Source organism: Chryseobacterium sp. FW101-FHT12H09, assembly GCF_058790395.1.
This window is the reverse complement of sequence record NZ_JBYTCP010000001.1, coordinates 192901-250571: the sequence shown is the minus strand read 5'-3', so window position 1 is coordinate 250571 and position 57671 is coordinate 192901. Positions and strand designations below refer to the sequence as shown.

Here is a 57671-nt window from a genome sequence, read left to right as displayed (position 1 = left end):
GTTTATGTACAGCGATGCTTTTCGTTCCGCAAAATAATGTAATTAACGGGGTTGGAAATGAACATCCCCAAAAAGAATATAACAAGGAAATGATTCAGGAAAGTTTTTTGTCCTCAGAACAAATCACGGCTGATGAATTAGATCTTGTAAATAACAATACGAAAAAGAAGACAGATGAAAAAGAAAGTAATCTTAGCGTTTAGTGGTGGTTTAGATACCTCTTACTGTGCTAAATATCTTAGTGAAACACTTGGATATGAGGTGTATGCAGTAACTGTAAATACAGGGGGCTTTTCTAAAGAAGAAGAAAAGGAACTGGAAAAGAAAGCCCTGAATCTTGGGGTGAAAAACTACAGGTGTATTGACGCTCAGGAAGATTACTACAATTCTTGTGTAAAGTATCTGATCTTCGGGAATGTATTGAAAAATAATACCTATCCGCTTTCCGTAAGTGCTGAACGCACCATTCAGGCTCAGGAGATTGCAAAATGTGCTTTGGAAATTGGGGCTGATGCTATTGCTCATGGAAGTACAGGAGCAGGCAATGATCAGGTGCGTTTTGATTTGATCTTTCAGGTGATGGCTCCAAATGTGGAAATCATTACGCCGATTCGTGATATGGCATTGTCAAGAGAAGAAGAAATTGAATTCCTGAAAAGTCATGGTTATAATATGGAATTTCATAAAGCTCAATATTCGGTTAATAAGGGACTTTGGGGAACTTCTGTAGGTGGAAAAGAAACATTGACTTCAAGAAATTATCTGCCTGAAGAAGCCTTTCCTTCACAAATTAAAGAGAGCCAACCTTCTGAACTGGAAATAGAATTTAAGAATGGAGAAGTTGTAGCAGTGAATGGCGAATACTTTAGCCATTCTGTCTATGCGATTCAGAAGATTGAAGAACTGGCTTCCGCTTACGGTATTGGTCGTGATATTCATGTAGGAGATACGATCGTTGGAATTAAAGGACGAGTAGGATTTGAAGCTGCTGCTGCATCAGTCATTATCAAAGCGCATCATTTATTAGAGAAGCATACTTTATCTAAATATCAGCAAATGATGAAATCGCAGTTGTCCGATTGGTATGGCAACTGGCTTCATGAAGCATTGTTTCTAGATCCGGTAATGAGAAATATAGAATCTTTCTTATCTGACTCTCAGGGAATGGTAACAGGGAAAGTTTTTGTAACACTTTATCTATACCGATTTGTTCTGAACGGAATCGAATCTGAACATGATCTGATGTCTGATAAATTTGGAAGCTATGGAGAAGCTAATCGAGCATGGAGTGGTGAAGATGTGAAAGGTTATACTAAAATCGTGAGCAATTCCCTAAATATTTATCATCAGATTAACGGAGTGAAAGCATGATAAAGACGGTAGGAATTGTTGGGGCTAACGGATATACTGGTAGTGAATTGATTCGTTTATTAGCTTTTCATCCTAATATTAAATTGAGTTTTTTATATAGTCGTTCTAATTCGGGTACTAAGATTTCAGATCTGTATCCGGATTTAACGACGGTTTGTGATATGGTTTTAGCAAATAAGCCTTCACAAGTTGATATTCTTTTTCTTTGCTTACCACATAAGGAAAGTCAGAATTGGTTAAGTCAAAATGTTGTTAGTGATGATACACTGGTTGTTGATCTGGGAAATGATTTCCGTTTAGATGGGAAATTTGCAGATAGAAATTTTATCTATGGATTACCGGAAATCAATAAAAAAAATCTTTTAGGAGTTAAAAGTATTGCGAATCCTGGTTGTTTTGCGACAGCAATTCAGTTGGCTTTATTGCCATTAGCTGAAAAAGGATTGCTCAATGAAATATTTACTACCGGAATTACAGGTTCTACAGGTGCTGGGCAGTCTTTACAGTCAACAACGCATTTTACCTGGCGCAACGATAATATTTCTGCTTATAAAACATTGACACATCAGCATGTGGATGAAGTTTTACAGCAATTGAATTCTTTTAATGATAAAGAGGTTAGCTTAAATTTTGTTCCATGGCGTGGAGATTTTACGAGAGGGATTTTTACCAGCTCAACGGTTAAATCAGATTTGAAGCTTTCAGATTTGGAGCAATTATATAGGGAATTTTATGAAGAAGCAGTTTTTGTAAAGGTTAATGAGAGGGCAATTGATTTAAAACAGGTTGTCAATACGAATCGCTGTGTGATTCATATAGAAAAGAATGAAAATGTGGTCGTTATTCATTCAGCGATCGACAATTTATTAAAAGGAGCTTCCGGACAGGCGGTTCAAAATATGAATCTTGCAATGGGCTGGGAAGAGAGGACAGGATTGAACTTAAAGCCAATAGGTTTTTAAAAATAATGAAGAGGTAGCAGATAGCAGATAATAAACAAGATCGTTAATCAAATCAATCTCAATCTCGGATGCTGGAATTCGTAAACCAAACTTTAAACTTTCAATTATCAACTTTCAATTTAAAAAAACATGAACTTATTCAACGTATATCCATTATTTAATATAAATCCTGTAAAGGCTCAGGGATCATTTCTTTGGGACGATAAGGGAGAAAAATATCTTGATTTTTATGGTGGTCATGCTGTGATCTCTATTGGTCATAATCATCCGCATTATCAAACGAAACTTAAAGATCAATTAGATAAAATTTCTTTTTATTCTAATTCTGTTCAAAATGAGCTGCAAATGGAACTTGCTGAGAAATTAGGGAAGTTATCAGGTTATGAAGATTATAATCTTTTCCTGTGTAACTCAGGAGCAGAAGCCAATGAGAATGCTTTAAAACTGGCTTCTTTCCATAATGGAAACAGCAAAGTTCTTTATTTTTCAGGGTCTTTCCATGGAAGAACTTCTGCAGCAGTTTCTGTGACAGATAATCCAAAAATTGTGGCTCCCGTTAATTATTCTGAACGATTCATCAAATCGGAATGGAATAATGTAGAGCAGCTGGAAAAGGTTTTTGAAACTCATGGGGATGATATTTCTTCTGTAATTATTGAAGGAATCCAGGGAGTAGGTGGGATTATGATTCCAACAGCAGAGTTTTTATCTAAAATTAAAGAACTGTGCGAGCAGTATAATACTGTTTTGATTTTGGATGAAGTACAATCCGGATATGGAAGATCGGGTTATTTCTTTGCACATCAGGAGTTTGGTGCTCAGCCGGATATAATTACAACAGCTAAAGGAATGGGAAATGGTTTTCCGATTGGTGGTGTTTTGATCCATCCGAAATTTGAAGCCAGCAATGGATTACTGGGAACTACTTTTGGTGGAAATCATTTAGCTTGTGCTGCAGCGATTGCCGTTCTGGATGTGATGAAAGATGAAAATCTTATGGATAATGCTGAAAGCATGGGAAATTATATTGAAAATGAAATTAAAGATTTTCCACATGTTCAATCTATTCGAAGGAAAGGATTGATGATCGGGATAGAGCTTGACAGGGATTGCGCTGAGGTGAGGAAAAGCCTGCTTTATGATCATCATATTTTTACAGGAAATTCTAATGATAAAGCTGTGCTGAGAATTCTTCCGGCTCTTACCATTAAAAAAGAAGAGACTGATCTTTTCATTAATGCTTTGAAAGAGGTCCTTCATCAAATAGATTAAATATTCAAACTTCAAAAGTTTGGTTCAGACTTTCAAATTTTAATAAAATGAAAAATTTTACCGCTGTAAGTGATATTGAAAACTTACAGGAAATCATAAAAAAAGCTTTATCTATAAAAGAAAACCCCCATTCAGAAACTGAAAAAGGAAAGGGGAAAACTATAGGATTGGTATTCTTAAATTCAAGTTTAAGAACCCGTTTAAGCAGTCAGATTGCAGCCCAAAACTTGGGATTAAATGTCTTAACACTAAATGCAGCCCAGGAAGCATGGAATCTTGAATTTGCTGATGGAGCGGTGATGAATGGCGATACTGTAGAGCATATCAAAGATGCTATCGAGGTGTTGAATCAATACTGTGATATTATTGCGGTTCGTTGTTTTGCGGGAATGAAAAACAAGGAAGATGATGTAAATGAAAGTATTTTAAGTCAGTTCCTGAAACATGCAAAAGTTCCGGTAATTTCTTTGGAATCGGCAACCCGTCATCCTTTGCAAAGTTTAGCAGACTGTATCACCATCACTGAAAACTGGAAAGAAGAGCGTAAGCCAAAGGTTGTATTGACCTGGGCTCCACACATTAAGCCAATTGCTCAGGCTGTAGGAAATTCTTTTGCTGAGTGGATGCAGGAAATGGATGTGGATTTTGTCATTGCGAATCCTAAAGGGTATGATCTGGATCAAAATTTTACAAAAGATACCAAGGTTATTCATAATCAGGAAGAAGCTTTGAAAGATGCTGATTTTATCTATGTTAAAAACTGGTCGTCTTTTGATGAATATGCTGCCATACCTGAAGTAAAAGAAAATTGGATGCTGACTGCTGAAAAGCTGGCAGAAACGAATAATGGAAAGGTCATGCACTGTCTTCCGGTTCGTCGGAATGTAGAACTAAGTGATGAAGTAATGGATGGTGAAAATTCGATTATTTATCAGCAGGCTAAAAACCGTATTTTCTCTGCACAGGCTGTGTTTAGTGAGATTTTAGATGAAATCAAATCCAGTAAATAATCTATTATGAAAGAGAAACTTTTTGTTGTAAAAATAGGAGGTGCCTTGATTGATGATGAGGTAATGCTGAATCAGTTTCTGGAAGAATTTTCCAATATTAAGGAAAAGAAAATTCTGATTCATGGTGGTGGAAAACTGGCAACGATACTGGCGGCTAAATTGGGAGTAACTCAGCAGTTGGTCAATGGAAGAAGAATTACGGATAAATCGACATTAGATATTGTGACAATGGTGTATGCGGGAAATATTAATAAAAATATCGTTTCGAAACTACAGTACAGAAATTGTAATGCTTTAGGGCTTTCAGGTGCTGATGCTAATGTAATTCAGGCAAAAAAGAGAAATCACTCTGAAATTAATTTTGGATTTGTTGGTGATATTGATGAGGAAAGCGTCAACAAAAAAATGCTTTCTTATTTTCTTTATCTTGATCTCGTTCCTGTTTTTTCTGCCATCACGCATGATAAGAAAGGAAATCTCTTAAATACCAATGCAGATACCATTGCTTCGGTAATTGCTCAGTCTTTATCAGAAATATATGATGTTGAATTGTTGTACTGTTTTGATAAAGAAGGGGTATTGGAAGATGTTGATGACCCTGATTCTGTTATTAAAAGTGTATCTCAGGAAGATTTTTCAACTTTAAAAGAAGCAGGAAAATTGCATAAAGGGATCTTGCCGAAACTTGAAAATGCACTTGGAGCCATTAAAAATAATGTAAATAAGGTTTTCTTAATTAAAGAAACCCAATTGAAGAACCATATAGAAAATCATCATGCAGGAACTGAAATCTGTTTATAATCAAGAAGAGTTATTCAATAATGCAATTGAATTGCTTAAAAAACTGATTGAAATGCCTTCATTCAGCAAGGATGAATATAATACTTCTGTAGAAATAGAAAGTTTTTTTCAAAAACACGGAATTCCTGCGAAGCGTTTTAAAAATAACATCTGGGCGGTCAATAAACATTTTGATGAGGCTAAACCTTCTGTATTGCTGAATACACACCATGATACGGTAAAACCTAATAAGGCCTATACTTTAGATCCGTTTGTAGCAATTGAAAAAGAGGGAAAATTATATGGATTGGGTAGTAATGATGCCGGGGCTTCTCTGGTTTCTTTAGCACAGACGTTTTTATATTTTTATGAAAGAGGAGATTTAAAATATAATTTAGTTATTGCTTTAACGGCAGAGGAGGAGATTTCAGGTTTTGATGGGATTGAAGCCTTATTTCCACAACTGCCCAATGTGGAATTGGCTATTGTAGGAGAACCTACGCAGATGAACCTTGCGATTGCTGAGAAAGGACTTTTGGTAATTGATGGTGAAATGAAGGGTACAGCTTCTCATGCTGCTCATCCTAATAATGATAATGCTATTATAAAATGTATGCGGGATTTGCAGCATATTACAAATTTTAAGTTTCCAAAGGTTTCAGATTATCTGGGAGAAGTTAAAATTACGCTATCTGCCATTCATGCCGGAGTTCAGCATAATGTAGTTCCTGAAGCATGTCAATTTACTTTGGATGTAAGAGTGACGGATGAATATAGCAATGAAGAAGTTTTTGAAATTATTCAATCACAAATGAAATCAAACCTTACGGCAAGATCCTTCAGGTTAAATTCTTCGAAAATAGAATTGGATCACCCTTTTGTGCAGGCTGGTTTGGCAATTGGAAGGACAACGTACGGATCTCCAACCTCTTCAGATCAGGCAATCATACCTTGTACCTCTGTTAAAATGGGTCCCGGAGACAGTAGGCGCTCTCATACGGCGGATGAATATATAGAACTCAGTGAAATAAAAGAAGGAATTGAAATTTATATCCGGATTTTAGAAAAGGTGTTATAAAAGACGTAAGATCTCAGACATAAGTTATCAGACATTTCAATGGATTAAATAAGTCTAGCATCTGATATCTAGTATCTGAAATCTGAAAAAAAAATATTGGTTTTAGTTAGTTTTTAAATGTTTTGACTCAGCATGATTATAATGAAGAAAGCAGTTTTTAATAAGATTTATGCAAGAAGACCATTAAAAATGAAAAACTTTATTGAATGTGGAAGATGTTAAAGTTTTTAGCAGTAAGAAATATCATGCTGAGCACAAAACAGCTCTAAAACCGAATTATAGTAATATTTTAAATAGACAATTATGAAAAAGATATGGCAGAAAGATAATCTTGCCACCAATATATTAGTCAACCAGTTTACAGTAGGAAAAGACCTTGATTTCGATGAGCGATTAGCAAAATATGATGTTAAGGGTTCTATGGCTCACTGTAAGATGCTTGCAGAAGTTGGAATTATTTCCAATGAAGAATCAGAACAGATGACCTCTGTTTTGGAAATTATATTAAAAGATATTGAAAACGGAAGTTTCGAACTCGACAAAGAGGCAGAAGATATCCATTCTCAGATTGAAGCGATCTTAATTGAAAAATTAGGAGATGTAGGGAAAAAGATTCATACGGCAAGATCCCGAAATGATCAGGTTTTATTGGATATCAAGCTTTATTTACTGGATGAGATTCGTGAAATAACAAGCCTTACTGACGAGTTTTTTCAGCTATTGATAGGATTGGCAGAAGAGCATAAAGAGGTTTTGCTTCCAGGATATACACATTTGCAGATTGCAATGCCTTCGTCTTTTGGATTATGGTTCGGAGCGTATGCAGAGGCTTTATTAGATGATGTTGAAATGCTGTTCTCGGTAAAGAATATTATTAATAAAAACCCATTAGGTTCTGCAGCTGGTTATGGTTCTTCCTTCCCGATCGATCGAGAAAGTACAACCTACAACCTTGGGTTTCAAACGATGAATTATAATGCTGTATATGCTCAGATGACCCGTGGGAAATCTGAAAAGTTACTGGCAATGGCCATGGCAACAATAGCAGGAACCCTTGGGAAATTTGCCTATGACGTATGTTTGTATTTAAGTCAGAACTTTAATTTTATAAGCTTTCCTAAAGAATTTACAACGGGAAGCAGTATTATGCCTCATAAAAAGAACCCGGATATTTTCGAGTTGGTGAGAGCGAGATGTAATAGAATTCAATCTTTACCGAATGAGCTTATACTGTTGACGAATAATCTTCCTTCAGGATATCACAGAGATGTACAGCTGACAAAAGAAATTCTTTTTCCAGCTATTGATTCCTTAAAAGAATGTCTGGAGATCTTAAATTATACTTTGCCCAACATAAAAGTGAGAGAGGGTATTCTGGAGGATGAAAAATACAAATATCTTTTCAGTGTAGAGAAAATTAATGAAGAGGTTAAAAATGGCAGTTCCTTCCGGGATGCTTATGTAAAAGTAGGCCAGGAAATAGAGAATAATGAATTTGATTTTAAAATTGCGAATCTTAGCCATACCCATCAGGGAAGTATAGGAAATCTATGTTTGGATAAAATAAGTTATCAGTTTAATAAACTGAAAAATAAAATACTGGGTTAGGCGAGATCAATTTTAAATTTAGTGGATTTTTTCACTTCATGTAAAACGATGGAACTGTGGTATTGTCCGATATTAGGAATATTTGAGATCACACTTACAGCAAAATCATTATAAGAGTTGATATCCTTGGCAATGATCTTCAGCATATAATCATATTCGCCAGAGAGGCTGATGATTTCCTGAACTTCGTCATATTTTCCAATGTTCTTCTCAAAAGTCTCCAATACCTTTTTGGACTGCTCTTTAAGACGGACATTACAATAAACAACAATATTAAGTCCCAGTTTTTCACGGTTCAGAAGGCCAACATATTTCTCAATAACCCCTTGTTTCTCTAATTGTTTGATACGCTCATAAGTTGGAGTGAAGGTAAGACCAATCTTCTCGGAGATTTCTTTTACAGATAGAGTAGAGTCTTCCTGAATAATACTGAGAATCATTTTGTCTTTAGCGTCCATAGTGTAGATTTGAGATTTAACAAAAATATTAAGAAAAAATGAGAATAATAGGTGATTGAAGTTTTTTAATTTATTTGGGATTTTGATTTTGTAGTATCGCTGAAATGTTATATCTTTGCACCTAATGAATAAAAGAGTATTTATATCATTAGATTTACCGGGCGACAGCGCCCTTTACGATATTTATTGTTATTAAGCGAAGATTTTGTCTTCGCTTTTTTTATGTAAAAAATTAAGATATTATGTTTACGATTACAGAACTAAGTACCGAGAAAATCAACAGTATACTGGCAGAAGCACTGGCTTTTGCTAATGGAAAAACTGCTAAAATAGAGGGCGAAGTTTTTTGCTCAAATCTATTCTTTGAGGATAGTACAAGAACAAAAACAAGCTTCGATTTAGCTGAAAGAAAATTAGGATTGCAGGTCGTTCCATTTGATGCTTCACACAGCTCAGTAAATAAGGGCGAAAGTTTATATGATACAGTGAAGACGATTGAGAGTATAGGGGTAGACTTAGTTGTAATAAGAGATAAAAAAGACGGATTCTTTGAAGAATTAAAAAATATTAATATTCCGGTGATCAATGGTGGCGATGGAAAGGGAAACCACCCATCGCAGTGTATGCTGGATCTTATGACGATCCATCAGGAATTTGGAAAATTTGAAGGTCTGAAAGTTGGAATTGTAGGGGATGTAAAGCACAGCAGAGTCGCTAACTCCAATGCAGAAGCATTAAGAAGACTAGGTGCTAAAGTATATTTCTCAGGACCAGAGGATTGGTTTGATGAAGGTGCTTTGATTAACGGAACTTACCAGTCGGTAGACCAACTGATCAATGAAGTGGATGTTTTAATGTTATTAAGAATTCAGCATGAAAGACACGACGCTAAAATGAGTTTTTCGGCTTCAGATTATCATAGAAAATATGGTTTGACGAAAGAAAGGGAAAAAGCGATGAAAAAAGAAGCAATCATCATGCATCCAGCTCCTATCAACAGAGGAGTGGAAATCGATACCGATTTAGTAGAATGTGAGCGTTCAAGGATTTTTAAGCAAATGCAGAATGGAGTTTTTGCAAGAATGGCGATACTTAAAAATACGCTCGAAGAAAAAGGATTTAAGTTTAAATAATTGTAAAAAGTATTAATGTAAAAGGTATTCATGAAAATCGTCTATAGGTTTATATATGAATACATGGTACAACAAAAATAAAAATGAAAAAGAAATTAATATTAGAATCCGGAGAGGTTTTTAACGGAGAAGGTTTCGGAGCAGAATTGGAAACAGCAGGAGAAGTGGTTTTCAATACCGGAATGACGGGATATCAAGAATTGATTTCCGACCCATCTTATTGTGGTCAGATTGTATGTATGACTTATCCGTTGATCGGAAATTATGGGATCAACCGCGATGATTATGAAAGTATTGAACCAGCTATTAAAGGTCTTATTGTAAAGGAAATTTGTGATCTACCATCCAATTTCCGTACTCAGATCACCTTGGATGAATTGTTCAAAAAGAAAAACCTTTCAGGAATTTCAGGAATAGATACAAGAAGACTGACAAGAATTCTTCGTAACTCAGGTGTGGTAAAAGGAAAAATTGTAAATGCAGATGCTGATGAAAACGCAATTGTAGAAGAGTTAAAATTAACAACTTTCCCTACCAACCAGGTAGAAACTGTTTCTACGAAAACACCTTACGCAAATCCGGGAAGAGGTTTCAAAGTAGTATTGGTAGATTTCGGTTCTAAATTAGGAATCATCAGAGAGCTTTCTCAAAGAAACTGCGACATTATCGTTGTATCACATGATACAACAGCTGAAGAGATCTTACTAATGGATCCGGATGGGATTATGCTTTCAAATGGTCCTGGTGATCCTGAAGATAACCAACAGGCCTTAGAAATGATCCGCGGTCTTTTAGGAAAAGTTCCGATCTTTGGAATTTGCTTAGGACACCAGTTAATAGGGTTAGCTTGTGGAGCGAAAACATTCAAACTGAAATTCGGACACAGAGGAGGAAATCACCCGGTTTTAGATTTAGTGAAGAATAAAGTTTCGATCACTTCCCAAAACCACGGTTATGCAGTAGATCAGGAAAGTCTTAAAGGAACAGACCTTATCGAAACCCATATCGCTCTAAATGACAGAACAAATGAAGGATTGAAACACAAAATCCACCCTTGTTTCTCAGTTCAGTATCACCCGGAAGCAAGTCCAGGCCCGGAAGATGCGAATTATTTGTTTGATGAGTTTATTGATTTAATGGAAGACTTTAAGAAGCTATAATACAGACATCAGATAGCAGACACTAGACATCAGACTTTTGAAAATTAAAGTAATTATGCACAATTTTGAGAAATTAATTTTAACAAAAGAGTTAGAACTACTTAATGTGGAAAAAGTTGATAGTCTAATATCAAATCTGAATGAAATTCAAAGAATGATTTATACATTCAAATCTAATTTAAAAAAGTAAAAACAGAATGTTGGAAGTCTGAAATCTGGCATCTGACATCTTGTATCTAAAAAAAGAAAATGGCAAAACGTACAGATATAAAAACAATTTTAGTAATCGGTTCTGGTCCTATCATCATTGGGCAGGCGGCAGAATTCGATTATGCAGGAACGCAGGCTTGTTTATCCTTAAGAGAAGAAGGTTACAAGGTAATTTTGATCAACTCAAATCCTGCAACGATTATGACGGATGTGGAGATCGCTGATAAAGTATATATCGAGCCGATATCCCTTCAGTTTGTAAGTCATATCATCAGAAAGGAACGTCCGGATGCGTTGCTTCCTACTTTAGGGGGGCAGACTGGATTGAATATGGCAGTAGAATTGGAGAAATCAGGGATCCTTGAAGAATGTAAAGTTGAGGTATTGGGAACTACACTTTCAGCGATCAACAGAGCGGAGGACAGAGATCTGTTCCGTGAATTAATGAGAGAGCTGAACGAGCCGGTTCCGGAATCTGATATTGTAACTACAGTAGAAGGAGCTCTTCATTTCGCTGAAGAAATCGGATATCCTGTTATTGTTCGTCCTGCCTTTACCATGGGAGGGACTGGAGGAGGAATCGCTTCCAATGAAGCTGAATTAAAAGAGATCGCAGAACTGGGATTGAAATACAGTCCGGTAACGCAGTGTCTTATTGAAAAATCAATCGCAGGTTTCAAAGAAATCGAATACGAAGTAATGCGTGATGCGAACGACAATGCAATTGTGGTTTGTAACATGGAAAATATAGACCCGGTGGGAGTTCATACGGGAGACTCAATTGTGGTAGCGCCTTCACAGACGCTTTCAGACAGAGAATACCAAATGTTGAGAAATGCTTCCCTAAAAATCATCAGAGCACTGGGTATTGAAGGGGGATGTAACGTACAGCTGGCTTTGGATCCACATTCATTTGAATACTATATCATTGAAGTAAACCCGAGGGTTTCAAGATCATCAGCTTTAGCAAGTAAAGCGACGGGATATCCGATCGCTAAAATTGCAGCTAAAATTGCAGTTGGGTTAACCCTTGATGAGATCATGAATCCGGTTACAGGAAAAACTTACGCATGTTTCGAACCAGCTTTGGACTATGTGGTAACTAAATTCCCAAGATTTCCTTTCGATAAATTTGAAACTGCGGACAGAAGACTTTCAACACAGATGAAAGCGACCGGAGAAGTAATGGCTATCGGAAGAAACTTTGAAGAATCTTTACAGAAAGCGGTACGTTCCCTGGAAACAGGTTTAAGACACTTAGGATTAAAAACAAAACAAGCTGCAGCTTTAACAGACGAAGACATCGAAAGAAGAATCAGAGTTTGTGATGACGAAAGATTATTCATCATTTGTGATGCTTTAAGAAGAGGTTACGATTGGGAACAGATTGTAGAATGGAGTAAGATTGACAAGTTCTTTATCTATAAATTAAAGAAACTGGTTGACTTCGAAAAAACAATTGCTGAACATAAATTTGATAAAGAGATTTTAATTAAAGCTAAAAAATTAGGTTTCTCAGATCAGAATATCGCTCACTTATGGGAATCTACTCAAAGAGAGGTTTACAATTTCAGAAAAGAAAATGGAGTGATACCGGTTTACAAAATGGTAGACACCTGCGCGGCAGAATTTGAAAGTGAAACACCCTATTTCTACGGAACTTATGAAGAGGAAAATGAAAGTGTGGTTTCAGATAAACAAAAAGTGGTCGTTTTAGGCTCAGGGCCAATCAGAATAGGACAGGGAGTAGAATTTGACTATGCTACAGTACATTCAGTTTGGGCGATCAAAGAAATGGGCTACGAAGCGATTATCATCAACAATAACCCTGAAACAGTTTCTACAGACTTCTCAATCTCAGATAAATTATACTTCGAACCTTTAACGGAAGAAGATGTAATGAGTATCATCGACCTTGAGAAACCAATGGGAGTAGTTGTTCAGTTTGGAGGACAAACGGCGATTAACTTAGCAGATAAACTGGCAAGCTATGGAGTAAAGATCTTAGGAACTTCATTAGAAGACCTTGACAGAGCTGAAAACAGAGATAAATTTGAAAAAGCGCTGCAGGAAATGGGAATTCCTCAGCCTTTAGGAAAAACCTCGACATCAAAAGAAGAAGCGATAAAAATTGCTAATGAGATTGGTTATCCGGTTTTAGTTCGTCCAAGTTATGTACTGGGAGGGCGAGCCATGGAAATCGTGTATACAGAATCAGAATTGGCTCATTATATGGAATTTGCGGTAGATGCAAGCCCGGAACACCCGGTATTGGTAGACCGTTACATTACCGGAAAAGAAGTTGAGGTAGATGCGATCTGTGACGGAGAAACGGTAATCATTCCTGGAATTATGGAACATATCGAAAGAGCGGGAGTTCACTCCGGAGACTCTATAGCGGTATATCCACCACAAAATGTTTCTCAAGCTGAAATTGACACCTTAGTAGATTACACCCAAAGACTGGCAAAAGGCTTGAATGTTATTGGATTAATGAATATCCAATATGTTCTGTTTGATGGAAATGTATTCGTGATCGAAGTGAACCCACGTTCATCAAGAACAGTTCCTTTCCTTTCAAAAATTACAGATGTACCGATGGCTAACTTAGCGACAAAAGCTATCTTAGGTCAGAAGCTGAAAGATCTGGGATATAAAAACGGATTGGTTCCGAAAAAAGAAGGTGTGTTTGTAAAAGTTCCGGTGTTCTCATTCTCAAAATTAACGAAAGTTGATATCTCTTTAGGACCAGAAATGAAGTCTACAGGAGAAGTGATGGGGAAAGACACCACTTTAGAAAAAGCTCTTTATAAAGGACTTATTGCAGCAGGAAGAAAAGTTCCGATGCACGGATCAATATTATTCACAGTAGCTGATAAACACAAGCAGGAAGCTGCTGATCTGGCTGCAAGATTCCATGAAGTTGGATTCAGAATCTGGGCAACAGAAGGAACGGCTAAATTCTTTGAAGAAAAAGGAATCCCTTGTAAAATAGGATACAAAATCGGAGAAGAAAGTGTAAACCTTATCGACCTGATCCAAAAAGGAAAAGTACAATATGTAGTCAACACCATGACCAAAGGAAAGCAGGTTGAAAGAGATGGTTTCCAGATCCGAAGAATGAGTGTTGAAAATGGAGTGCCATGTTTAACATCAATGGATACGGTAGAGGCTATTTTAAAAGTGATCGAAAGTATGACTTTTAAAATGAACGCGATGTAATCTTTGAAAAGCAAATATATTTTAAAACCCCGTAAGAAAACTTACGGGGTTTTTTTATAAAAATTAAATTATTTGTATAATTTAGATAGTATTAATATTATATAGAAATTCAAATAAACTCAAAGATTTTTTATAAACAATGAAAACTAAAATAACAATTCTAGGAGTCCTAATATTAGGTTTTTTAGCCGCTTTCTTTTATGTGTTGCTAGCGAATCCATATAAGGCTGAAAAAATAAAAATACTTGATTGTGAATCTACTTACAGGGACTATTATTTTGATGATTGGAGTTTAAGAGATTACTACATAAAGCCTAGGGCAACAACGTCATTCGGAAAACAATTTGCTGAAAAAGAAGTTGGAATATGTTTGTATGATAATTATTTTAAGACACTCAACTCTAAATATAAAGCTGAACTTTTAAAATTATTCAAAAACAATAAAGAGATTATTATTACAGAGAAAAATTTTGAAATTGAGGAAGATTTTAAAAATAGGACAGGAATAAATAAACCTAAAAATCCTATTGAATTTGATCAATATTATCTTGAATAGGGAGTATTTAAAAAGTAATCGAAAGAATGTGATTTATCAAAACCTAACTAATTAACAGGATTTATGATTAAAACTTACAGAGAAGGTGCCGTTGGTGCATTGCTCGACGAATATGAAAGGGTAATTAACGACTTACAACAGGTAATTACTGACATTTCAGCTGATGAACTAATTACAATTATTGATGCTGAAACAAGTGACTCTAACTGCAAATCGATTCAGACAATACTGGCACATGTGGTTAGTGCAGGATTTGCTTATGCTATCGATATCCGATTAATGGGGCAAAATGTAAAATATCCAGACATTGTACTTCGTTGGACAATAGATGATTATCGTAAAGACTTTGACCGCTTATTCGTCTTTACCGTAGAAACTTTCAGAAATATTCATGATGATCAGCTTGAAGAATTTGACAACACCAAAAAAATAAATACTTTGTGGGGACAAGTTTATGACATAGAACAGTTAACGGAACATGCAATTGTTCATGTTTTACGTCATAGACGACAAATTGAAAAATTCAAAATTATATTGCATGGGCAAAAATAAAAATAGTTGAACATGTTATTGTTGAATGGGTAAATTGATGTAATTAAAAATTAATTTTGCAGAGTTTTGTGAGATCAGTTTAAAAATAAATAATATTTGCTGATTTATTTATAAATTAGAGCGTTAAAATTCAGGCTGTTAATACTATTTAAAAACCAATAGAAATTCCACCAAATTAAAAAATAACCATGGCAGAATATCAAGCAAAATCAAGCAATTCTTTATTTTTTGAAGTAACAAAAGAGAGCAGGTTAATTGGAAAACTTATTTATAATAGTTGGTTTAAGTTTAATGCTGTAATAGAAATTGTAGATGGTTTGGAGTATCATATTGAGCCGAAGGGGTTTTGGGGAACAACCATTGAGTTAAAGGACAATGAAAAGATCCTTTTAAAATTCAGACTGAACTGGAATGGAGAAATTGTTATACAAACCTACTTTGACGACTTGAAGAGAAGCTATGCTTTTAAGCACAGAGGTATTTTTAAAGAATCATTTGTACTAACAGATCAGGAAGGACTTGAACTTTTGGTAATGAAGCCGGATCTCAAATGGAGCACCATGAATTATGAATACCAAATAACAACATCAGAAGCTTTTGAGATTCTACCCAGTAAAGAAATACTATTGATCAATTCTCTACATTGTGCCAATTATTATATGTCTATGATGATGTCATCAATGCTTACATAGATTATGAAAAAATAACATAGATATCAAAAGGATGCAGCGATGCATTCTTTTCTATTTTAAGAGGAAACAGCTTCAAAATTTATATCTTTAGAAAGTAAAAATAATATTTAAACACCAAATGACGAAACATCAGCAAAGAGTAGCGGACGTGTATCATTTCTTTGATAATAAAGACACTATTCTCGGATTCAGAAAATTGCTTGACTGTGCTATGGATACTCAGAATATGGGTATTTACAACGAAGCAATTTCTTTAACGGACTGGAAGGAACAATACCCAGATAAAACCGAAGAATTTATTGATAAATCAAAAGATCTGCTTCAGAAAATTGAAGCAATTAAAGTTCCTGAATATCCTTTAGAAAAATCAGTGCTTCACGCAGAGCATATTTCTAAATCATATGGTAGTAATCGGTTTTCTTTAGGACCTGTTTCCATTTCAATTAATAAAGGTCAGGTTTATGGATTAGTTGGTGAAAATGGTAATGGGAAAACCACCCTTTTAAGAATTTTAGCAAAAGAAATTTCTTATAATCAAGGTCAGTTGCAATATTCATTTAACCAGGAACCAAAGAATGATTATGATCTTCGTACAAAATTGGTTTACATTCCGCAACGAACTGCCAAATGGTATGGAAGTCTTAAAGACAACCTTAAATTTGTCCTTGCCAATTACGGGGTGAATACAGAAGAAAATGAAACCCGAACGCTAATGATGATCGCCCGTCTCGGATTGTGGAATTATAAACATTTAAAATGGAGCGAACTATCCTCAGGATATAAAATGCGCTTTGAACTGGCACGCACTCTTTTGAGAAAACCTGAAATTCTGTTGTTGGATGAGCCTTTAGCTAATCTTGATGTGGTGGCCCAACAGGTGATTCTGGAAGACTTGAAAGCGATTGCTAATTCAGTAAATAATCCCATTGCTTTGATCTTAAGTTCTCAGCAATTGTATGAAGTGGAAAAGGTTTCGGATAAAGTTATTTTCCTGAAAAACGGACAATACAAGGATAATTCTGATCTTAAGAACAATGAAGAAAACCATTTGATCATTGAAATTGATACTCCCAGTTCCAGAGATGAACTTTTAGAAGTTTTTAAAGCTTTAAAACTGGAAAAACTCAATTATAATGGTGGAGTATATGTTGCCTATTTTTCTGTAGAAACAGAATTTTATGATGTAATGTCTTCATTGGGAAATGCTAAAACCAACATTGTTTATATCCGTAATATTTCATCTTCCACAAGAAGATTTTTCGTTAGTTAATCTTCTTTAATTCGATCAAAATGCAAAAAATAAATCAACTCAATCAATATTTACTGGAGCGATACTCAACCATCTGGAACACAAAAATCGTGTGGATGCTTTTGGTAAGTGCGCTTATTCATATCTTGTTTTTCGCAATAGGATATTGGTCTCATATGGATCCACGCTCCCTTCAGACCTATAGTGTAAAAGATGATTATTTTAAAAATGGTGTTATATTCATTCATCTCATCATCTCTATTTTAATGATTGTAGGTTGGCTCATAATGATGTTCAAAAACAATGCGTTCAAGAATTTTTATCCTGTTTCAAAATGGAAATTATTCTCACAGTTTGTTCAGTATTTTATCATCCTTTTTACCAGTACTACCTTCTTTTTCTCTTATATGATAGGTTTCAGGATGTTTATTAATCATCAGTACCCTGATCAACAAGTAGAGAAAAATATAGATATTATTAATAGAACCTCACCCTTTCTTTCACAGGAACTTGAAGCCTATACCTTGGATAACAGAAAGTTTCCAAAACCTTTTGCAGATCTTTTCTGTGAAACGGATATTAATAAAATAAACACGGGTAAAAAATATTTTATTTATTATAACAGGGTATATCAATACTATTCTGTGTATTCCAAGACGTCTGCTAAAAAAGATAGATATGGAAATTTTGCAATTCCTGAACCTGAAAGAACTAATAAAACGGCTGTCGCTTATTCTGAACTGAAAGAAAATTCTGGTACATTCTATTTCAAAAAAGAGGTTGTGGATCTTTCATCATATATTCAGACAACAGGTTTAAGCTATTATAATTTTTCTAAAATTTTCTATGATGAGACTTCTAAGGATGTTCATTATGTAAAAGAGCAAAATTATAATGATATGAATACGGAAGGTTATACAAGCAGTGACTACAAAAAATTAGCTTTTGAAATTAATAAAAAGACTACTGATCTTTTAAATAAAAACAATCCTGCAGAATTAGAAAGCTTACTTTCTGATTTTTTGAAAATATCAAAAGAATATAAAATACAGACTAATCTGGAAGCTAAAGAATGGGCGAAAATGATCTATTCCACACAGAATAATAATTTTGAACCCAAATATTTTATACGAAAGGTTAGAAACTACAATGAAGCTGATGATCCATCAATCTCCAAAGAATATGAAGCTGATTATGCTGTTACAGATACCGAAGCGGCTATTGCGGATAATGGAACGATCGTAAGGGATTCTTTAGCTATAGTAGCTCTTAACCCTGATATTCATCAACAGGTTTCTCCTGAAAAGTATTTTAAAAATAATCTTACAGACTATTACTTTTACACAGATTCTTTGAAAGATGTTCTGAACAATGTTAATACAATAAAAAATATGGATTTCTTCTCGGAGAATATTCATATCTACTTATGGATCTCTTTTTTCCTAGCAGCTTTTATTTTTAGTTTTAGAATTGTAGGATTGAAATCACTATTATTCAGTGTCATCAGTGCCGGAGTATTGATTTTAGCCGTCACGTTACTTACCGTTTTATATTCTGTGTTAGTCCGTGGAAAGGAAGAGTTTTTTGCTTCTTATTTTACTCTTTTTATCTCTTTGATCATTCTTTTAGTTCCCTTATTGATGATGCGAAAAGTTGGAAAGCTGGTATCTTCGATTTTTATTACTATTTCAATGAGTGGATTTGTGCTTTTCTTATTTCTTATCTTCGGAATTATCACTATTCATCAGAAAGCGACGTGTATAAGTACGAGTACTGTACATTCGTATGCCGAATGTCCAACAATTATTGATTCTATGGGTCTTAATCTGAGCTTTATTATATTTGTATGTGGTTTTATATTTATGTATTTCTATACTTCCATTCTTCAAAAATGGAAAGCAATGCCACAATAATTTAAACAACATAAGAAAATCCTCATCACATATAAGATGAGGATTTTTAATTAATTTTATAGTAAGGTACTGAAAAATATTTGCTTGGCTTTATATATGCTGTTTTTCTGTCAGCATCAAAGATCCAGATAAACCTTCGTATCATATCGGCTGCTAAATAGCTTACTTTTTGTGTTTTAAGATCTCCCGCAAAGAACCCGGCAGATACATTTTCCATCATTATTTTTCCTATTTTGAATTTGGGCAAAATACCTTGCTTTGTGATGACACTTTTACCACTGGAGTTTTTTAATGTTTTTTCTCCTGTTACTTCCAGTTTTTTGTCTAATCCGTTGTCTTCGGCAAATTGATTATTGTAAAGTAATCCTCCGGAATATCCTGATTGTAGAAGAAAATGACCTTCAACTGATTTTCCATCAATGATATTCTCTGCATTAATGAATAGTTGATCTCTTTCAGGGTATAGTTTAATAGCCTGATAACCTTTTAAATCTGGCAGCTGATCGTAGATAACGAACTTATTATTATCATAATCGATCTTGAAAGCTTTTCCCGAAAAAATACCTGTTCCAAATTTCCCGTCGGCTTCATGTCCTGTCAGCTCATTATCGAAAAACCGAACATTTTTTGTTACTATTTTTCCTAATTGTATGGTATTATTTTCACTGATCTCATCCTTGAAAATAATATGATCTGCTTTTCTAGTACGTTCAGGGGAAATGGAGGCATCTGCCATAGCAATTTGAAACATCAGATCCAGAGAGTCCTTATCATTTATCAAAGCTTTGACAATGATATTATTGTACTGAGTGAGTCGAAAAGGAATTGTTTCCTGTGCCTGAACTACAATAAAATATGAAAGAAAAAGAATGTTAAGTTTTGTAAACATCAGTAAAATGGTTATTGGTTGAAACTTTAAGTTTAGAAAATTACCTTTTATTTTTGAAATGCGAAAGAACATAAAAATACTTGTCTGTTTTTCGGTTGCAGTGCGGATTTTCTGTATTTAAATTTGTAAGAAAAAATATGAACAATTTTAAATTTGAAGCACTGAATGATGTAGATTTTGCTTACTTGAGTCGCTTATCAGATGCTGAACTTTCAGAAAAAAATATTAAAAAGTTAGTGGTAGATAAATTTCCTGGTTTTCCATGCCGGGTTACTTTGGAAGATGCAAAGGTAGACGAGCAGGTTTTCCTTCTTAATTATGATTTTCACAATGTAAATTCCCCATATAAAGCCAGCGGGCCTATTTTTGTAAGAACAAACTACTCAACACAAATGTATGAAATTAATGAGGTTCCAATAATGTTTAACCATAGACTTCTTTCTGCTCGCGGCTATACCAAAAATGGGATGATGTTTTTTGCAGACGTTTTTGAGGGAAAACTTTTGAAAGAAAAGATTCAGGAGATTTTTGAAAATCAGGAAATCGAATATGTACACATTCACAATGCAAAACCAGGATGTTTTAATGGTGTTGTAAGAAGAGCATAAAAATACTTGTCCATTTTTCGGTTGCAAAATAAGCCATACTCTTATTAACTTTATAAAAAAATAACAATGACAAATATTCAAATTTTTAAAGATCTGCATATAAATGATGACCTTTTATTAGTAGGAAATGTCTGGAATGTACAAAGTGCTAAAGTATATGAAAAGTTAGGATATAAAGCATTAGCCACTTCTAGCTCTGCGGTAGCTCATAGTTTAGGATACGAGGATGGAGAGGAGATGAGTTTCGATGAATATTTCTATATTGCTGAAAGAATATTAAAATCAGCGAATATTCCTTTATCTGTAGATTTAGAAGGTGGATACGGAAATACAAGCGATCAGATTGTTTCAAATATTTCAAGGTTAGCAGCCATTGGTGCAGTTGGTATTAATATAGAGGACAGTGTTGTGGTTGATGGAGCCAGAAAGTTATTAACGAAAGAAGAGCTCCATGAAAAATTTAAACCGGTTATTTCAAAATTGAAAGCGGACAATATTGATATTTTCATCAATTTCAGGACTGATCCTTTTTTGTTAGGAATTGAAAATCCTGTAGATGAAACACTGCAAAGAATAAGGATTTTTGAAGAATTAGGAGTAGATGGAATTTTCGTTCCTTGTATTACGGATGAAAACGATATCAAAACCATTGTAAATTCTACAGAAACTCCAATTAATGTAATGTGTATGCCCGATTTGCCCGATTTTGAGACCCTTAAAAATTTAGGAGTTAAAAGAATTTCTTCAGGAAATTTTTTAAATGGGTATATTTATAATCATTTGGAAGATGCAGGCCGTGAGGTACTCGTAAAACAAAGTTTTTCACCCATTTTTATGTAATGATGAGACTTACAGAAGATAGAATGTATCAGGCCTCTTTGGAAAAAGATTCCACATTCGAAGGAACTTACTGGATGGCGGTAAAAACGACAGGGATATTCTGTCGGCCCACCTGTACTGCCCGAAAACCCAAAAGAGAAAATGTAGAATTCTTTTTAGATACTAAAGAAGCTATAGAAAGTGGATATCGAGCCTGCAAAGTTTGTAAGCCTCTTGAAAAACTGAACGAAACACCACTTTATATTCAGGAATTGCTGAATGAACTAATGCGCGATGAATCTTTAAAAATCAAAGACGCCGATTTAATGACCAGACATATTGAACCGGTAACGGTTCGTCGGTGGTTCCTGAAAAATCATGGAATTACTTTTCAGGCCTATCAAAGAAAATTGCGCATGAACAAAGCTTTCAAAAAGATAAAAAATGGTGAGAGTATTATAGCAGCTGCGATCGATTCAGGATATGAGAGCTTAAGTGGATTTAATGAACGTTTTAAAAATATAGTAGGTGTCTCACCTAAAAATACCAAAATGCAAGGAATAATAGATCTTAAAAGAATTGAAACTCCACTGGGACCGATGTTTGCCTGTGCAGTAGATGAAGGGATTTGTTTGCTGGAGTTTACAGATCGGAAAAATATGGATAAACAGTTTGCATCACTGTCAAAATCTTTAAATGCAGAGATCGTTCAGGGTGAGAATAAACACTTTCAGCAATTAGAAAAGGAGCTACAGGAGTATTTTGAAGGAAAGCGAAAAACTTTTGATGTTCCGTTATATATCACCGGAACTGAATTTCAGGAAAAAGTATGGCATCTCTTATGTGAAATTCCAATGGGAGAGACCAGAACTTATAAACAGCAATCAGAGTTTTTAGGAAATCCAAAAGCAATACGTGCAGTCGGAACAGCAAATGGAATCAATAAAATAGCTATTTTAGTTCCCTGTCATCGGGTCATCGGCTCTAATGGTGATCTCGTAGGATATGCAGGAGGAATCTGGAGGAAACAAAAGTTATTGGAGTTAGAGAAGGCAATATTATTCTGATTTTATTTAAATTTATAGACCCTGATATTAAGGTCATTTTGAATCTATGAGTTCTGTAAATATAATCCAAACACTGATTGATGCTGATCTGTTTAAAACTGAAAAAAACATTCAACGTTACCAGTTTCTAAAAATAAAAGACGAGATAGACACGAATGTTTATTTTGTGGAAGAGGGAAGTGTCCGTATTTTTATCATGGATGAAGATGAAGAACGGATCATTAGATTCGGTTATAAGGATAATATCATTGTTTCCCTGGATTCATTTTTATCAGATAAGCCATCGGATTTCTATATTCAGGCGATTAAAAAGACAAAGGTAAAAGTAGCAACAAAAAAGGATTTTTACGAATTTATTCAATCGAGTGATGAGCATTTAAAATTATGGACTTTTATTTTAGAAGATCTTGTTTTACAACAGATTGAAAGAGAAAAAGATCTTTTGATCAACTCACCTCTTGAACGTTACGAAAGGGTTTTAAAAAGAAGTCCGAAGCTATTTCAGGAAATCCCCAATAAATATATTGCCAATTACCTTAGAATGAGTCCCGAAACATTATCGAGATTAAAAAAATCTTGAGTTCAGTCAATATTTAGAAATGTTGGAATACAGAAATTTGCATAAAAAGGATCAATGAAAATTTCTTCTTCGCAATTAATATCAGAATTAACGACGATTACCCAACAACACATCCAATATGTAGAAACACTTTTGCAGAAAACAGATCAAGAGCTGAATCACAGAACATCCGAAAATAGCTGGAGTGTTCTGGAGTGTATTGAACATCTTAATCTTTACGGAGATTTTTATATTCCGGAGATTACCCACAGGATATCTTCTTCTCATTTTACTACAAAGACTACATTTTCACCGGGAATCCTTGGTAATTATTTTGCAAAGTCGATGTTGCCAAAAGAAAAGCTAAATACAATGAAAACATTTAAAACAATGAATCCTATCCGCGCTAAGCTGGATAAAGGAGTATTGAAAAAATTCATTTGGCAAGAGCAACAACTATTAGTTCTGTTGGAAAAATCCAGAAACATTAATCTGGAGAAGACAAAAACAAGTATAAGTATTTCAAAACTGATCAAACTGAAACTAGGTGATACGTTACGTTTTGTTATTTATCATAATGTTAGGCATATTGAACAGGCAAAAAAGGTTTTACTGGCTGTTTGAAATTTTTGAAAAAATAGAAAAGTTAATAATGTGGATATTATAAAAATTATTGAAATTGGAGCAGACTATTTTGTTTTGATTTCGTACTTTTGAACAAAAATTTACACGTGAAAAAATTAGTATTCGCACTTTGCCTATCGGCTTCAGCTTTAAGTTTTGCACAAGACTATTCAGTACCGGCTGCAAGTCCGCGTCAGAAGGTGGAACAGCAGTTCTCTATGTCTAAAATCAGTATCGATTATGGAAGACCTGGTGTAAAAGGTCGTAAAATCTTTGGAGAATTAGTTCCTTATGGACAGGTTTGGAGAGCAGGGGCCAACTCATCTACAAAAATTACATTCGGACAGGCTGTTAACTTCGGTGGTAAAATGGTGCCTGCAGGAACATATGGATTATTTATCGTTCCAACAGATAAAGAATGGAAAGTGATCTTAAATAAGGATTTTCAACAGTGGGGTGCTTATACCTACGATCCGAAACAGGATGTGGTAGATGTTACTGTCCCTGTTAATAAATTAGCTGACAAGCAAGAATGGTTTGAAATTACATTAAATCCTACGGATGAAAATTCTGGGAATTTAGTGATCAAATGGGATATGGCTCAGGCAGAAGTTGCCTTAAAACCTGCAAAATTAGATGCCGTAATCAAAATTTCAGATAAACTGAAAGAAATCAAAAAAATAGAAACTGACGCTGCTAAAACAAAAAGCTAAGACAATGAATTTTTCTATTCAATCTATTTTAGAAGATAATGAATTTCAATTAATCCCCTTAATACAAGGGGATTTTGAATCTGTATATGAAGTAGCTTCTGATCCCAGAGTCTGGGAACAGCATCCTAATAAAGACCGATACAAAAGAGAGGTTTTTGAGAGTTTTTTTAAAGGTGCGATTGAAAGTAAAGGTGCTTTTAAAATTATAGATAAAGCTTCCGGGAATATATTGGGAAGCAGCCGATACTATGATTTTGATGAAAAGGACAATCATATTTTTATTGGATATACTTTTTATGGCACAAAATCCTGGGGAAAAGGGGTAAATCCAAGAGTTAAAAAACTGATGCTGGATTATATTTTTCAATTTGTAAATAAAGTTCATTTCCATATTGGGAAAGAGAACTTCCGTTCCCAAATTGCCTTGGAAAGATTGGGTGGAGAAAAAATAGGGGAAGAAGAAGTAGCCTATTTTGCAGAACCCACAAGAACCAATTTTGTATATGAAATAAAAAAGGAAAATTGGCTGAAATGAAAAAATATAAAATTCAGAAATCACCATTTGTAGTTCCTACAACAGACGGGAAATTGATCGAGGAGCATTGGGGAAATTCTACGCAAAATCCTAATGTATCCATCGCTCATATGGTAGCACCACCTGATTGGAGTGAACCCCATCAGACGCCTCAGTTTGATGAATTTACAATTATTATTTCAGGAAAAAAGCAGTTTGAAATAGATGGTGAAATAGTCACCCTTGAAAAAGGACAGAGTATTATGGTGGAAAAAGGAGCAAGAGTCCGCTACAGCAACCCTTTTACCGAGCCTTGTGAGTACATTGCAATCTGCCTTCCTGCTTTTTCGATGGATTTGGTGAATAGAGAAGGATAATTTTTTTAATGTAACAATTTACCAATAAATTAATGCTGCAAAATTGAATCAAGTGACCATATCATTGCTACATTATTAAACTGGTAAATTGTTAGATTGAAGCTTTCACTTCAAAATTTCTTTCAGGAACATCAACGTATGATTCCAGGCTCTTTTTGCCATTACTTCATTATAATCAGGAGATTTTGGATCCGTGAAAGTGTGCTTAGAGTGTGCATAGGTGATAATTTGCCAGTCAGCATTTCCTTCATTCATTTCTTTGATCAGATTGTCGTAATCCTGTTGGGTTACTCCTTTGTCTTCTGCTGGATTTTCAATTAACATCTTAGGACCTATTGCTCCATTTTTTCTAGTTTGGTCCTTACCAATACTTCCATGAATGGAAACAATGCCGGCTACGGGCATATTAGATCTGGCAACTTCTAATGCTCCAGTTCCACCAAAACAGTATCCGATAACTGCTAATTTATTAGCAACAGCACCACTTTTTTTAAGTTGATCCAGTGCCAATGAAATACGCTTCTGATATTCTGCATAATTTTGTTTATAATGTCCTGAGGTTTTTCCCGCTGCATCATTATCCGCAGGGATATTTCCTTCTCCATAAATATCTGCTATAAAAGCAATGTAACCTTGCTTCTCAAGTTCTATGGCTGCATTTTTAGCTTCATCATCAATTCCTTTCCATGCGGGTAATACCAATACTCCCGGAAGTTTTTTTCCGGCGTTTGAAGTTACTAGGCCATTCAGTTTTTGTGAGCCGTCCTGGTAGGAAACTGTTTTAAGGTTTTGGCTGAATAGAGCTCCAGATGTCATAAAGAGAGTTGTTAATAAGATTGAACGTATCATATTTTGTAATTTTTTAAATAAGATTTGATCCTGTCATTTCAATTGGCAATGACCTATCATATCAATAGAAATCTACATCTAAATTAATAAAAATAACTTATAATAATGATTGTCAAAATATTATTATAAGTTATTAGAACTTTAGCCCTATATCAATCAGTTCCTGTTCTAGATTAGTATCTGCATACACCTGAACAGTATGAAAGCCGAGGGTTTTTGCCATTTCTATATTTTTGGGATTATCATCAATAAAAAGGGATTCGTTAGCCTGAATGTTATAACGCTCCAATAAAAGATGCCAGATTTTAGGGTCAGGTTTTATTAATTTTTCAGTTCCTGAAACGACGATCTTACCATCGAAAAGCTGAAAAAAGTCATAGTTTTCCAAAGCATAAGGAAAGGTTTCTTCGGACCAGTTGGTCAATCCATACAAATGATAATCTGTTTTGCTTAGTTTTCTAAGAACTTCTACATTTTGTGGGATCTCGCTTTTCAACATGACATGCCAATTGTCATAATAAGCCCTGAGTTCTCTCTCCCAATCAGGAAATTTCTGAACCTGTATATTGGTTCCTTCCATGAGACTTCTTCCCCGGTCCTGTTCTTCATTCCATTCCGATTGAGCAATGTGGGTAAGGAAATATTCCATTCTGTTATCGTCATTAAAATAATCTTTAAAAAAATATCTTGGATTCCAATCCATTAAAACGCCCCCGAAATCGAATATTATGTTTTTGATGTTCATATCAATCATTTAAATTTTATTTAACCATATTTTATCTGACCACAAAAGGAACAAAAGTTTTTTTTGGGTATTTAAAATTTGAAGTTTTTTGTTTTGAAAAATAAGGAGATCACCTAAGACGAGAATCAAAAGATTTCCAAAATGCTTATGTGTCCTTTTATTGTGACTTTAATTAAAGCACTTTAAATTTATAAAAATTTAAAGTCATATTAACTATCATATGCATTTAAAAATTGTGAACTTTAGTTAACAACAGAGTCAAAGAAGATTCTTTTTAAAATTTAGTATTTTCAAAAACTCAAATGCAGTCTTTGGGGTACATTAAAACTTTTATGACTTTTTTGGTTTATATCTATGAATAGGCAAGACTGAGATTCCAGACGCCAATTCGCTTAGATCTGAATGACAAACTTTGCGCAGGATTTTCCCTAGATAAATAATATAAACTGATTAATTATCTGCTTTATAAAATTGATACTGGTCATTCTCAAAATAAGCATTAATATGCTGCAAGCCGTTGGTTAAAATGATTTCTTTAGCACCAATAATTGAATTGTATCTTGCGGTTTGCTCAAAAGTTTTTTCAGTCAGTTTGATCTGTGGAGCCTTACATTCGATTAAAATTTTTGGCTGTGCTTTTTCTGTAATAAGCAGGTCAATTCTTTTAGTAAGACCATTTAAAACGATCTTTTTTTCTGTAATCAATGCAGATACAGAATAGGATTTTACTGTGAGATAATAATGTATCCAATGTTGTCTTACCCACTCTTCAGGGGTAAGCAAAAGGTAAGTTTTACGAACTAAATCATAAATAAAAAACTTATCTTTGTCTTTCTTGAATTTAAAATCAAAAGTTTCCTGAAAATTCAGTTTTGGAAGTTCCATTAAAAGATGAAAGAATTAGATTTAATCCTCAAAAATATTAAAAATAAAGAAGTTTTACCGATTTATTTTTTCCACGGAGATGAACCTTATTTTATTGACGTTGCTGTAAAAGCTCTTGAACACGACTTTTTGGAAGAAGATGAAAAAGCTTTCAACCAGACCGTGACTTATGGAAAAGATACTTCTTATCAGGAAGTTCTTTCTTTGGCAAGGCAGTTTCCCATGATGGGAGATAAACAGGTGATTATTGTAAAAGAAGCTCAGGATCTAAAACTTAATGACGAAGAAAATAGAATTCTGGAAGCGTATGTTGAAAATCCGATTCCATCAACAGTTCTGGTTTTTGCCCACAAACATAAAAAGCTGGATAGCAGGAAAAAGGTGACAAAAGCTTTAGATAAGGCAAAAGCACTTTTCCTCAGTGAATCGATCAGAGAGAATAATCTTCCGAAATGGATTGCTGATGAATGTTCTAAATTAAGCATAAAAACAGCCCCAAATATTTCTCACCTTTTAGCAGAGTATCTTGGAAATGATCTTTCAAGGATCGCCAATGAATTGGGTAAATTAAAAATAATCCTTAAAGAAGGAGAGCTTTTGGATGGCACGATTATCGAAAACCATATCGGAATCAGTAAGGAATATAATGTTTTCGAACTCCAAAAGGCTCTAGGAACGAAAAATGCAAATGCAGCATTTAAAATTGCCCATTTTATGGGAAAGAATCCTAAGAATAATCCTTTTGTAATGATGTTGGCGAGTTTGTATAACTATTTCTCAAATGTTATTATTTATCAGACAATGCCGGGACAGTCGCCACAGGTTATTGCTTCCCAAATGGGGATTAATCCTTACTTCATCAAAGATTACGCAGAAAGTGCAAGGTTATATCCTTTAAAACATGCTACGAGAGTGGTTTCTATTTTAAGGGAATTTGATATGAAAGGAAAAGGTTTGGGAGCGGTAAATATGAGTGAAGCAGAGTTGATCAAGGAATTGGTATATAAGATTATTAATGTCGATAAATTTAAGATGAAAGTTTAGTTTATTGTAGAGTTGGGAGGTTCGGGATGCGAGTCACGGGGAAGGAAGTGAAATGTTGTTAGTTGCAAGTTGTTTAAGCCGTTTCGCGATTTCAAAATGAGCCCCAATAACGGTCAGCAACGTATAAAAACAATCATTGACAGTCGACATATTGATTATTGACAAGTATCATTAAAATTCCTTTAATAAAACATTAAAAATTACGAAATTAGCAGACTTTAATTTTAATCTTTTTGAAAAGTAAATTATGGAGCAAAACATTTTAGATTGTGTAATAGTTGGATCAGGGCCTTCTGGCTTTACAGCGGCAATTTATGCGGCAAGAGCAGATCTGAAGCCTGAATTATATACAGGCTTAGAGCCAGGCGGACAATTAACAACAACAACGGAGGTTGATAACTTTCCCGGATATCCTGCTGGTATTACAGGTCCTGAAATGATGATGGATTTGCAAAAACAAGCGGAAAGATTTGATACCAAAGTTCATTATGAAATGATCACGAAAGTGGAACTTTCTAAAGAAAAGGGTGGTGTTCACAAATTATTTGCCGGAAATAAAGAGATCCTTGCTAAAACCGTGATTATTTCTACAGGAGCTACAGCTAAGTATTTAGGTCTTGATGACGAAAAAAAATATAATGGAGGTGGAGTTTCTGCATGTGCTACTTGTGATGGATTTTTCTACAGAGGAAAAGATGTAGTAGTAGTAGGAGCCGGTGATACTGCGGCGGAAGAAGCAACTTACCTTGCAAAATTGGTTAATAAAGTGACGATGTTGGTGAGAAAGGATGTTTTCAGAGCTTCAAAAGCGATGATCCACAGAGTAGAAAATACACCAAACATTGAAGTGAAATTCAACCACGAATTAATAGGAATAGAAGGGGAGAATAATCTTGTTGAAAGAGCGGTTGTTATTGATAACCAAACTCAGGAAAAATCTACGGTTGATGTTCACGGAATTTTTATCGCTATTGGTCACAAACCGAATACTGATATTTTTGTAGGACAAATTGACTTGGATGAAAACGGATATATCTTAACAGAAAAGGGATCTACAAGAACAAACTTACCTGGAGTTTTTGCTGCTGGTGATGTTCAGGATCATATTTACAGACAAGCAATTACAGCTGCTGGAAGTGGATGTATGGCGGCAATGGATGCTGAAAAGTATCTTGCTGAGTTACATTAATACTTATTTTGATATAATATACAATAAACGCATCATTGATCTGATGCGTTTATTTTTTATCTGATTTTCTCAAATTTTGTTGATCAGTAAGTGGATTACAGAAAATAATTAAGTTGATTTTTAGTGGATTATTTCAATTTGCTAAAATTTATCTAATAATTATTTTGTCAGAATTAAAAAACATTCTATATTTGCACCACTGAAAACGACAGTATAACTGGAGTTTAAGGAGAGATGGCAGAGTGGTCGATTGCGATAGTCTTGAAAACTATTGACTGTAACAGGTCCGGGGGTTCGAATCCCTCTCTCTCCGCAAAAAAAGGGTCTTCTTTTAGAAGATCCTTTTTTTTGTGTTAATAATTCTTTCTCTTTCATTTTCATATGGTTATAAGATAGAATGCCTAACATTGTAAGGGCTCGATAGATGCCCTTTTAAGAGTAAAGAAATGAGTGGGATTATGCTCTTATAAGTACACTAAACTAAATTGTATGTCAGCAGTCTTTCTATATCAGACGTTCTTGATATATTCATGAATGTAGGTTTGAAGGTGAAAAGCCCGTTATCTTTAAAGGTAGTGACATACTTGCCGGGGTGCTAAATACTTAACTTATAGTCATTATCTTTAATTATCTAAGAGTGCTGAAAAATCAATTTTACTATAATAGTATAACTCTATGTTTTTTTTATGTAATTTTTCCTGCAATACGTAAAGGCCATTGTCAAAAACACTCTTTACCATTTGGGTTATAATGTCTGTTTCACAGCCTGTAGCAGATGAGTGAACGGTATTTAAAAGCAGAGAGGCAAGTAAAATTCAACTTATGAACTTTGGGGCTATAAAGATTAGTAAAACTATCTAATGGGCCACTTCTATGCTGCTTTCATAGTGGAAATACCTTATTTTATTATTCACGTTTTCCTTTAAAATAGGCGTACATCGCTGTTGCGTGACCATGGCCTAAACTAAAATCCTCTTTTAGCCAGTTGATAATTTCAGTGGCTTTAACGTTAATAGTTCCATTTTTAGTAAAACCTTTTTTGTCTGCGAGAAATTGGAAATCTTCCGGTGATTTGCCGGTTTTTTTTCCTCAATATTTTTGATGTAAGTTATAAATGACATAATTATTTTTTTGAATTTGACGAAGATGATAAGCCTTTGTAACTTAGAACAAAGGTAAATAGTATGAAAAGAAATGATATGGTCCAAAAAAGGATATTTATGGTCAATTCCTAAGCTTTTCTGATTTTTTGAAATCAAGAGGAGTGAAATGGGTATGCTTTCTGAAAAATTTCCCAAAATTAGACGGATCCGAAAAGTTAAGCCGAAAAGCTATTTCGGAAAATTGGTTAAAGATTAATACAAATATTGAACTGTAGTGATTTATTATTGAGGTATTTAGACATGTTTGACGTTTATTAACGGCTTGGTTTTTGTAAGGTTTTAAATGAATTCATTCAAGAATAAATGAGGAAATTTAGAGAGAGTGAAATAATTACAAATACTAAAAAAATAAAAAAATAAAATCATGAACATTAAACGAATTTTTGCAACAATATTAACGGTTCTGGGAATCGCTGGTTTGATTTACACTGGATATGAGTTGATTAATAAAAATACTTCTTATACGACCTTAGGGGTGATAGGAGTTCTTGGTTTAATCTTCTTTATTGCAGGGATTGGCCTTGTGAAAAACACAAAAGATGAATCTTAGCTATAATTGGAAAAATAAGTAAATTGATTGTGTCAAAATAAAGGGGATTTTAGAAGATTTTCTTTAAAAAGATATCTTGGAACACACATTCTATTTTCCCAATATTTTGAGGATAACTTTATAAATCAATACTATGGAAAAAAGTAAATTGTTGCGAATGGACAATATGGGCATTGTTGTAGAATCCCTTGATGAAGCTATTTCTTTTTTTGCAGAAATAGGGTTAAAGATTGAAGGACGTGCGAAGGTTGAGGGAGAGTGGGCTGGTCGTGTTACGGGATTAGGAGAGCAGCTCGTTGAGGTGGCCATGATGGTGACACCCGATGGCCATAATCGGCTCGAGATTTCACAATTTATTAACCCGTCGACTATCTCAGATCATCGGAATGCTCCTGTAAATTCTCTCGGATATTTACGGGTTATGTTTACTGTTGAGAATATTGATGAGCTGGTGTCCAGGCTAGTGAAACATGGTGCTGAACTCGTTGGCGAAATGGTTCAGTACGAAAACTCTTATCGCCTGTGTTACATTCGTGCAAAGGATGGGCTGTTAATAGGTTTGGCTGAGGAATTAAACGGTAAGTAAAATTCCTCTTCACAAAGACCTGTGAGAAATTCGGCGAAGAAATATTATTTATGAATACTCCAATTATGAAAACATTATTATGGAAGGGAATAGCTTATGAATCTCTAGAATATTTTAAAATTGAAAAAAAGAATGAAAATAATGTTGTAGAATCAAAGATTATCGGCAGCCAAAATGGTAATATATATGATGTTAATTATAGATTGGTTATTGATGGAAATTGGCTGATTAGAGCATTTGAAATCGAATCAGAAATCAATACGATAAAAAGAAAGATGACTGGTGAGAATTCCGAACATGGATGGCAAATTAATATAATGACAAATTCTGATTTTAAAGGTTTTAAATACATTGATATTTCACTTACACCATTTACCAATACGCTTCCTGTTAATAATTTATCATTTGATATGGAAACACCAAAGGAAATTGATGTGATTTATATAGATGTCTTAAAAAATAATATTGTACCTGTCAAGCAGAGGTATACCAAAATAGCGGATAACAAATATTTTTATGAAAATTTAAATTCAGGTTTTAAAGGAAATATGAGTGTTGATGAAGTTGGATTAGTGGATAATTATTTTGGATTTTTTGAAAAAATAGCAGAATATTAGTTTTGAGCTTGTCAATTATTTTCTAAAGAGTTAACGAAATGGGAAAAAAAATTATTTTTTTTATAGTATCAATGACTTTTCTTTCCATCTATGGACAGAGCAAACCTTCCATAACTGACCGAAAGAAAATTGATATTGAACAGATTACAACCGAATTTGAAATACAAAATTATTTTAACGATGAGATCTTATCGAAGAAGAACGAATATTCGGTTGTTAGAAATACGAAACTTTTTATTCAAAAAAAACAAGGGAAAAATAGTATATATTATAATTTATCTATCTGGTCTCCTAAGAGGGATACAATAGCAAATTTCGGTACTATTAACTTTGATTATATTGAAGGGCTTACAAATAAAGAGAATTCTTTTTTTGGATTAGTATTTAAAAGTACAAAGGAATTAAATGAACAAGGCTTTAAAGAAAGAGTGGACTATTTTAAAGACAAATTGGGAATGCCGAATTTTCAATTTAGAGAGGCTGGTTGGGATTTAGTTGGCACTAAACTGTATAGTTGGAAACTTAAAGGGTTTATTTACGTAATCCATCTGGATGGACAAAATGGACTATGTTTACATTTAATCAACTTTGAAAAGTATAAGGAAATACAAGAAGCAGAATTAGGATGGCGATTAATAGATATATGATTTCGAATATTATCCGACTTTCTCGCATAATACATTATTTTCTAATTGACTGGTTAAACACTTTGCACAACTTATATTACATCCGAAAAAAATCAAAACCAAAAGGAGGATATGTAGTTGACTTAAAAAATGGTAGGATTTAGGCAGTAGGGAGATGTTGAAAACTTTCCAGATTCCTTTGCCCTTATTTCTACGTGTATTTTATATAGCTGTAATTTTAGTAGTTACTTTATATATTTGTGATATGTGACATTTTTATTAGCCTACTTCTGCTAACCCCATATCATTTTGCTCTTATATTGTCAGAAATCGATTTTTTCTTTTTGTTTAGCTAATATTTTCAAAAATACTGATCAGCTTCCAATTTTTCAAAAAAGTATAGATTCCAAACTATTATAAAAGTGGAGAACAGGAATTACGAAATAATATACTTTATTTATTATCAGCGACTGCTTAAAAAAAATTACCTTCTTATATCTCGAGAGTTTAGAAAACAAGGTTCACGATTATAAATTGGAACGCAGTATTATAGTTAATTGTTTTATTTTCAAGTAGTTAACTTCCGTTAATGAAATGGGTTCGCATTTATCCTATGGAACATTCTAAGGCTTTCCTATGCCTAATTTTGCATCATAAATATTTTTAAAGAAGCCATTATTATTTTAAAAAGTAAAAAAATGAAAGCACTCCTGATTTTTTCGATGATGTTGTACCATTATTTTCAACCCAATATTGTAACACCAATTAACAAAGAATATCTGAATTATTCTATTATAAAAGACGATAAAACGATTGGCAATATCCGTGTGGAACGTTCTTTGAAAGATGATGTCACCGAATATATTTTTGAATCCCGAGCTAAAGTAAAAATCATTTACAGTATTGAAATTTATGACAAAATGGGTGTCACTTTTAAACAGAATATTCTACAGCAGGCCAAACTTTACCGAACAATGAACGGGAAACTAAAAGTGAACAATACCGCTACCTGGAACGGAAGTGTTTATAATCTTTCGGACAAAGATGGAGCCAATGGTTCTCTAAAACAGTCCATTTTCAGCTCTACTGCAAGTCTGTATTTTAATGAGCCCGAAAATATAAAATCTGTTTTTTCGGAGAAATTCCAAAAGATGATTCCTATTCAGAAGATTAATTCCAAAAAATACAGGATCGATCTGCCAAACGGAAACACGACTACTTACACATACAGCAAAGGAATTTGCACTTTAGTTGAAGCCAATACCGATTTTGCAAACCTAAAGTTTGTTCTTGATACGAATCCAAATAAAACCCATTAAAGTCCTTATTGCAACTATTTATTGTGAAAACTTTGGATTTTTCACATAAAAATGAGATAAATGTGGTATTTACGAGATAGGTTCACATCCCTCATTCTCTGCAAATACTTAAAAAGAGTTTTTTTGCAGTTGTTATTTAATATTTTTATATTCGGTGAATTAAAAATTTCATTTAAAGATATCTAGAACCCGATGAATATTACATTAGGAGTAACCTATTTATGTGAAGGAATAAATTCATTTGAATATTACAAATGTGAGAGGATAATATATATAGGCTCTAAGAATGTTTACTATTTAACTATATCAAGTACCTCCACAAGTTTTAAAGAATGGAAATAACTCTTTGTAAAAATTGCAATTTTAATTATTCAGGTAATTATTGTCCAGAATGTGGACAGTCTGTACACGAAAAAAGAATTGATGTACATTGGCTAATTCATGATATACCACATTCTGTTTTTCATATTGACAAGGGTTTTTTCTATACACTAAAATGTCTTTTTACAAATCCTGGAAAAATGGTAGAAGGATATCTTGCAGGAAAACGAGTAAAACATTTTAGGCCTTTTGCTTATGTTATATTAATAGCATCTATTTGTACTTTTGTTGTTAATAAACTTCAAAGTCTTACACAAAGTATATATCAAAAAAGGTTTCCTAATCAGGTCCTTGAGGTCAATGAATCGTTCTTTAGTCATTATTTCAGTCTTTTTATTTTTATAATGATTCCTTTTGCTTCTTTAATAACTTGGTTGTTTTTTATAAAAAGGCAATATAATTATTGGGAGCATTTTCTTGTGAATACTTATTTAGCGGCACAACTTAGTCTGTTATTAGTACTCATTAACTTGATAAAACTCTTTATGACCCTCTTTTCAGAGAAAACAGATGTAAGTGAGCAAGGTTTTTTTATCTCTTTTTTTATGACAGGATTTTTGTTTTTGTATGGTTATACGTATGGCAGCCTGATGAGTACAAGGAAAACTAACTTGCTAAAAATATCATTAACAATTACTGTAATGAATTGCTTACTGTTTATTTTGTACTACTTTGGACTAATAATAACCAAGGTTATCCATTAATAACAATAGAGAAAATGGTGGATGGTAATCCAAATGAAACTAGGATCAAAAAAATGCAGTCAATCATGAATCACAGTGGGATTTATTGAATAATAAAAGCTATTGGAATGGCTAGAAGAAATGGCCATTAATGAAAAATTCAAAAAAAATTCCTCTCCATTTTAACGAAAGAACAGTATAAGTGGAAAAACGTTTGAATCTTAAAATTGTGTTTTGCTGTAAAAGATAATTTATATTTTGCTGATAAATTTTACCTTAGGTTTACTGTCTACTCTTAATACACTTTGTTGATGAAATCTGCGGATGTATCGTTGGGTAATACTATCCAATGAAGCATTTCTTTCTTTTGTAGGTTTACCAAGGAAAGTCACCACTTTTGTCTTTTCTGATATGGTTAATTTTGTTTGGGTATCCATCCACTTACCAACCGCATCCGATTCGGTATATCCTTCAGGAAAGTAATGTGTGATCACACTATCAGAGAATGCTTTCCATTGTTGTGGTGTTACATCCCCGCCAGTAGGAATATTTGTTCCAAAATATAAATCAGTTCGTTGCATGGTACTACAGGAAACAAAGGCTATACTTAAAAAAGCTGCGAATATTAGTTTTTTCTGGGTTTTCATTTGGTTATATTTATTTACTAGAATTGTAGGTGTTCCATTCAACAAATATAAAATTTTTAACTAAAATAATTCAAAAATAGGGGATAAATAGATGTGAGTAACCATTTCGTATGTAATAAAACGACGGTAAAATAAAAAGCCCTTAAATAATAGTATTTAAAGGCATTTTATATTTATTCCTGAGTTTAGCTACTCATAAGAAATCTAAACTTATTGATATTTTTAAGGGCAATGCCCGTTCCACGAACAACGGCCCTTAAAGGGTCTTCAGCAACGCAAACAGGTAATCCTGTTTTTCTGTGTATTCTATCAGCCAATCCATTGAGAAGGGCACCCCCTCCTGCAAGATAGATTCCAGTTTTGTAAATATCCGCCGCAAGCTCAGGTGGAGTAAGAGAAAGGGTTTCCAAAACAGCATCTTCAATCCTCATAATGGACTTATCCAATGCTTTGAAAATTTCCTTATAGTTCACCATAATTTCTTTTGGCTTACCAGTGATCAGGTCTCTTCCCTGTACAGGAATATCTTCTAAAGGATATTCAAGCTCTTCCAATGCAGAACCTATTTCGATTTTTATCCTTTCGGCAGTTCTTTCCCCAACGTACAAATTGTAGTATGATCTCAGGAAGTATGCAATATCATTTGTAAAAACATCACCAGCGATTTTTAATGATTTGTCGCAGACAATACCACCCAGTGCGACCACCGCAATTTCAGTCGTTCCACCACCTATATCAATGATCATATTCCCTTCAGGGCTTTGAACGTCAATCCCTGCTCCAATTGCCGCTGCCATTGGCTCATAGATCAATTTTACTTCCTTAGCATTTACTTTTAATGCCGAATCTTTAACCGCTCTTTTTTCAACTTCTGTAATTCCTGAAGGAATACATATTACGATTCTTAATGCCGGTTGGATAAATCTACCTCTGATTCCCGGTATTTGTTTAATGAATTCCTTGATCATATGTTCAGACGCATGAAAATCTGCAATGACACCATCTTTTAATGGACGTACTGTTTTGATATTTTCATGGGTTTTCCCCTGCATAAGTTTAGCTTGTTCTCCAACCGCAATAGGTTTTCCTGTAGTACGGTCAATAGCAACAATGGAGGGCTGATCAATAACAATCTTGTTATTATGTATGATCAAAGTGTTAGCAGTCCCAAGATCCATTGCGATCTCTTGCGTAAACATGTCAAATAGCCCCATCTTTTCATTGTTTTATTAGACTGCAAAGTACGGCTTTATGGATTGATTTAAATAGTCCGGTACTTTATAATTGAAGTTAAAGTTGTGTTAATTTGTGGTATTAAGATATTAAAAGGCCTCTAAATTCTTAAAATACTTTTACATAAGACTAACAAAACTTCTGAAGTTCATTTAAATGTATATAAAAGCAAGGAAATCAATAATTAATTGAATTTCAATACATTCTTTTAACATAATAAAATAATTGCCTAAGTGCTTAATTAATATAATATATTTACAAAAAGAATACGTGATTATATTTATTGTGAAAAATAAATTAAAAAACACAATTATATCCGTAAATTATTAATTAAAATGAAGATTTTATGAAAAAATTATTACTCTGTTTTTTTTTATTAACAATTACATTTGTGAATGCTCAAAATGATAATTGTTCAGGTGCAATACCATTGGTAGTAGGAACAAGCTTTGCTTCAGGAGCGGTTACCTCTTCCAATGTTGGAAGTACTATAGATGGTGCTCTTCCTTCATGTAATTCTGATGCCGTAGCTAATGTATGGTTTACTGTAGTTGTTCCAGCAAGTGGAAACCTAACTATAGAAACCAGGGAAGCTGCCGGATCTTTATTTGACGATTCAGTGCTTACTGTGTACACAGGAACGTGTGGTACTTTAACTGAAATTGATTGTAATGATGATACAAACGCAGATCTATTTTCGTTGATATCATTAACAGGACAAACTCCGGGAACAACTTTATATGTGAGTGTATGGAAATATGATGACACGATCGACAGTGGAACTTTTCAGATTTCAGCATATGAGCTTGTATCAACGAACAATATCTGCTCACAGGCAATGCCATTGACAATAGGAACTGATTTTGCGTCCGGTTCAATTGTTACTAATAATGGCGGAGCCACTACCGATGGAGCCCTTCCTTCCTGTAACGGAGATGCGGTTGATAATACATGGTTTAGTGTAGTTGTTCCTCCAAGCGGGAATATCACTATAGAAACAAATGAAGCTTCCGGATCGCCATTTGATGATTCTGTTCTCACCATTTACAGTGGTAGCTGTGGAACTTTAACTGAAATTGCCTGTGATGATGACAGTGGAGATAGTTTATTTTCATTAGTCTCTCTTACAGGACAGACTCCGGGATCTACACTGTATATAAGTGCCTGGAAATATGATTCAAGCATAAGTATGGGAGAATTCCAGATTTCAGCTTATGACAGTACCGTTTTATCTACTAACGAAACTACTAAAAAAGACAAGCTTAAAGTATCTCCTAATCCTTTCAGTGATTTTATCAGTATTTCTGATATATCTGATGTAAGATCAATTTCTGTTATTGATATCTCAGGAAGATTAGTCAGAAAAATTGAAAAAGTATCATCATCGATTTACTTGGGTGATTTAAAAGAAGGGGTATATTTAATTTCTTTAAAATTAAATGACGGCACTACAAAAACAATTAAAACAATAAAAAAATAATACATTTTATTTAATTGTCAGTAACAATATGTTAAGTACAAAAATGTCCGAAAAATCAATTGATTCTTCGGACATTTTTTGATGTAAGCTAAAAAAAGAGACACGAGTTTATATTGATAGAAAGTTTGTGTAATTTTAAACGATATCTTCTGGTTAATTTATAATAACAGCATCATGGACTATAAAATTTTTGCACAAAAAATAATTCATTTAAAAGATGCAGATCTGGAATTTCGGAATCAACTTATTCAAAAAGGGCAGCTTGGGGAAGGGTATAATGAAGAAATGGAAAAACTGCATAATAAGAATGCAGAAATATTAAATGATATAGTAGATTCCATCGGCTACCCGACTATTGATAAAGTAGGTAAGGAAGCCAGTGAAGCAGCTTGGCTGATCATACAGCATTCAATTGGGAAACCCGTTTTTATGAAAAAATGTGCGGAGCTATTAAAAAAAGCAGTGGATGAAAATAAAGCAGATCCGAAAAACTTGGCTTATCTAACCGATCGGATAGCTGTGTTTGAAGGAAAGCCACAGCTTTACGGAACTCAATTTGATTGGAATGAAAATGGAGAATTAGTTCCCAACTCCTTTGATGACTTAATAAAAGTAAATCAAAGAAGGAAACTTATAGGCTTAAATACCCTGGAGGATCAGATTGTTTTAATCCAGCATCGGGTAAAAAACGAAAATCAAACACCCCCAAAAGATTTTAATCAAAGGAAAAATGATAGCGATGAATGGAAAAAGAAGGTAGGCTGGATAAAATAATATCAGATCATCTTATTTTTAAGATTCTTATATTTTGAGCGTCCTATTGGCAATGTTTCCCCGGTTTTAAGCTGCAGTCCATATCTTGTGCCGGGGTTGATCAGTATTTTTTCAGCCTGTTGGAGGTTAACGAGGTAAGACTTATGAATCCGCTCAAATCCGTCCGGAAGAAGTTGTTGCAAAAGCTCAAGTGATTTATCGTGCAGTTCCTGTTGTCCATTTCTAAGATGCAGTTCTGTATAGATACCTGCCCCTTTGATGTAAATTATTTCAGCAATATTGATCAGGCGAATCTGCCCCGATCTCTTTACCGCAAGGTATTTCATGCCATCATCTGATTTTATGGATGGACTTATAAACCGGTTCAGAGCCTGAAAAAGTCTTTCCTTATCAAAAGGTTTGGGAACAAAATCAAGAACACCATAGGTAAAAGCGATAATTGCTTTATCGATATTGGCTGAAACAATGATCGTATGAAAAGAAGCAGCTACCATATGTTCCAACACTTCAAAACCATTGTCTCCATTGAGATTCAGGTCCAGAAGAAGTAAATCGGGAAGCTGACTGGCAATTTGATCAAGACCTTTTTGAAGAGAATCACAGATTGTAATTTGGGAAGGCTTGTTCCCAAAGAATTCAGCAATCATACGCTGCAAACGATGGGCGATCCTAGCCTCGTCCTCAATGATCAGTATATTCATTGTTTTAAAATTTGAATAGTAGATATCCAACCGTTTTCTGTCGCATGCGAATCGAATGTCCAGTTTTGTCCATAGCTTTCAGTCAGACGTGCCCGGATATATTTAAGTCCATTACCACCTGCACGGTCTGTGAGTATCTGTCGGTTCTTTGCGATGGTCTCAAATACATATTGATGACTTTCTTTTGTTACAAAATAACGAAGCACAAATTTAACAGTATTTCCGGGTAATGGCTCACTGTGGGTAATACCATTTTCCAGCAATGTATGAATAACAGCGGGTGGTATCAGTTGAGTTTCACCTATTCCGTTTTGTTCCCATACATAATTAATCTCCTTACGAAAACCCATTACAGAAAGGTGTTGACGGCAAAGTTCCAGTTCTTTTGTTATGGGAATCAGGGTTTGCTCGGAGATTTCGTTCATAATGTCAAATTCTGCAGCGAGTGCCTGTATAAAACGAGAGCCTTCTTTTGGTGATTCTTCAACCCAATCCATCATAGAAGTCAGGGTATTTCTTAAAAAGTGAGGTTGAATATTTTTTTTGAGCAGTTCCAACTGTAGCCTTGAGGAAAGTAAAACAGCATTCTGATGCTCTGCCTCCATCACGCTTGTACGGATGGAATGTAGATAAAGCATACTCAGAACAATTATGGTAAAACTAATAAACAGCCCAAAATCATAAACCACTAAATTATTGACCAGAGCACTCATTAAAAGGGCAACCATAGCGATAAATCCTCCTTTTTCCTTTTGAATAATACCATTCAATACTACGATGAAAGCAGCAACAAGCATTGCTAAACTATAAAGCCGGGCAGTCAGATCATAGTGTCCGTAATTAGACCAGTAAAGGAATATCAATGCTGTTAGCAGGGCAGCCATTAGCCATTTTCCCTTTTTAAAATTGAACTGGATGATAAAATACAATGGAACCAGTAATGCATTGGCAAAGGTCAGCCATCCAATAATCTCAAGGCGTACGAAAAATTGAGAATAGGGGATCACCACATGGAATTTAAGGTATTCCATAATCAGCAGGGCAAAAAACAGAAAACAGATGGTACCGAAGATTAGGATATCCCATTGTTTTCGCTTGCTGTTTACATAAAGAAAAAAGTAATAAACTGCTGCGATAAGAAAAGCTCCTGCCATGAGATTCATATAAGACATCGTAACCAAAGGTCTTGTCAGCAAGGAGTTGTAAGGATCAACTTTAAATCCAATGCTGCGTTGCACATGCGGAAGTGATGATTGCGAACTGCGTAGAGCAACTGTATGAAGACCAGGTGACATTAGGTGGTCCGGAATCCTGTAATAACTGCTTTCAGTACCGGGTATTTCCGGTTTGCCATTTTGCGGGATTTGACCGTTATTACCGATCAATACTCCATCCCAGTATACTTCAAAAGATCCAAAGGATTCAATCTGAAGGCCAAGCGGCAATACCTCACTTTCAACCTGACGCAGATCTAAATGAGTTCGGGACCAGAAGATTTTACCAGAGGTGTTGCCTCGCTCTTGTGACCAATTCTTGTCATTATAGTCCTTAGATGCCCAAGCTATATCATCACCTATTTTGTAAACAGGTATAGGATCTTCATTACGAATAACAGATGGGTTCAGTATGCTGAGTAAAACCAGCAAAAACATAAAATTATGCATCATGTAAATATACAAGGTAATTTGAAAAAGCTGAAGGCTGTTTGAAAGTCTGTAGAGCCGTTCAGATGTTTTTACTCAAAATGACTATGTACGGGATCTAATTTTACATCATGAAACAAATACTGCTCTTTTTTCTGATCATGTTGGCTGTTCAAAATTCCTTTGCACAGCAAGCTCAAATAACGGGTGTCATTCATGAAAACCCTTCTGTTCCTATCCAGTATGTCAATATAACACTAAAAGATAATGCGGGAAAATTAATTACGACCAGTACTTCTGATGCTAAGGGAACATTCACCATGGAAAAAATTCCGGCCGGAAGTTACCATATCACCTACAACCTGATAGGCTTTAAAACCGTCAATAAACCTATAGAAGTTAGTTCTGGTACGGTAAATATTGGAACAATAACTTTGGAGCCTGACTCAAAACTTTTAGAAGAGGTAGCATTAACCGGACAGCGCGGATCAGTCAGTTTAAAACTTGATAAGAAAGTTTTCGAAGTAGGTAAGGATGTGCTTTCTCAGTCAGGAGCAGTAACTGATTTATTGAACATTGTTCCATCAGTCAGTGTCAGTCCTACCGGTGCGATCAGCCTTCGGGGTAATGCTAATGTATTGGTATTAATCAATGGACGACGAACCGGACTAACTCAGGGGAATGCTCTGGAACAATTGCCTGCTGACCAGGTGGAGCGCGTAGAAGTAATCACCAACCCTTCTTCAAGGTTTGATGCCGGAGGTTCAGCAGGAATTATTAATATCATCCTTAAAAAAAATAAGAAAGCAGGTTTCAGTGGACAGTTAAGGGTAGTTGGTGGTATTCCCAATGAAACACGGGTTAGCCCCAGCTTGAATTATAAATCAAATAAACTCAACCTTTTTGCGACCTATGGTTTGCGATTGTCGGATTATGTAGGTCTCTATAAAACAGAACAGTCGACCGGACTTTCAGGTACTCCTGTTTATCTGAACCAACGACAGGATGAGAACCGGCATGATAATGCCAAATTACTTTATTTTGGTGCAGATTATCAGATTAATGATCACAACACGATTACTGCAGCTTTCCTTAGGAATTCTACCCATGACCATGATAAGACGCGACTGAACTATTTATATTCAGGAAAAAATGGCGCCATCGACAGTACGCTGAGCCGCAACGGTGAATCATGGGAAAAACGAAGCTATAATCAACTGGAATTTAATTATACCAAAACTTTTAACCAGACTGGTAAAAAATTTACAGTGGATATGCAATACGATTTCTGGAATAGTGATAAAGAATGGAATCTGGCAACCAATAGAGTTTTTCCTATACCCATTATTTTTCCTACGATCAGGACAGGTTCAATAGGAGAAAGCAAGGACTTCATGATTAAAACGGATATGGTACAGCCACTGGACAGTACCTCAACGTTAGAGTTTGGACTGAAGTTTGAGGATAGGAGGGTAAATACTGATTTTATTGCGGAGCAGCAAAATACTGCAGGCTGGGAGATCATTGATCAGATCGACAATCATCTATTGTACAAAGAACTGATTGGGAGTGCCTATGTGCAGTTTGTGGGAAAGATGGGGAAGTTTAGTTATCAGGGCGGCGTACGTGGCGAACTGACCCGTATAGGTATTGAAGACCGTATAGGAAATTATACCAATGATAAGAATTATAGCAGGTTATTTCCAACATTAAATGTCAGTTACCGCTTTGATACAGGAACGACCTTACAGGGGAGCTACAGTAAACGAATCAATAGGCCATCGCTGAACATGATCTATCCTTTCAATGAGTTAACCGACCTGAATAGTCGCTATGTTGGTAACCCGAACCTAAACCCATCTTACGCTCATGTTTTTGAATTTGCTTTCCTGAAGAACTGGAAGACACTTACATTTAATCCATCTCTTTATTATCAAAAAAATAATGGGGTTATTGAAGATTATACATCTCGGAATGGGGATGGTTTGTTTATTACCATGCCGGTTAATATCAGTAAAGAAATACGCAGTGGTTTAGAGCTTTCGGTACTATATAACCCCATCAAATGGTTGCAGTTAAATACCGAACTTAATATATTTCATTATGCTAAACAGGGAAGTTATCAAAATCAGACCTTCGACTATTCAGGAAATACACTTACGGCCCGTTTAAGTGCTCAGGTGAAACTGAAGGACAAACTTGCTTTCCAGACGTTATATAATTTCAGGGGTGCCAATGCAACTGCCCAAATTCACTCAAACGCTTTGCATAGTATTGATTTTGGGTGCAGTAAAACTTTCTTAAAAGACAAAGCAACAGTCTCCTTTGATGTAAGTAACCTGTTTGAATTAAGAAAATTATCCAGTACGACCAAAGGAGCAGATTACCTGATCAGTCAGACCAATATTCCCAATGCAGCCCGTTACCGGTTAACACTTGTTTATCGACTTAATTTAAAAGATAATCAGTCCGTTCGACAGGCTAAATCCGGTAATCGCAATTGATGGTGTCCTATATTATTTTTTAATGGAAAAAAGGAATTTTAGCATTTTAACGTAAAACCGATCCCTGCTTTAAAAATTGTATTGTGCAGAGATAGAGGCATTATTTGCTTTTTTAAATAAGTCTCAATTAAAGTTTCCAGTTCTTTAATTTGTTCTTTATTTAAATTACATTCCATGACTTTATCATCCTTTTCCATTTTTAATAATTGACCACTTCCATTGATGTGAAAGGTATAAACCCATCGTAATTTTCGACAAGGAGTACAGTCAATTGAAATTTTATGTTCTACTACATAGGGAGTGATGCATTTTCCAGTTATACCATTGTTAATGGTCGACCAATCGGCAGACTGATAAATAGTTAATTCTTGTATTTTAGAGGCCTCGTTTTTAACTGATTTTTTCGTTATATCGGATGGTAAACGTTCATTTGATTTCTTAGTATTTTCACATCCCGATAAGATAAACAGGAGGCAAAAACTAATTAAGGCTAAGGTTATTGTTTTCATGATAAGTGTTGATAATATACAATACAATTATAATCTAAATTTAGAAAACGATTTTTAAAAAGATTAATCTGTTATTGCACGATCTTTTTTGAGTTGGTATAACCTAAGTTAATTCGCCTTAACCATGTTATGGAAATATTTTGAGCCTGGCATCTCATATCATTTTATTATTTTTATAAAAAAACTTTATGACCGATTGTATTTTTTGTAAAATAATAAATAGTGAACTACCGGCAAGTCTCATTTATGAAGATGATCATGTCATTGCCTTCATGGATATACAACCTGTAAATCCAGGACATATATTGGTAGTGCCTAAAATTCACAAAGAACTTATCGCGGAGCTGGATGAGGATCTGACTTCCAGACTGTTTAATGTAGGGGCTAAAATTAATATGGCGATCAGAAAATCAAATGTAAAATCTGAAGGTATTAATTATTTCCTGGCCGATGGGGAAGCGGCTGGCCAGGAGGTCTTCCATACACACTTACATATTATTCCAAGGTTTCAAAATGATGGTTTTGGGCTGAAATTTCACGAAACTTATTACGAACTTCCAAAGCGGGAAGAGCTGGATGAGATTTGTGGGAACATTAAACAGTTAATGGAATAGTAACTTTATTCTGCTAATACATCAATTGTACTACAGTTTATATTTTTTTAGACTGTAATCAGGAGCTTTTTCCCGCTATCCACTCATACTCCTCGCTCCAAACCATTTCCCATTCCTGCTGCGGGGTAACCGTTTCTATCGGGGCTATAAAACAGCCGGAAGAATAAAATTTTCCAGTATTTTGGTTACCTGAGGGTGAGCATAACTTTGATTGTATGCGCTAGCTGTAATAACGATAACTAAAGGTTGGTCTTTAAAAATAAGAATATAATTCCCACCATTTCCTGCACAGTAAAATGCTTCAGCCTTTTTGTTGCCCACACTGAAACTTTTGTTCCAGAAAAAATAGCTGTAATATTCATCTTTTCTATCCGGTATTTGAATCTGTCTGGTGAGTGTTTTTAACACCCAGCTTTGAGGAATGATCTGTTTTTTATTCCACATCCCATTGTTTTTATAAAGCTGTCCATATTTAGCAAAATCCAATGCATTCATACGAATACTTCCTGCTGTATTGGGAATATTCTGTGGAGTATATTGCCATTTGTAATTTTTAATACCCAATGGATGAAAGAGCTTTTCTTCAGCAAATTTTTCTAAACCCATTGGTACCGATTTGTTGATGATATCTCCTATAATGATGGTACCCGCTGTAAAGTAATGCCATTTATTTTTAAAGGTCTGATCATATGGTAGATTCAAAGTAAAGTCAACCCAATTACTGGTAGGATACATATTCTCTTCATTTCCGGGAGAATTTTCATCGCTATCATCGCCATCAAATCCAGATGACATGGTTATAAGCTCTTTAATAGTTGCATGATCTTTACCCTGAGGATGCTGATAGGACTGGATATTATAAAAAGCACCGAGTTCTTGATTTTCGTCTTTAATGAGGTTATTACCAATAGCAATTCCTAATAAAGTTGAGGCAAAAGATTTTCCAACAGATCTTGGATCATGCAGTGTATTTCTGTCTTCCCCGTTAAAATATTCTTCTATCTGCAGTTTACCTTCATTAATAACGATAATGCTGTTGATCTGTTTAAAAATTCCTTCATCAATAGATCCCTTCAATTCCTTTATTTTGTCTTCATTGAATTTTTTAGAGGAAATCTCAAAACCCACATAAGTCATTGGTTTATTGAGTTTAATAGGGGTGATATCAATTTTTGGATTTTGTGAAACATCTAAGGCCAATTCACCTTTTGCTAACAGAGGACTTACTTTAATTTCATTATTTATGTTGACATAAGCACGGATTTCCAAACGAAGTTTATGTTGTCCGTCCTGTAATGCTTTGTCCCCGCCATTCGCTATAAATCTGTTCCAGAAAGATTCACTCCATGTTCCCTGACCATTTGTATTATTAATTAAAGGTCTGTTGAGTACCAATGCCGTATCCTGTACTTTTTGATAAGGTGCACCGGGTGAAAGATTACTTCGATAGATTTCCTTATCATCTATCCAAAGTGTAAATTGATAATTGCCTTTTCTGAATAAGGAGTCTTTCTCTATATTCGGAGAAAGTTCAGATTTGTAGTCTGTAAGTGATTTATCAAAAAATGCAACAAAGGAAAGGTCACTTTTATTGGTTAATGTATATTTTTTGACCAGATCATTTTCCTTAATCTGATGTGAATTCTTAAAAGCTGGAAGAAATACTATTTTTCCAATGTTTTTAGAATAGAACTCATCATTATAGTCTGATTTTAGAAGTGAATTGTTTTGAGCACTTGCCTGTTTAACAAATGCAAAAAAAATGATAAATATTAAAATTGAATTTTTCACGGAGTAGATGTTATATATGGGTACAAATCTGACGAAAAAAAAGGTAGAAAAATAGAACGAGATTAACATCTTCGCCTTTTTTCTGTGATGGACTTATGCTGATCTCTATATGTAAATGATTTTAATCGAAATGAATTACATTTGTCATTACAACGAAACATCATTTTCAGCATTTAAATAAGTTGTAACAAAAGATGAAACTACCAGCAATACACGGATATATAGACCGGAGGATACTCATAAATTTCACAGCTGATCCAAAAGTTGTAGAGAAAATTATTCCTTTTCCATTCAGACCACATCTTTATAAAAATAAGGCTATCGTTGGAATCTGCCTGATCAGGCTTAAAAGTATAAAAACTTTAGGTTTGCCGGATTTCATGGGGATAGGTTCTGAAAATGGGGCACACCGGATTGCGGTAGAATGGGACGAAGATGGTGAAGTAAAGACCGGAGTTTATATTCCACGGCGAGATACTTCGTCAAAAATAAATGCACTGGTGGGTGGACGCATTTTTCCAGGTAAACACTATCATGCAAAGTTTAATGTAGAAGAAAAAAATAAAAAATATCATATTGATTTTAAGAGTTCGGATCAGTTGGAAACTTCAATCGATGCAAGAGAAACCGAAACATTCAATACCCGTTCTATATTCGGAACCTTAGAAGAGGCTTCAGGTTTTTTTGAAAAAGGAAGTCTTGGATATTCCCCCAATAAAGATAAATTTGAGGGGCTGCAACTTAATACCTACAAATGGGAAATGCAACCTCTTGATGTATTGGAAGTAAAATCAACCTTTTACGAAAATGAGCACGTTTTCCCAAAAGGTTCCATAGTATTTGATAACGCTCTATTAATGACAAATATTGAGCACACATGGAAAACGATGCCTGATAAATGATAATTTCTTTAGAATCAAATAAATTAAAGCAATATTATGTACAACGAAACATTGGTAAATCGCATACGGGAAACATTGATCGGTGAAAAGAATGTTGTTGAGAAAAAGATGTTTCAGGGTTTGAGCTTTATGGTTGATGATAAATTATGTATAGGAGTCCGTGATAACGAAATCCTATGCAGGATTGATCCTGAAAAAGCAGAACTTGAATTGGAAAAAAACTATTGCCGGCCTATGATGCATGGCGGAAAGATGATGAAAGGATATATTTTCATCAGTGAAGAGGGATACCAACACAATAGCGATTTCCATTATTATGTAAACCTTTGTCTGGAGTACAATAAAGTTGTTCAGAAGACCAAAAAGAAATAGCGGATAGTATCTTACTTCTTTTACTAAAGAGTCGTGGAAAGGACGAATAATTTTATTTTCCAATCATCATAAATTGATCCAATCTTTTAGCAAATTCCCCCTGTTTACATCCGACAATAAAATAAACAAATCCAACTTTTGAATCCTTGTAAAATTGAAACAAAGAATTGTAGCAATTGCCGTTACTCCCACCGTGAGAATATTTTAAGCCAAAGGGGGTCTCTTGAACATAAACGCCCAATCCCATATTGATTTTTAAGTTTGGATCCATATCCTCTTCATGAATTTCTACCTGTGAACCAACCATAGACTGGAAAGTACTATTTAGAATATAGCTTTCCCTGATTAATTCAATGATGAATTTAGCGTATTCTTTAGGCTCCGTATATAAACTGTAAGCGGCATGTGGTTTTATATAAGGTTCATTTCTGCCTCTTTCATTATTGTCCTTTATCCCATCTGCTAAATGCTTGTTTATATAATCATTGAAGACCAGGTAGGAGTTTTTGATAGACATGGGTTTCATGACATATTTTTCAACAAGTTGATCTATGGTTTTACCCGTTAGGTGTTCTACAACAAGGGCAAGATATCCGTATCCTTCCCCTGAGTAGCCAAATTTGGTGCCTGGAGTAAAATTTATGGTCAGTTTATTATTTTCTCTCCAGTTCGGAAACCCTGTAGTATGATCAAGAACCATTCTTGCTGTAATTAATTTATAACGGTCATCATAAGCAATATCGGGATAAGGGAAATATTGGTAAAGTGGAACGTCTAAATTAAGAATACCTTCTTTAACAAGTTGGAGGACTGTATAGGAAAACATTGGTTTAGTCATGGATGCAGCTTCAAAAATGGTATTCTCATCAATAGGTTCCTGTTTGGCATTTTTGGTTCCTATAGCTTTTGAATAGACTACTTTGTTACCTTTAATTACGGCAATTGATAATGCTGAAATCTGAAGTGAATCTACTTCTTTTCTGATAAAGGCATCCATTTCTTGGCCGGAAACATTTACCCCTCTCACGGTTTTTATCTGAGCAGATATATTTTGGGAGATAAGAGCGATGATGAATAGAGTACAGATATTGAACTTTCTCATATTACTTTTAATTAGGTTAAAGTTTGAATTTTCTTATTAGTAAGACAACTACTATTGTAATTTGGTTACAAGAGACTTATATTTTGTAAATAATATCCTTCATAAGATTGTTTTATTCATTTGAAGTAGTATCTGATATTCACAAAAGTTGTCTATTTTTAACCAATCAAATTTAAACTAATATGAAAACCAAAGCTCCTTTTTATATGATATTTCTGTTCGGAATGATAGCAAATCCACTATTTGCCCAAACAGACACTCAGTTAAAAAATGAAATTGCTAAAGTAGAATCAGGATTAATGCCTGCAGTTCGTTTTGAGGGTGAGCCTCTTTGGACTATGGAGTCTCGAATGAAATATTATAATGTTCCGGGAGTAAGTATAGCAGTTATCAAAAACTCTAAGGTGATTTGGAGCAAAGCCTACGGATTAGCAGATGTAGAATCTAAAATTCCAGTAACTACTGAGACAAGGTTTCAGGCAGCATCCATGAGTAAGCCGGTAAGTGCATACGCCGCATTAAAAGAAGTGGAGCTTGGAAAAATAAATCCAGATGCTGATGTGAATGCTTATTTGAAATCATGGAAAATTCCGGAAAATGAATTCACAAAGGAGAAAAAAGTAAGTCTTAAACATATTGTCAGTCATACCGCAGGGCTTACGGTGAGTGGTTTTCCGGGATATGAAGTAGGTAAACCTGTGCCAACACTGATTCAGCTTTTGAACGGGCAAGGTCCGGCTAATACCCCAGCTATTTTTGTTGATAAAATACCAGGAAAACCATTGCGATATTCCGGTGGTGGATATTGTGTGATGCAGCAAATGCTCATTGATATTGAAGGTAAAGACTTTGCAACGATTATGAATGAAAAAGTACTTTTACCACTGGGAATGAAAAACAGCACGTTTAACCAGCCTTTACCGGAAGCTCTGGCATCGTTGGCCGCTACAGCTTACAATGAGAGCGGAGCCAGGGTTCAAGGAAGATATCATACCTATCCAGAACAGGCACCTGCCGGTTTATGGACGACCGCTGAAGATTATGCAAAATTTGTCATTGACATCCAAAATACACTAAGTGGAAAAAGCCATACCATCATTTCTCAAAAAATGGCAGAAGAGTTTACAAGTCCTTTTATCGAACCATTCGTAGGATTGGGTATTTTTCTTGCTAATAAAAACGGACAGGTTTACTTTCATCACGGTGGCTGGAATGAGGGTTTCAGCAGCGACTTTACAGGAAACACAACCAGCGGTGATGGCGTTGTTATTTTTACGAATACGAATAAGCCCGAATTTATCAATGAGCTGCTTCGATCAGTTGCAACTGTTTATCAATGGCCGAATTTTATGAATCCAGTCGATAAAATCCTACCCTTAACGGCAAGTGATTTAAATAATAATATAGGTCGTTACCGACTTGATAAATATAGTTTTTGCAAAATCTATCACGAAAAAGGAAAACTAATGGCGATCAATAATGTAGAAACTCCTAAAGAACTTATTAAAGTAGGAGAGAACACTTACGCCCTAAGAGATTGGGACTATAAAGTGACATTTGCGAAAAATCCTAAAACAGGCAGGAAAGAACTTGTGCAGATCTTACTCGACAATGCTGCCATTAGACAAAGAGGTGATCAAATGAACAAGGATGAAAAAACACCTTTAGAGTTGATTCTTGAAGGACAATTTGAGAAAGGTCTGGAGGCATATAAGAAAGCTAAAACTGAAGATCCTGCTAATGAGCAGCTTTCTGAAGGTTCTGTGAACGGAACAGGTTATGCATTGCTTGGACAAAAAGATTTCAAGAAAGCTATTGATGTATTCCGCGTAAATACCATATTGTATCCTAACAGTGATAATGTTTATGACAGTTTGGGAGAAGCCTATCTGAAAGCCGGACAAAAAGATAAAGCGAAACAGAATTATCAAAAGGTATTGGAAATTAATCCCAATAATGAAAGTGCTGCAAAAGCTCTAAAAACATTATAAAAGAAACTGCCTTCAGAAATGAGGGCAGCTTTTTTTTAATATGCTCCGAAAAGCTTCTATAACAGAATTTTTTATTGCCAATTATATTTACAAACCCTGCAACCAATCAATTTCGATGATATTATTATCTTTCTTTAATCTTTCTTTTGTCAGTTTTTCGACCTCACGTACAACTTCGGTTCCTGTACGGAAATTTCCGGAGCTATCTTTCTGGTCTATTATTTTTCCCTGCATATAGAGCTGTCTTGTACTTGCTGCAGGATCTTTTCGATAGTTGGTAAATAATTCTATGAATTTCTCCTGAGTTAAAGAAATTACTTTTGCCTGAGCATTTAATTCCGGATATTGCAAGTCACTGTTGATATTCTTTACCCCCACCAATTCAAACGCATGACTATGAGTGTTATCTTCGATTTTTATAATAAGTCCTGGTAAACCTTTAAATTTGTAAGGGCCATCCTGAATTGTAATATCAGAAGAAAACCAGGCAGTCCATTGTCTGCCTCCAAAATTTGTAATTGCTTTTTGAGTATTATATTCACCTATTTTCTGCTTATCCGGAAAAATTTTCCACTCCATTTTTCGATCGTCTTCCACTTTTATTTTTCCAAGACCATAATCTGTAGTTTTAAAAAATACTTTATCAGGATAGTTTTTTTCAATACGGTATAAAAGGTCTGCATTTGGTATGTAAAATTGCCCCTTCTTAGCTTGAGCAATGGAGATTGAATCTTCAACATTCTTACGGTGGCTATAGAACGAAGATTTGGCATTGGTAATATCTAAAAACATCAGTTCTTTGACCACATTAGACCTATTGGTAGAGTCAGGAACGTATTTATATTGATATATGAACCTTTTATTTTGACCATGTATCATCTGAACGAAAAGAAAGAAAACTAAAAATAAATTTTTCATAATACATTGTTGTGGTTATTTGTAAATATAGATATTAAATCAAATAAGTGGGAAATGTTTTTAAGCTAATCAGCTCGTAATACAGAATTGCCGAACTTCTGATGTAATGGAATCATCGACATAGTTGTTTTTATTAGTAAACAAATTAATGCTAAAGAGCACCTGAGAATTTCTAATATGCCGCATTTAACAACAACCTAAATTTTTTATGTTCAAAATTGAAACATAAAAACTCAAATTACCAATCCATATTAATACTTTAGCCATAAAATAACTTCATAAAAAATGTATCAATAATGCAAAAAATTATACTTGCTTTGTTCGTCTTTCTTGCTTCGCAAATCGTGTCAGCACAAACCTTCGATGACAGTTCATGCTGGGAATATTTTAAATTGACCGCAGACTTGAAACAGGATAAGCCTCTGGACAAAAAAACATGGGATCAATTTTTAAAAAATGAAGCCATACAAGTTTATCTGAACGATCAGGGAGTTGACAGCACCTACACGGAGAGTTACAGAAGATCAATGGAAATTGTATATATGCCAAAAAACAGTGCGATTTTACAGGAAAAACTAAAAAAGCCGATGAGCAATTGGTGGATTTATAACATCAATGAGTGTAAGGTAAACGAAGATCAGATGAAAAAATACCTTACAGATATCAAAAAAGATTCTAAAGGTTATTTTGATACTTGTTATCAGTATACCTATAATATGCTTCCCAAGAAATATCAGAAAAAAGCACCCAATTATAAAGTGACAATTATTCCGATACATAATGACGCCCATGTTGAGAACGGATGGATCATATATACACTTATTTCAGCATACTTTCACGATGCCAACAAAATGGGGGCAATGGGAGGTCATGAGTTTCATCATTTGCTTAGGCCCCAACTTGTATTTAAAACTGATGATCAGGATGCAGTCATTATCAGTCTGCTTCAAAAAATACTAAACGAAGGAAGTGCTGATTTAACAGATAAAATTTATGAAGGGAAAGATGCAATAAAGCTATTGGAATATCAGAGAGGAACTGGTCCAGAATTCATAGCAGATGGAGCGAAAGTGATTAAAAATATTGATTCTCTATTATCTGTAAAACAATTAGACCGATCCAAGCTAAAAATGAATAAGCTGATCAATAATGGCAACAGGAATGGTCATATCCCGGGATTTTATATGTCTAATATTATAGATAAGGGTGGATATAAAAAAGAATTGATCAAGTATATCGATGACCCTTTTCAATTTGTATATCTATATGATAAAGCGTCGAGAAAAGTTAAGGATGCTTATATTCTGTCATCGACCACGATGGATCTTATTCATGAATTAGATAAAAAGTACAGACCTAAAGCTACTATTGAGCAACAGCAATTGAAAAATTAAAAAGGACAAATCATTGATTTGTCCTTTTTCTTTTATATACAGCAGATTAATCGGATTGAACAGGCTTAACGTATTGAAATTCAATATTGTGACTAAGGAGTAGAAAAGGGCTTGAGAGATTGCTTCGTTCCTTGCAATGACAATGATGAAGAGTAGTAATAGATATGATCGAGCAGAGTAAAAGGCTAAGTTTCAAACTTTGTTGACAACCATTAACCGACCTAGGAAGCTGCAGTGTTAAAAAAATAAGTTCTGTGAACGTTAAAAACATTCTACTGTCCGAAGCGTGACACCAATCTCGAATCGAAGAACTCAAGATCGAATTCGCGCAAGTTTAGAATTTTTAGTGAGCAGAACTTATTTTTAGCGGAAGCTTCCAGTCTTGAACTTTTGGTCCATTTTGCTTCAAGGCAAAAGGACATAAAAAAATAAAAAAATATTTATTAAGACTGCTTCGTACCTCGCAATGACCGTAAGTTGTTTTTAGGACTACTTGATGCTGCATTCTTTTCTTCCGGCAGAATAAAAAGCATAACCCCTACAAAAACCACACAAATTAAAATAGCAATGATACCTGCTTTATAAGCTTCCTGCCAGCTTTCCTGCGAAAAATAGAAGAATATCCCTCCAATAATACTGACTCCTAAAGCTGAGGCGGTTTGTTGAAAAGTTGAGTAGATTCCTGCTGCAGCTCCGGCATGTTCTGCAGGTACACTTTTAAGTACAATGTTTAATAACGATGGTAAGACCAATCCGTTTCCCAGTCCCCAAATCCCCATGAGTGCAATGATGAGCCAGCTATCTACTCCAGGTTTCCATAATTGAATCTGAAGAAAAAAGCTCATGGCTAAAATGACAACTCCAACTTGTAGAACGCGTTTTCCAAATCGGACGATTAATTTTGATGCAACCACAGAGGAGAAAATAAATAAAATCCCAGGGAAAATAAAATATAGTCCACTGTGAAGTGCAGATACTTTAAGTCCATTTTGCAGATATACAGCGCTGAGAAGCAAATAGGAAGTGTGTAGCATAAAATGAAATAATACAGCAACTAATCCAATATTAAAATCCTTGATTTCAAATAACCGGACATCAATAAGAGGAACTTTATTAGTTGTTAATTTCTTTTTTTGATTATAAATAAAATAAATGAACAACACAAATGATAAAATAATCAGTGCAATACTCCATAATGGCCATCCTGCTTCACGACCTTGAGTTAAAGGATAAATCAGACAAACTAAAGCCAGGGTTAAAATAAGCACGCCTTCATAGTCAAACTTACTTCCTTGGTTGCTTTTAGTTTCAGTTACATAACGATGCGTTGCCCATAGAGTTACGATGCCAATGGGAAGGTTGATGAAGAAAATCAATCGCCATCCCGCAATGATCCAATGAGTATCCGATAAATAGCCACCTAAAACCTGTCCGATAATGGCAGCGAGTCCTAACGTTATACCGAATAAACCAACTGCTTTGGCTCTTTCTTTTTTTTCTGTGAAAAGTATTTGAATGAACGCAATGGTTTGTGGAACCATAAATGAGGCGCTGAGTCCCTGAAGGAATCTGGTAATGTTGAGTTGCAGCGGGGTCATTGACAGGCCGCACAAACATGATGCAATGGTAAAAGCAAGCATACCCCAGAAAAACACCTTTTTGCGTCCGAAATGATCTCCAGCTCTGCCTCCGGTAATCAGGAAAGCGGCATAGCCCAATAGATATCCGGCTATGACAAGCTGAACTTCTGCATCCGTAGCATGGACTCCTGTTTTAATTGATGGAATAGCGATATTAATGATGAATACGTCTATTACAGAAAGTAACGGTGCGGACAGGACGATGATAAGTTCCAGCCATTTATTTTTTATGTCGTTCATTTAGATTAGTTTTTGAATGATTTTTTTTGCAGATTGGAGGTCTTCTGCCTGTTTAAATATGGAGGCTGCGACGATTCCACCTTCAGTCATCAGAAAGAGCATTTCGGTGAGTTCCTGATCGGTCAGTAGTTTTTTGTGATCAGAATTGATGACCAGCTTTTCTATAATCTCTTTAAAATGCTTTTTAGCATTTTGTATCTCAGCCAAAACCCGCTCATCGCTGTCTCCAGCTTCGTTGTTTGCTTTAACAAAGGCACATCCCCGGTATTCCCTGTATAATTGTCGCTCTGTCATATGATCAAAAATGGCTAAAAGCTTTTGTTTGGGATCCGATTCTTTATTAATTCTAATTTCCAGGCGATTAAGCCAATCTTTATGAAAACGCTGCATATAAGCCAGTAATAAATCAGCTTTAGAGTCAAAATGTTTATATAGAGAGGCTTTAGCAATATCAGCCTCTGCAATTACCTGGTTTATACCTGTTATATTATAGCCTTGTTTATAAAAAAGCCTTTCGGCGGTATCTATGATTTTGTCAGTTACAGTCTGACCTCTTTGTTTTTTCATGATGCAAAGTTAATTATTAAATATACAAGTCGGTCTATTTAATGGAAGTATTTTTTTAAGCTGTCATTGCGAGGTACGAAGCAATCTCTTCAATTCTTCTACAAATAGGTCTTTAATTAATACTCAAGCAGATCAAGTCGGTTGAGTAAATTAATAAGTTAAGATTCGAAACGGTGTTGATAGTCATCAATCGACCTAGGAAGCTGTAGCGTTAAAAAAATAATTTCTGTGAACGTTAAAAAAATTCTACTGTCTGAAGCGCGACAAGAATGTTGAATCGAAGAACTCAAGATCGAATTCGCGCAAGTTTAGAATTTTTAGTGAACTTATTTTTAGCGAAAGCTTCCAGTCTTGAACTTTTGGTCCATTTTGCTTCAAGGCAAAAGGACATAAAAAAATAAGAAAATATTTATTGAGATTGCTTCGTACCGTCGCAATGACGGTGGGGTTTGTTTCTCGCAGATTACGTAGATTTAAAATGACAAAAATTTAAAAATTGAAGAGAATCATTAATCGACCTAGGAAGCTGTAGCGTTAAAAAAATAATTTCTGTGAACGTTAAAAAAATTCTACTGTCTGAAGCGCGACAAGAATGTTGAATCGAAGAACTCAAGAT

55 protein-coding genes, 1 tRNA gene and 2 pseudogenes (1 of these 58 running past the window's edge) are annotated in these 57671 nt (G+C 34.7%); 42 read left to right on the top strand and 16 right to left on the bottom strand.

Translation table 11 applies throughout. The features are described 5' to 3' along the window. From AC3WRL_RS01115 to argH, 8 genes are all read left to right on the top strand, one after another. Window positions 1-203, top strand: partial view of a GNAT family N-acetyltransferase gene (locus tag AC3WRL_RS01115; protein WP_214833304.1) — the end only. It extends 487 nt beyond the left edge of the window; the window shows 203 of its 690 coding nt (coding positions 488-690); its start codon lies off the left edge, out of view; it ends in the stop codon at window positions 201-203. Continuing rightward, window positions 175-1371, top strand: a complete 1197-nt coding sequence (argG, locus tag AC3WRL_RS01110; protein ID WP_214833302.1) for an argininosuccinate synthase — start codon at window positions 175-177, stop codon at window positions 1369-1371. Before AC3WRL_RS01115 ends, argG begins: the two co-directional genes overlap by 29 nt. Beyond that, complete coding sequence (gene argC, locus AC3WRL_RS01105) at window positions 1368-2333, top strand: N-acetyl-gamma-glutamyl-phosphate reductase (RefSeq protein ID WP_261511510.1); 966 nt, start codon at window positions 1368-1370, stop codon at window positions 2331-2333. Before argG ends, argC begins: the two co-directional genes overlap by 4 nt. A 129-nt stretch (window positions 2334-2462) precedes the next feature. Continuing rightward, window positions 2463-3605, top strand: a complete 1143-nt coding sequence (locus AC3WRL_RS01100) for an aspartate aminotransferase family protein (RefSeq protein ID WP_492329551.1) — start codon at window positions 2463-2465, stop codon at window positions 3603-3605. Between the two features lie 47 nt (window positions 3606-3652). Further along, a complete protein-coding gene (locus AC3WRL_RS01095) occupies window positions 3653-4615 on the top strand; it encodes an N-acetylornithine carbamoyltransferase (RefSeq protein ID WP_492329550.1) in 963 nt (320 codons plus the stop codon). A gap of 6 nt (window positions 4616-4621) precedes the next feature. Then, window positions 4622-5416 carry an acetylglutamate kinase gene (argB, locus tag AC3WRL_RS01090; RefSeq protein WP_214833294.1) on the top strand — a complete coding sequence of 265 codons (795 nt, stop codon included), beginning with the start codon at window positions 4622-4624 and terminating at the stop codon, window positions 5414-5416. Continuing rightward, window positions 5391-6473 (top strand): M20 family metallo-hydrolase, encoded by a 1083-nt coding sequence (locus tag AC3WRL_RS01085; protein WP_492329549.1) that lies wholly within the window; start codon window positions 5391-5393, stop codon window positions 6471-6473. Before argB ends, AC3WRL_RS01085 begins: the two co-directional genes overlap by 26 nt. Window positions 6474-6776: 303 nt before the next feature. Further along, window positions 6777-8081 (top strand): argininosuccinate lyase, encoded by a 1305-nt coding sequence (gene argH / locus AC3WRL_RS01080; RefSeq protein ID WP_214833290.1) that lies wholly within the window; start codon window positions 6777-6779, stop codon window positions 8079-8081. Here argH and AC3WRL_RS01075 read toward each other — a convergent pair. Next, a complete protein-coding gene (locus AC3WRL_RS01075) occupies window positions 8078-8539 on the bottom strand; it encodes an Lrp/AsnC family transcriptional regulator (protein WP_214833288.1) in 462 nt (153 codons plus the stop codon). The two genes, argH and AC3WRL_RS01075, sit on opposite strands and share 4 nt — an antisense overlap. 242 nt (window positions 8540-8781) lie before the next feature. On the opposite strand from AC3WRL_RS01075, the gene AC3WRL_RS01070 reads away from it, so the two are divergent. The 8 genes from AC3WRL_RS01070 to AC3WRL_RS01035 all read left to right on the top strand — a co-directional run bounded on the left by AC3WRL_RS01070 (window position 8782) and on the right by AC3WRL_RS01035 (window position 19226). After that, window positions 8782-9672, top strand: coding sequence for an aspartate carbamoyltransferase catalytic subunit (locus AC3WRL_RS01070; RefSeq protein ID WP_214833286.1), 891 nt, complete (start codon window positions 8782-8784; stop codon window positions 9670-9672). 83 nt (window positions 9673-9755) lie between these two features. Then, window positions 9756-10832, top strand: a complete 1077-nt coding sequence (locus AC3WRL_RS01065) for a carbamoyl phosphate synthase small subunit (protein WP_214833284.1) — start codon at window positions 9756-9758, stop codon at window positions 10830-10832. Window positions 10833-11081: 249 nt separating this feature from the next. Beyond that, window positions 11082-14264, top strand: coding sequence for a carbamoyl-phosphate synthase large subunit (gene carB / locus AC3WRL_RS01060; RefSeq protein ID WP_214833283.1), 3183 nt, complete (start codon window positions 11082-11084; stop codon window positions 14262-14264). A 139-nt stretch (window positions 14265-14403) separates the two neighbouring features. After that, window positions 14404-14820, top strand: coding sequence for a hypothetical protein (locus tag AC3WRL_RS01055; RefSeq protein ID WP_492329548.1), 417 nt, complete (start codon window positions 14404-14406; stop codon window positions 14818-14820). 63 nt (window positions 14821-14883) lie between these two features. Further along, window positions 14884-15372 (top strand): DinB family protein, encoded by a 489-nt coding sequence (locus tag AC3WRL_RS01050; RefSeq protein WP_492329547.1) that lies wholly within the window; start codon window positions 14884-14886, stop codon window positions 15370-15372. Between the two features lie 188 nt (window positions 15373-15560). Then, window positions 15561-16064, top strand: a complete 504-nt coding sequence (locus AC3WRL_RS01045) for a hypothetical protein (RefSeq protein ID WP_214833276.1) — start codon at window positions 15561-15563, stop codon at window positions 16062-16064. Between the two features lie 118 nt (window positions 16065-16182). Next, window positions 16183-17334: an ABC transporter ATP-binding protein gene (locus AC3WRL_RS01040; RefSeq protein ID WP_214833274.1), complete on the top strand. Its 1152-nt coding sequence runs from the start codon at window positions 16183-16185 to the stop codon at window positions 17332-17334. A 20-nt stretch (window positions 17335-17354) separates the two neighbouring features. Next, a complete protein-coding gene (locus AC3WRL_RS01035; RefSeq protein WP_492329546.1) occupies window positions 17355-19226 on the top strand; it encodes a hypothetical protein in 1872 nt (623 codons plus the stop codon). A gap of 46 nt (window positions 19227-19272) precedes the next feature. On the opposite strand, the gene AC3WRL_RS01030 is transcribed toward AC3WRL_RS01035, so the two are convergent. Next, window positions 19273-20115, bottom strand: coding sequence for a pepsin/retropepsin-like aspartic protease family protein (locus AC3WRL_RS01030; protein WP_492329545.1), 843 nt, complete (start codon window positions 20113-20115; stop codon window positions 19273-19275). Window positions 20116-20252: 137 nt separating this feature from the next. Between AC3WRL_RS01030 and AC3WRL_RS01025 the strand changes: the two genes are divergently transcribed. The 9 genes and pseudogenes from AC3WRL_RS01025 to AC3WRL_RS00985 all read left to right on the top strand — a co-directional run bounded on the left by AC3WRL_RS01025 (window position 20253) and on the right by AC3WRL_RS00985 (window position 25396). After that, a complete protein-coding gene (locus AC3WRL_RS01025; protein ID WP_492329544.1) occupies window positions 20253-20723 on the top strand; it encodes a DUF1203 domain-containing protein in 471 nt (156 codons plus the stop codon). A 66-nt stretch (window positions 20724-20789) separates the two neighbouring features. Then, the gene (locus tag AC3WRL_RS01020; RefSeq protein ID WP_251040641.1) at window positions 20790-21563 is read left to right on the top strand and encodes an isocitrate lyase/PEP mutase family protein; all 774 of its coding nucleotides are present in this window, start codon (window positions 20790-20792) and stop codon (window positions 21561-21563) included. Further along, window positions 21563-22081, top strand: a pseudogene (locus AC3WRL_RS01015) (bifunctional transcriptional activator/DNA repair enzyme AdaA); the annotation flags it as partial. The gene AC3WRL_RS01020 and the pseudogene AC3WRL_RS01015, both read left to right, overlap by 1 nt. A 12-nt stretch (window positions 22082-22093) precedes the next feature. After that, the gene (locus tag AC3WRL_RS01010; RefSeq protein ID WP_251040646.1) at window positions 22094-22609 is read left to right on the top strand and encodes a methylated-DNA--[protein]-cysteine S-methyltransferase; all 516 of its coding nucleotides are present in this window, start codon (window positions 22094-22096) and stop codon (window positions 22607-22609) included. Window positions 22610-22655: 46 nt separating this feature from the next. Beyond that, window positions 22656-23189 carry a Crp/Fnr family transcriptional regulator gene (locus AC3WRL_RS01005; RefSeq protein WP_214833265.1) on the top strand — a complete coding sequence of 178 codons (534 nt, stop codon included), beginning with the start codon at window positions 22656-22658 and terminating at the stop codon, window positions 23187-23189. A gap of 54 nt (window positions 23190-23243) precedes the next feature. Continuing rightward, window positions 23244-23792 carry a DinB family protein gene (locus AC3WRL_RS01000; protein WP_492329543.1) on the top strand — a complete coding sequence of 183 codons (549 nt, stop codon included), beginning with the start codon at window positions 23244-23246 and terminating at the stop codon, window positions 23790-23792. A 107-nt stretch (window positions 23793-23899) separates the two neighbouring features. Beyond that, entirely contained in the window at window positions 23900-24505 is a 606-nt protein-coding gene (locus AC3WRL_RS00995) for a DUF2911 domain-containing protein (RefSeq protein ID WP_214833261.1), read from the top strand. 4 nt (window positions 24506-24509) lie between these two features. After that, window positions 24510-25040 (top strand): GNAT family N-acetyltransferase, encoded by a 531-nt coding sequence (locus AC3WRL_RS00990; RefSeq protein ID WP_214833258.1) that lies wholly within the window; start codon window positions 24510-24512, stop codon window positions 25038-25040. After that, complete coding sequence (locus tag AC3WRL_RS00985) at window positions 25037-25396, top strand: cupin domain-containing protein (RefSeq protein WP_214833256.1); 360 nt, start codon at window positions 25037-25039, stop codon at window positions 25394-25396. The genes AC3WRL_RS00990 and AC3WRL_RS00985 overlap by 4 nt, the downstream gene beginning before the upstream one ends. 105 nt (window positions 25397-25501) lie before the next feature. Here AC3WRL_RS00985 and AC3WRL_RS00980 read toward each other — a convergent pair whose 3' ends face one another. The 3 genes from AC3WRL_RS00980 to AC3WRL_RS00970 all read right to left on the bottom strand — a co-directional run bounded on the left by AC3WRL_RS00980 (window position 25502) and on the right by AC3WRL_RS00970 (window position 27875). Beyond that, the gene (locus AC3WRL_RS00980; protein WP_214833254.1) at window positions 25502-26245 is read right to left on the bottom strand and encodes a dienelactone hydrolase family protein; all 744 of its coding nucleotides are present in this window, start codon (window positions 26243-26245) and stop codon (window positions 25502-25504) included. Window positions 26246-26378: 133 nt separating this feature from the next. Beyond that, window positions 26379-26990: an HAD family hydrolase gene (locus AC3WRL_RS00975; protein ID WP_214833252.1), complete on the bottom strand. Its 612-nt coding sequence runs from the start codon at window positions 26988-26990 to the stop codon at window positions 26379-26381. A 450-nt stretch (window positions 26991-27440) separates the two neighbouring features. Continuing rightward, window positions 27441-27875 carry a type I restriction enzyme HsdR N-terminal domain-containing protein gene (locus tag AC3WRL_RS00970; protein WP_200245366.1) on the bottom strand — a complete coding sequence of 145 codons (435 nt, stop codon included), beginning with the start codon at window positions 27873-27875 and terminating at the stop codon, window positions 27441-27443. Between the two features lie 6 nt (window positions 27876-27881). On the opposite strand from AC3WRL_RS00970, the gene holA reads away from it, so the two are divergent. From holA to AC3WRL_RS00955, 3 genes are all read left to right on the top strand, one after another. Further along, window positions 27882-28919 carry a DNA polymerase III subunit delta gene (holA, locus tag AC3WRL_RS00965; protein ID WP_492329542.1) on the top strand — a complete coding sequence of 346 codons (1038 nt, stop codon included), beginning with the start codon at window positions 27882-27884 and terminating at the stop codon, window positions 28917-28919. A 247-nt stretch (window positions 28920-29166) separates the two neighbouring features. Continuing rightward, window positions 29167-30108 (top strand): thioredoxin-disulfide reductase, encoded by a 942-nt coding sequence (gene trxB, locus AC3WRL_RS00960; protein WP_261511526.1) that lies wholly within the window; start codon window positions 29167-29169, stop codon window positions 30106-30108. Between the two features lie 228 nt (window positions 30109-30336). Continuing rightward, a tRNA-Ser gene (locus AC3WRL_RS00955) sits at window positions 30337-30421 on the top strand. A 593-nt stretch (window positions 30422-31014) separates the two neighbouring features. On the opposite strand, the pseudogene AC3WRL_RS00950 reads toward AC3WRL_RS00955, so the two are convergent. Continuing rightward, a pseudogene (locus AC3WRL_RS00950) lies at window positions 31015-31134 on the bottom strand (DUF4287 domain-containing protein); the annotation flags it as partial. Between the two features lie 501 nt (window positions 31135-31635). Between AC3WRL_RS00950 and AC3WRL_RS00945 the strand changes: the two are divergent. The 6 genes from AC3WRL_RS00945 (at window position 31636) to AC3WRL_RS00920 (ending at window position 36054) form a co-directional block, all read left to right on the top strand. Next, entirely contained in the window at window positions 31636-31821 is a 186-nt protein-coding gene (locus tag AC3WRL_RS00945) for a hypothetical protein (protein WP_214834667.1), read from the top strand. A 133-nt stretch (window positions 31822-31954) separates the two neighbouring features. Continuing rightward, window positions 31955-32407: a VOC family protein gene (locus tag AC3WRL_RS00940; protein WP_492329541.1), complete on the top strand. Its 453-nt coding sequence runs from the start codon at window positions 31955-31957 to the stop codon at window positions 32405-32407. 65 nt (window positions 32408-32472) lie between these two features. Continuing rightward, complete coding sequence (locus AC3WRL_RS00935; RefSeq protein WP_492329540.1) at window positions 32473-33024, top strand: putative glycolipid-binding domain-containing protein; 552 nt, start codon at window positions 32473-32475, stop codon at window positions 33022-33024. 38 nt (window positions 33025-33062) lie between these two features. Continuing rightward, on the top strand, window positions 33063-33671 hold the full coding sequence (locus AC3WRL_RS00930; protein WP_492329539.1) for a hypothetical protein: 609 nt from the start codon (window positions 33063-33065) through the stop codon (window positions 33669-33671). A 677-nt stretch (window positions 33672-34348) separates the two neighbouring features. After that, the gene (locus AC3WRL_RS00925) at window positions 34349-34969 is read left to right on the top strand and encodes a DUF6134 family protein (RefSeq protein ID WP_214834675.1); all 621 of its coding nucleotides are present in this window, start codon (window positions 34349-34351) and stop codon (window positions 34967-34969) included. A 332-nt stretch (window positions 34970-35301) separates the two neighbouring features. Further along, a complete protein-coding gene (locus tag AC3WRL_RS00920; RefSeq protein ID WP_492329538.1) occupies window positions 35302-36054 on the top strand; it encodes a DUF3667 domain-containing protein in 753 nt (250 codons plus the stop codon). Window positions 36055-36284: 230 nt separating this feature from the next. Here AC3WRL_RS00920 and AC3WRL_RS00915 read toward each other — a convergent pair whose 3' ends face one another. Next, the gene (locus tag AC3WRL_RS00915; RefSeq protein WP_492329537.1) at window positions 36285-36680 is read right to left on the bottom strand and encodes a DUF3574 domain-containing protein; all 396 of its coding nucleotides are present in this window, start codon (window positions 36678-36680) and stop codon (window positions 36285-36287) included. A gap of 185 nt (window positions 36681-36865) precedes the next feature. Further along, window positions 36866-37894 carry a rod shape-determining protein gene (locus tag AC3WRL_RS00910; protein WP_214831704.1) on the bottom strand — a complete coding sequence of 343 codons (1029 nt, stop codon included), beginning with the start codon at window positions 37892-37894 and terminating at the stop codon, window positions 36866-36868. A 365-nt stretch (window positions 37895-38259) separates the two neighbouring features. Here AC3WRL_RS00910 and AC3WRL_RS00905 point away from each other — a divergent pair, with 365 nt between their 5' ends. After that, window positions 38260-39393: a T9SS type A sorting domain-containing protein gene (locus AC3WRL_RS00905; protein ID WP_492329536.1), complete on the top strand. Its 1134-nt coding sequence runs from the start codon at window positions 38260-38262 to the stop codon at window positions 39391-39393. A gap of 174 nt (window positions 39394-39567) precedes the next feature. Next, a complete protein-coding gene (locus AC3WRL_RS00900; protein ID WP_492329535.1) occupies window positions 39568-40167 on the top strand; it encodes a DUF6624 domain-containing protein in 600 nt (199 codons plus the stop codon). A gap of 2 nt (window positions 40168-40169) precedes the next feature. Here AC3WRL_RS00900 and AC3WRL_RS00895 read toward each other — a convergent pair whose 3' ends face one another. After that, window positions 40170-40868 carry a LytR/AlgR family response regulator transcription factor gene (locus AC3WRL_RS00895; protein ID WP_492329534.1) on the bottom strand — a complete coding sequence of 233 codons (699 nt, stop codon included), beginning with the start codon at window positions 40866-40868 and terminating at the stop codon, window positions 40170-40172. Further along, entirely contained in the window at window positions 40865-42313 is a 1449-nt protein-coding gene (locus AC3WRL_RS00890) for a histidine kinase (RefSeq protein ID WP_492329533.1), read from the bottom strand. Before AC3WRL_RS00890 ends, AC3WRL_RS00895 begins: the two co-directional genes overlap by 4 nt. A gap of 329 nt (window positions 42314-42642) precedes the next feature. Between AC3WRL_RS00890 and AC3WRL_RS00885 the strand changes: the two genes are divergently transcribed. Beyond that, window positions 42643-45015, top strand: a complete 2373-nt coding sequence (locus AC3WRL_RS00885) for a TonB-dependent receptor (protein WP_492329532.1) — start codon at window positions 42643-42645, stop codon at window positions 45013-45015. Window positions 45016-45053: 38 nt separating this feature from the next. Here AC3WRL_RS00885 and AC3WRL_RS00880 read toward each other — a convergent pair whose 3' ends face one another. After that, a complete protein-coding gene (locus AC3WRL_RS00880) occupies window positions 45054-45524 on the bottom strand; it encodes a hypothetical protein (protein WP_492329531.1) in 471 nt (156 codons plus the stop codon). Window positions 45525-45712: 188 nt separating this feature from the next. Between AC3WRL_RS00880 and AC3WRL_RS00875 the strand changes: the two genes are divergently transcribed. Further along, entirely contained in the window at window positions 45713-46138 is a 426-nt protein-coding gene (locus AC3WRL_RS00875) for an HIT family protein (protein ID WP_492329530.1), read from the top strand. A gap of 144 nt (window positions 46139-46282) precedes the next feature. Here the strand turns inward: AC3WRL_RS00875 and AC3WRL_RS00870 are convergent, their stop codons facing one another. After that, complete coding sequence (locus AC3WRL_RS00870; RefSeq protein WP_492329529.1) at window positions 46283-47929, bottom strand: serine hydrolase domain-containing protein; 1647 nt, start codon at window positions 47927-47929, stop codon at window positions 46283-46285. Window positions 47930-48123: 194 nt separating this feature from the next. On the opposite strand from AC3WRL_RS00870, the gene AC3WRL_RS00865 reads away from it, so the two are divergent. Continuing rightward, the gene (locus tag AC3WRL_RS00865; protein ID WP_492329528.1) at window positions 48124-48831 is read left to right on the top strand and encodes a DUF2071 domain-containing protein; all 708 of its coding nucleotides are present in this window, start codon (window positions 48124-48126) and stop codon (window positions 48829-48831) included. Between the two features lie 36 nt (window positions 48832-48867). Next, a complete protein-coding gene (locus tag AC3WRL_RS00860) occupies window positions 48868-49203 on the top strand; it encodes a TfoX/Sxy family protein (RefSeq protein ID WP_214831714.1) in 336 nt (111 codons plus the stop codon). 52 nt (window positions 49204-49255) lie between these two features. On the opposite strand, the gene AC3WRL_RS00855 is transcribed toward AC3WRL_RS00860, so the two are convergent. Beyond that, on the bottom strand, window positions 49256-50305 hold the full coding sequence (locus tag AC3WRL_RS00855) for a serine hydrolase domain-containing protein (RefSeq protein ID WP_492329527.1): 1050 nt from the start codon (window positions 50303-50305) through the stop codon (window positions 49256-49258). A gap of 182 nt (window positions 50306-50487) precedes the next feature. On the opposite strand from AC3WRL_RS00855, the gene AC3WRL_RS00850 reads away from it, so the two are divergent. Then, the gene (locus tag AC3WRL_RS00850; protein ID WP_492329526.1) at window positions 50488-52296 is read left to right on the top strand and encodes a serine hydrolase; all 1809 of its coding nucleotides are present in this window, start codon (window positions 50488-50490) and stop codon (window positions 52294-52296) included. 87 nt (window positions 52297-52383) lie between these two features. On the opposite strand, the gene AC3WRL_RS00845 is transcribed toward AC3WRL_RS00850, so the two are convergent. Beyond that, window positions 52384-53214, bottom strand: coding sequence for a GLPGLI family protein (locus AC3WRL_RS00845; RefSeq protein WP_492329525.1), 831 nt, complete (start codon window positions 53212-53214; stop codon window positions 52384-52386). Between the two features lie 296 nt (window positions 53215-53510). On the opposite strand from AC3WRL_RS00845, the gene AC3WRL_RS00840 reads away from it, so the two are divergent. Continuing rightward, entirely contained in the window at window positions 53511-54608 is a 1098-nt protein-coding gene (locus tag AC3WRL_RS00840; RefSeq protein WP_492329524.1) for a DUF5700 domain-containing putative Zn-dependent protease, read from the top strand. Window positions 54609-55051: 443 nt separating this feature from the next. On the opposite strand, the gene AC3WRL_RS00835 is transcribed toward AC3WRL_RS00840, so the two are convergent. Further along, the gene (locus AC3WRL_RS00835) at window positions 55052-56488 is read right to left on the bottom strand and encodes an MFS transporter (protein WP_492329523.1); all 1437 of its coding nucleotides are present in this window, start codon (window positions 56486-56488) and stop codon (window positions 55052-55054) included. Next, the gene (locus AC3WRL_RS00830; protein ID WP_261511603.1) at window positions 56489-57055 is read right to left on the bottom strand and encodes a TetR/AcrR family transcriptional regulator; all 567 of its coding nucleotides are present in this window, start codon (window positions 57053-57055) and stop codon (window positions 56489-56491) included. It lies immediately after the preceding gene. Window positions 57056-57671 lie beyond the last annotated feature (616 nt).

Bases quoted from the DNA above. Each gene is read 5' to 3' on its own strand.
- argG (WP_214833302.1), top strand. From the start codon at position 175: ATGAAAAAGAAAGTAATCTTAGCGTTTAGTGGTGGTTTAGATACCTCT.
- argC (WP_261511510.1), top strand. From the start codon at position 1,368: ATGATAAAGACGGTAGGAATTGTTGGGGCTAACGGATATACTGGTAGT.
- AC3WRL_RS01100 (WP_492329551.1), top strand. From the start codon at position 2,463: ATGAACTTATTCAACGTATATCCATTATTTAATATAAATCCTGTAAAG.
- AC3WRL_RS01095 (WP_492329550.1), top strand. From the start codon at position 3,653: ATGAAAAATTTTACCGCTGTAAGTGATATTGAAAACTTACAGGAAATC.
- argB (WP_214833294.1), top strand. From the start codon at position 4,622: ATGAAAGAGAAACTTTTTGTTGTAAAAATAGGAGGTGCCTTGATTGAT.
- AC3WRL_RS01085 (WP_492329549.1), top strand. From the start codon at position 5,391: ATGCAGGAACTGAAATCTGTTTATAATCAAGAAGAGTTATTCAATAAT.
- argH (WP_214833290.1), top strand. From the start codon at position 6,777: ATGAAAAAGATATGGCAGAAAGATAATCTTGCCACCAATATATTAGTC.
- AC3WRL_RS01075 (WP_214833288.1), bottom strand. From the start codon at position 8,539: ATGGACGCTAAAGACAAAATGATTCTCAGTATTATTCAGGAAGACTCT.
- AC3WRL_RS01070 (WP_214833286.1), top strand. From the start codon at position 8,782: ATGTTTACGATTACAGAACTAAGTACCGAGAAAATCAACAGTATACTG.
- AC3WRL_RS01065 (WP_214833284.1), top strand. From the start codon at position 9,756: ATGAAAAAGAAATTAATATTAGAATCCGGAGAGGTTTTTAACGGAGAA.
- carB (WP_214833283.1), top strand. From the start codon at position 11,082: ATGGCAAAACGTACAGATATAAAAACAATTTTAGTAATCGGTTCTGGT.
- AC3WRL_RS01055 (WP_492329548.1), top strand. From the start codon at position 14,404: ATGAAAACTAAAATAACAATTCTAGGAGTCCTAATATTAGGTTTTTTA.
- AC3WRL_RS01050 (WP_492329547.1), top strand. From the start codon at position 14,884: ATGATTAAAACTTACAGAGAAGGTGCCGTTGGTGCATTGCTCGACGAA.
- AC3WRL_RS01045 (WP_214833276.1), top strand. From the start codon at position 15,561: ATGGCAGAATATCAAGCAAAATCAAGCAATTCTTTATTTTTTGAAGTA.
- AC3WRL_RS01040 (WP_214833274.1), top strand. From the start codon at position 16,183: ATGACGAAACATCAGCAAAGAGTAGCGGACGTGTATCATTTCTTTGAT.
- AC3WRL_RS01035 (WP_492329546.1), top strand. From the start codon at position 17,355: ATGCAAAAAATAAATCAACTCAATCAATATTTACTGGAGCGATACTCA.
- AC3WRL_RS01030 (WP_492329545.1), bottom strand. From the start codon at position 20,115: ATGTTTACAAAACTTAACATTCTTTTTCTTTCATATTTTATTGTAGTT.
- AC3WRL_RS01025 (WP_492329544.1), top strand. From the start codon at position 20,253: ATGAACAATTTTAAATTTGAAGCACTGAATGATGTAGATTTTGCTTAC.
- AC3WRL_RS01020 (WP_251040641.1), top strand. From the start codon at position 20,790: ATGACAAATATTCAAATTTTTAAAGATCTGCATATAAATGATGACCTT.
- AC3WRL_RS01010 (WP_251040646.1), top strand. From the start codon at position 22,094: ATGCAAGGAATAATAGATCTTAAAAGAATTGAAACTCCACTGGGACCG.
- AC3WRL_RS01005 (WP_214833265.1), top strand. From the start codon at position 22,656: ATGAGTTCTGTAAATATAATCCAAACACTGATTGATGCTGATCTGTTT.
- AC3WRL_RS01000 (WP_492329543.1), top strand. From the start codon at position 23,244: ATGAAAATTTCTTCTTCGCAATTAATATCAGAATTAACGACGATTACC.
- AC3WRL_RS00990 (WP_214833258.1), top strand. From the start codon at position 24,510: ATGAATTTTTCTATTCAATCTATTTTAGAAGATAATGAATTTCAATTA.
- AC3WRL_RS00985 (WP_214833256.1), top strand. From the start codon at position 25,037: ATGAAAAAATATAAAATTCAGAAATCACCATTTGTAGTTCCTACAACA.
- AC3WRL_RS00980 (WP_214833254.1), bottom strand. From the start codon at position 26,245: ATGATACGTTCAATCTTATTAACAACTCTCTTTATGACATCTGGAGCT.
- AC3WRL_RS00975 (WP_214833252.1), bottom strand. From the start codon at position 26,990: ATGAACATCAAAAACATAATATTCGATTTCGGGGGCGTTTTAATGGAT.
- AC3WRL_RS00970 (WP_200245366.1), bottom strand. From the start codon at position 27,875: ATGGAACTTCCAAAACTGAATTTTCAGGAAACTTTTGATTTTAAATTC.
- holA (WP_492329542.1), top strand. From the start codon at position 27,882: ATGAAAGAATTAGATTTAATCCTCAAAAATATTAAAAATAAAGAAGTT.
- trxB (WP_261511526.1), top strand. From the start codon at position 29,167: ATGGAGCAAAACATTTTAGATTGTGTAATAGTTGGATCAGGGCCTTCT.
- AC3WRL_RS00945 (WP_214834667.1), top strand. From the start codon at position 31,636: ATGAACATTAAACGAATTTTTGCAACAATATTAACGGTTCTGGGAATC.
- AC3WRL_RS00940 (WP_492329541.1), top strand. From the start codon at position 31,955: ATGGAAAAAAGTAAATTGTTGCGAATGGACAATATGGGCATTGTTGTA.
- AC3WRL_RS00935 (WP_492329540.1), top strand. From the start codon at position 32,473: ATGAAAACATTATTATGGAAGGGAATAGCTTATGAATCTCTAGAATAT.
- AC3WRL_RS00930 (WP_492329539.1), top strand. From the start codon at position 33,063: ATGGGAAAAAAAATTATTTTTTTTATAGTATCAATGACTTTTCTTTCC.
- AC3WRL_RS00925 (WP_214834675.1), top strand. From the start codon at position 34,349: ATGAAAGCACTCCTGATTTTTTCGATGATGTTGTACCATTATTTTCAA.
- AC3WRL_RS00920 (WP_492329538.1), top strand. From the start codon at position 35,302: ATGGAAATAACTCTTTGTAAAAATTGCAATTTTAATTATTCAGGTAAT.
- AC3WRL_RS00915 (WP_492329537.1), bottom strand. From the start codon at position 36,680: ATGAAAACCCAGAAAAAACTAATATTCGCAGCTTTTTTAAGTATAGCC.
- AC3WRL_RS00910 (WP_214831704.1), bottom strand. From the start codon at position 37,894: ATGGGGCTATTTGACATGTTTACGCAAGAGATCGCAATGGATCTTGGG.
- AC3WRL_RS00905 (WP_492329536.1), top strand. From the start codon at position 38,260: ATGAAAAAATTATTACTCTGTTTTTTTTTATTAACAATTACATTTGTG.
- AC3WRL_RS00900 (WP_492329535.1), top strand. From the start codon at position 39,568: ATGGACTATAAAATTTTTGCACAAAAAATAATTCATTTAAAAGATGCA.
- AC3WRL_RS00895 (WP_492329534.1), bottom strand. From the start codon at position 40,868: ATGAATATACTGATCATTGAGGACGAGGCTAGGATCGCCCATCGTTTG.
- AC3WRL_RS00885 (WP_492329532.1), top strand. From the start codon at position 42,643: ATGAAACAAATACTGCTCTTTTTTCTGATCATGTTGGCTGTTCAAAAT.
- AC3WRL_RS00880 (WP_492329531.1), bottom strand. From the start codon at position 45,524: ATGAAAACAATAACCTTAGCCTTAATTAGTTTTTGCCTCCTGTTTATC.
- AC3WRL_RS00875 (WP_492329530.1), top strand. From the start codon at position 45,713: ATGACCGATTGTATTTTTTGTAAAATAATAAATAGTGAACTACCGGCA.
- AC3WRL_RS00865 (WP_492329528.1), top strand. From the start codon at position 48,124: ATGAAACTACCAGCAATACACGGATATATAGACCGGAGGATACTCATA.
- AC3WRL_RS00860 (WP_214831714.1), top strand. From the start codon at position 48,868: ATGTACAACGAAACATTGGTAAATCGCATACGGGAAACATTGATCGGT.
- AC3WRL_RS00855 (WP_492329527.1), bottom strand. From the start codon at position 50,305: ATGAGAAAGTTCAATATCTGTACTCTATTCATCATCGCTCTTATCTCC.
- AC3WRL_RS00850 (WP_492329526.1), top strand. From the start codon at position 50,488: ATGAAAACCAAAGCTCCTTTTTATATGATATTTCTGTTCGGAATGATA.
- AC3WRL_RS00845 (WP_492329525.1), bottom strand. From the start codon at position 53,214: ATGAAAAATTTATTTTTAGTTTTCTTTCTTTTCGTTCAGATGATACAT.
- AC3WRL_RS00840 (WP_492329524.1), top strand. From the start codon at position 53,511: ATGCAAAAAATTATACTTGCTTTGTTCGTCTTTCTTGCTTCGCAAATC.
- AC3WRL_RS00835 (WP_492329523.1), bottom strand. From the start codon at position 56,488: ATGAACGACATAAAAAATAAATGGCTGGAACTTATCATCGTCCTGTCC.
- AC3WRL_RS00830 (WP_261511603.1), bottom strand. From the start codon at position 57,055: ATGAAAAAACAAAGAGGTCAGACTGTAACTGACAAAATCATAGATACC.